The sequence below is a fragment of the Prosthecobacter sp. genome (assembly GCF_046154365.1).
Classification (GTDB): Bacteria; Verrucomicrobiota; Verrucomicrobiia; order Verrucomicrobiales; family Verrucomicrobiaceae; genus Prosthecobacter.
Genome location: NZ_JBJXFV010000071.1, coordinates 1 through 54665, shown reverse-complemented (window position 1 = coordinate 54665; position 54665 = coordinate 1). Strand labels below are relative to the sequence as shown.

Below are 54665 nucleotides of genomic sequence, written 5' to 3'. Positions count from 1 at the left end.
TGCGTCGGAGGAGTAGCGCTACTGCGCGCTGCGCTCGAAGGCGGTAGAGTTGTTTTCGATGAAGGCAAGCGCCTCACCGGCCAGGTAGAGCGAACCGGCGATCAGCGTAGGCCTTGGGTAGCGCACGGCTTCCAAAGCATCGACCACGCATGCATGCGTGGTCAAAGGACGTGATTCGAGGCCGAGGCTGTCCCAGATTTGGCGCAGGGTTTCAGCAGGCAGAGCGCGGGGCGAATCAAAGCCGGTGAAATGCCAGCTTGTGGCGATGGGCGCGAGTTCGCGCAACACGGTGGCGGTGTCTTTGCCGGAGACGGCACCGAAGATGATCTCGGCTTTCGTATCGCGAAACTGCTCGCGCCACGTTTGCGTGAGGACACGAGCGGCATCGAGGTTGTGGGCACCGTCGATGATGATGGGGCCGATTTTTTGAAAGCGTGCGGGCCACTGCACCTCGCGCAGGCCGCGTGTGATCACGTCGTCATCGAGATCGAAACCGGCGGCACGCAGCGCAGCGACGGCCATGGCGGCATTCCAACGCTGATGCGGGCCGACGAGGCCAAATTCGCCTGCCAACGGTGTTTCGACGATGGTGAGTGGTGCTTTGCGATCATTGGCAGTGCGGGTGATGACATCCAGCGCTTCCGCTTCCTGCCGCAGCGTGATGACCGGCACACCGGGCTTGATGATGCCGGCTTTTTCAGCGGCGATCTTGGCGAGTGTGTCGCCGAGCATGTCCATGTGATCCCAGCCGATGGGCGTGATGACGCTGACGGCGGGTGTGATCGCATTCGTGGCATCGAGACGACCGCCGAGGCCGGTTTCGAGCACGACCCACTCGTTTTGCCGCTGCGCGAACCATTCCAGCGCAAGAGCGAACGTGAGCTCAAAGAAGGTGGGATGCGGATTCCAGTCAGAGACACGATTGCGCAGGCGGGTGATGCTGGCGGCGATCTCCTCTGGCATGATCGTGCGCTCGGCATCGCGGATGCGTTCGCCGAAATGAATGAGATGCGGCGAGGTGAAGAGACCGGCGTTGATGCCAGCGGCCTGCAAAATCGAGTGCATGAAGGCACAGGTGGAGCCTTTGCCATTCGTACCGGCGACGTGGATGAATTTTTGTCCGGCAGCAGGGAGATTCAGCTCGCTGAGCAAGCGCTGCACATTGTCCAGTCCCAGCTTGATGCCGAAGAGCTGGGTGCTGTAGAGCCAGTCGATTTCGCGGTGCGCCGTGTCGTGTGTCATTCCCGTGACGCATGGTGCCTGCGCCGCAGCAGGGCGCAAGCGCCGAGGAGCAGGAGCATGACGCGCGACGGCTCGGGTACGACGCTGAAGTCGATGCCATCAAGCGCCATCTGGCCGAAATAGGCGGGGATGAAGTTGTCGATCGAATAGGGAGTGACGCCGATAGTGGCAGTGACGGAATGCGTGCCCAGCAAGGCCAGGCTGCCATGCCAGGGCACAAACGTCGGGCTGCTGGAGTCCCCGCTCTGAAACATCGAGTCGCCGGAGAGGCTGCTGTTGTAGCTGTAGCCGATGCCGTAGCTGTCAGGGGTCGTGCCACCGTTGGGGAAGTTGTAGGAGCCGTAGGCGTCCAACACGTTTGCGCCGAGCCGCGGTCCATTGCTGCCGTGGCCGTAAATCAAAACTGGCAGCCCCGCATAGCTTTGAATCGTGGGCAGATCGAGAATGGCATAGCTGGTGATGCCGTGGGCGGGATTCAGCACCGCAGAGAGCTTGCCGATGGCGAAGTCGCTGGTCTGGCTGTTGAAGGTGTAATGGTAACTTGTGGCGCTGACGCCGTAGCTGACGACGGTGTCCAGCGTGGGGCTGTAAAAATTCAGCGTAGAACCGGGCGCGTAGTGATTGGCATAGACGAAAAACTGGTCGCTGATCATCGCGAAGCTCTGCGTGGTGTTGCTTGGATTCCAGCCCACGCCGGAGAGGTCGTAACCGTTGCCCAGGAACGAAACCGAGCTGTTTTCCACCGGGAAGGAGGCGTAACCGGAGATGAAGCGGTCGTTCGTGGCGGAATTGTGGCCCACAATCGTCAGCGCACTGGCCGTGGTGGCGGTCAGCAGCAGAAGCAGGATGATGGCCGGGCGGCGATTCACGGCGCGAAAGTGCAATGAGGGCCGCTGTTTGCCAAGAAACAAGATCAACACATTGGATTCCCGGTTTCGCACCCGCCCGGCACCGCTATCGTGCGCCTGCATGTCTGTGACTCCCGCTTCTGACTCCTCGACCTGGCTCAAACGCTTCTGGTGGCTGCTGGCCGCCGTGTTCATCGTGCGCGTGGGCGTGATGCTGCTGTTTGTGAACGGGGCCGATCTGGCCGGTGACGAGGCCTATTACTGGGACTGGGGCCGCCGGCCGGACTGGGGCTACTTTAGCAAGCCGCCGATGATCGGCTGGATGATGGGTGTGATCGGCTGGCTCACGGGCAATGCGGAGTGGGGCATTCGCTTTGCGGCGCTGCTGCTCGGAACGGTGACGCTGGCGCTTATTCACCGCATCGCGCTGGTGTTGTTCGATGCGCGCACCGCGTTTCTCACGGCGGTGCTGGTGCTGCTGACGATTGCAAACGCGGGGCTGAACCTGCTGCTGACGATTGATGCGCCGCTGCTGCTGTGTTGGACGCTGGGGCTGCTGCTGTTCTGGTTCGCGGTACAAAAACCGGCCTGCAACACCCGCTGGCTGGCGCTGGCGCTTGTCATTGGCGTTGGCACGTTGAGCAAGCAGATGATGCTGGCGTTTCCGGCGCTGATGCTGCTGTTCGCGGCCGTTTCGCGTGAGGACCGGGCGCTGCTGCGCAATCCGCGGATGTGGATCGCGATGGTGCTCGGCATGGCCTTCATCATTCCGGTGCTGAGGTGGAACCAGGAGCATGCGTGGATCACGCTGGAGCACACGAAGCATCATTTCGACACGCAGGACCTCGGTTTCGGCAAATGGATCGGGCGCACGCTCGAAAACGTCGGCTTGCAGGCGTTGATCTACACGCCGGTGACGTTTGTGGCGCTCATCGCGGCGATGACCGTGGCGGTGAAGCAGCGGGCGCAGCTCACGCGGCCTGCGCTGTTCCTGCTGCTGGCTTCGGCGCCGGCTTTAGCGTGCTTCGCAGTGCTGGCGCTGCGGCAGCGCATCAATCCGAACTGGCCGGCGGCGTTCTTTGTGCCTGCGTTCATTCTGGCGGCGGCATGGATGAGCGGCGCGTTGCCCACGACCGCGCATCCAGGCTGGCGGCGCTGGTCGCTGCGTGTCGGTGGTGTTCTCGTGGCCATTGTGCATGTCGCGCTTGTCGTGATTTTCAGCACTGATTTAAAAAGCATCAACAAGCTCGCCAGCATCCGCGGCTGGCGTGAGGCAGGGATCGCGGCGCAGAAGTTTCTCGATCAGGTGCCGGAGCGTGACAAGACCTTCGTCATGACGCTTGGGCATCGCTACAATGCAGCGCAGATGGCGTTTTACCTGCCCTCGCATCCGCGCATGTATCGCTGGGAGAACAGCGGCACGCCGCAGTCGCAGTATGAGGTGTGGGCAGGGCCGGAGGAGTGCCTCGGCATGAATGCGCTGATCTTTGATCCCAATCCAGGCGACGGCCTGTTGCGCAGTCCGGTGTTCATCGAGGCCTTTGAAGCCATGGAGCATCGCGGCGACATCCGCATTCCGCTCGGGCAGGAGACCCGCGAGTTCAGTGTCTATCTAGGGCGAAATCTCAAAAGCTGGAAAGCGGTTCGCCCCTGATCAGCATCGAGCATCGAACTTTGAAAAATAAGGCAACGCTGCTCAATGTGGAAATGACCTGCGCGTTGCCGTATTGACCCGCATGAACCCCACCCCATCCGCCAGTTCGATGTTCGATGTTGGAAGTTCAACGTTCAACGTTCCTCCGGCCTGGGATCTCAGCCTGCTGCATCAGATCAACACCGCGTGGTCACATCCGGTGCTCGACTGGCTCATGCCTGCGCTCTCCGCCATTGAGGCCTGGCTGCCGCTCATCATCATTGCGGTGCTGCTCACCGCCTGGCGGGGTGGCAAACACGGACGGGTGATGCTGCTCTGTCTTACCATCGCTCTCGGCCTCGGCGACGGCGTGATCTCCAACACCTTGAAGAAGACGATTGGCCGCGTGCGGCCTCGCGATGCGATGGAAGGGGTAATCGTGCGTGATCTCGGCACCGCATCGCCCGCGTTCATGCGCTTGTTCGAGAAGCCGGTGGTCAAAGCCAGCGAGCCAAGAGGCGAAACTCGCGGCAAGTCATTTCCCTCCAGCCATACCGCGAACATGTTCGCCGCCGCCACGGTCATCGCGTGCTTCTACCGTCGTGCTGGCATGCTGATGTATTTGCTGGCCGCCGCAGTGGCGTATTCACGCATCTACTGCGGGGCGCACTGGCCCAGCGACATTCCGCCGTCGATGGCGCTGGGAGTGCTGGTGGGACTGGGAGTTGTGACCGTGGTGCGGCGCACCATGAAGCCGACAAATCACTGAAACAGCACCCAGGGAGCTTCGGGGAAGTTTTCTTTCGCCTCTTCGGTGACGCCGATGTCTCCGGCGAAGCCGTGATGCACGACCTTCCACGTTCCGTCCTCGTTCTTTTTCAGCAGCGCGAAGAAATCGAGCTCCATCAAGTCGGCGAAGTCCGCGTTTTTCGGCTTTTTTCCATCGGCGGTCTTCACGTCGCCTTGAAAGCGTGCCCATGAGCCGCTCACACGCACATTGCCGGTGAAAAGGACGGGCGAACCGGCTTCTTTCGCTACGGGGCCGCGCATGGCATCCATGATGGCTTTGCGCTCAGGTGTACCGGCCTTCGGCTCGCTCACAGCGATTTTTTTGAGCGCTTTCTTGAAGGTGACCTTGTTGGGTTCTTGGAGGTTCAGTCTGCTGCTGTTTTTGGGGTCTTCCCGCAACTGGCCTTCGCCAATGAAGAGCTTGTCGCCATCGAGCTTGAGAACCTCTTCCTCGGCCTGCTCGGAGCCTTCGATGGTGTAGGAATAGAGCACCTGAATGATGCCGCCACCGGTGATGATGCCCTCGATGGTGCCGTGGGCACCGTGCCCGTCGGGTTGTTTCGGCAGCCAGTTCTGCGTGCCGGTGACTTGATCGCCATCAATGGTCAAGGCGATGCGCGTGTACTCCTTGGCGTTTTCCTGGGCAAAGAACAGCGTTTGTGGCTCCGCCAAGGCGGACAGGGTGGCAAGCAGCAGGACGAGGCAGGTGTGTTTCATGCGGGGAAGAATTTAAAAAAGGCGGCGGCTTGAATCAGAATACCGACGACGAGCATGATGAGAAAAGTCCACAACAGCCGCTTGCGCCAGCCCCGCCAGAAAAAGGCCAGCTCGGCCGGAATGCCGGCCAGTCCCGTGAGCAGTTGTCCGCCCATCATGCCAAAGATGAGCGTCATATGCGCTTCACTTGAGGCAGCGCCGGAGTCATTGGCCATCAGGCTGGCCATCAGCTTCATCATGCCGAGCGCGGCCGCGCCGCAGAGCCAGAGCGCAATGAACAGGACACCGCAGATCACCAGCGCGACGGAAACGCCCGCCTTGACCACCTGGGTGGTTGGATGGTCGCTCATTTGCCTTTGATGGAGTTGAGAACCTTGCTGACGTCGTCGCCATGCTGCTTCAGCGCTTCCAGCGGGATGATATTGAAGAGCATGAAGAACTTATCGGTCTTCTTGGGAGCGAAGACGGCGCAGTTCACCGCCATCTTCACGCCTTCGACGGTCACGTTGCCGTTCAGGAAGGTCACGCCAATGCCATTGATCTCGCCTTTCTCCGGCTCGGCGAGCCATTTGATGCCTTTGAGTTCTTCTTCGAGGCCTTCCTTGGCATCGTCGATGGCACTGGCGGCTTCATCGGCATCCAGGGCGATGAGTTCCATGTTCACCAAGTCGTCGTCGGACGATGCGGAGACGGATTGATCACCGGGCTCGACTTTCCAGCCGTCGGGAAAGGCAATCGAGAAGATCGGCTTGTCAGCCGGGTAGTTGATGACTTGATCGGCATTCGCAAGCGGTGTGAGGGCGAGAACGACGAGGCAGAGAACGAGGGATGCTTTCATAGGTGTGTGAGTGTGGTTTGAAACAAACAACCCCTTCTTCAGGCGGTGAAAAAGGGGTCGCTCAGGTGGATTAGAGTTGGAGCTGGGTTACTTGGCCTTGAGGGAGCCGATCAGGGCGCCAATGGCCGCGCCGTGTTTGTCGCTGCCCTCTTTGGAGGAGATGCAGGACAGCAGGATGAAGTTCTTGGCCCCTGGTTTGGCGAGCAGCACGAGATTGATGAAGGCCTTGCCATGCTCGTCTTCACCTTGGGCATTGAGAATGGCGATGCTCAGGCCGTCTTTTTCACCCTTCTCCATCTCGTCATACTTCATGTTCTTGAACTCAGACATGGTCTCCTTGGCTTCTTTGACGGCGGCATCGAAGCTGTCCAGCGTCGCTTCGAGATCGACCAGTTCGACGATCACACTGTCGTCATCTTTGGTTGGCGTGGCCATCAGGCCGTCGTCGTCGAGATCCACCGTCCAAGTGTCAGGCAGGGAGAGGGTGAGTACAGGGGCCTCCTTCGGATAATCGACCGCTTTGTCAGCGAAAGCGAGCGGAGCGCCCATCAGGGTTGCCAGACACAGAATGAGGGAGGTTTTCATGATGTTTTGGGGTGGTGACGAACTTGTGCTGGCCAGTGCTGCGATTGAACGGCTCGTGGGAATCTTGTCAACCCACACTCCGCGACGATTTCAAAATCTCGCTGAAGGACGAAACAAGACGTTCTTGCAGATACACGCGGTGCTTGTCACACTGGCCCGATGATCGCGTCTCCCAATATCCTCACGCCGCAAGGTGAGCAACCAGTGCGGATCGAATTCGGCGCTCCGCGTGATGATGCCGCAGTCAGAGCGTGGCGGGCGGGGTCAAAGCATCGCCTGCCCAATGCGGCGGCGGATGCGGTCGAGTTTGCCAAACTGGCTGGCAAGCGCTGGCGCTACTACTTGAAGCGTGATGAGGCCGCCACCAGCCTGCGTGAGTTGCAGGACAAGCTGAAAGCGCAGCCGCAGGGCGAGATCGGTTTCCTGCTGGTGGCGCGACCCACCTGGAAGCCAGCACCATCCGTGCTGGGCGTTGCTTGGTGCCGCCGGACGTGGTGCAATCACATCGTTCTCGATTTTCTGGCGGCGCATCCGCTGACACTTGATCCGGCGAACGGCTACAAGGGCACGGGCGTGGCCTTGCTTCGCACCTTGGCGATTGTAGCCCAGCGCATCGGATGCCCGCTCGTCTGGGGCGAAGCCACGGCAGTGTCAGCCCCGTTCTATGAAAAAGTGCTTGGCGGCCAGAAGATTCAGGATCATTTCTTCATCCGCCAGGAGATGATTGATTCTCTGCAAAGAAAACTCACCGCCTCACAGCTATGAAAAAGAAACCCGCAGCCGCCACCGTCGTCGAGAGCAATGTCACCGATTGGATTCGTGAACTGTGGGAGGCCGAGGCGAAATACACCGCCACGGTTGGCAGTCGTTTGAAGTTTGGCCTGCCGCTGACGCCTGCGAAGCCCAGGAAGCGGCGGAAGGCGGTGAGAAAAGCTGCCAAGGTGTGAGTGAGCGATGCCGAACAAGGTGTCGGGGGCTCCGACCCCGAAACTGGGGAGTCAGAGACTCTCCCTCCTTGGCTCACAACGGCCACTCGATCTCCGTCTCACCGTGCATGATTTCGGCGAGAACGGGCACGTCGAGGAAATGTTCTAGCACCATGCGATTGCTGATGCTGGCGGCGTCGCGTTCGTCATGGACGTGATTGAGGATGATGCCCGCGCAGACGAGGCCGCGGGCCTGGATGTTACGCACGGTGAGGATGGTGTGATTGAGGCAGCCGAGCTTGTTGTTCACGACGACGATGACGGGCAGCGCGAGACGCTGCGCAAAGTCAGCCAGCGTCGAAAACTCATTCAGCGGCACTTCCCAGCCACCCGCGCCTTCGACAAGCACATGCTCGTGCTTTTGCGTGAGTTCATGAAACTTGGCGATGATGTCGTTCAGCTCGAAGCGGCGGTTTTCCATCAAAGCAGCGGCGTAGGGCGCGGCAGGCACCTTGAGCCAGACCGGATTGACCTCCTCGACAGTCAAACCGTCGCTGCTGGCGTTGGCGAGATGGATCGCATCATCGCGTGAGCCGCAGACGAAGGGTTTGAAGCCGGCGACGCGTTTGCCAGTTCGTTTCAACGCCTCCAGCAGCAGGCAGGTGACATAAGTCTTGCCTGCGTCGGTGTCGGTGCCGGTGATGAAGTAGTGCATGGTGGCGAGTTGGAGCGTGAAGGTGTTGGCGGGGGCGGGGGAAAGTGCTCAGTGCTCAGTCATCAGAACTAAGCACTAAGCACTAAGCACTGAGCACTTCTTGGCACTCACCAGCACGCTGAACTACCCAATCTGCGCAAGGATCGCGGAGGCGATTTTATCCGCCTGGGCTTCCAGGTATTCGACATCGCGGCCTTCGACGAGGAGGCGGATGAGCGATTCGGTGCCGGAATAGCGCAGGAGCACGCGGCCGTAGTCGCCGAGCTTCTTTTCGGTCTCCTTCATGATTTTCTGCGCCTCGACCAGCTCTTCGATGGGCGGCTTGGTGCGCACGCGGAGGTTGCGCGAGCACTGCGGGAATTTTTTCAGGCACTTGCGGAGCTGGCTGAGCGTTTCGCCGGTTTCCTTCATGATGCGCAGCACTTGCAGGCCAGCGATGAGGCCGTCGCCGGTGGTGGCCCAATCGCCGAAGATGATGTGGCCGCTCTGCTCGCCGCCGAGGTTCAAACCGCGTGAGCGCATTTCTTCGAGCACGTAACGGTCGCCGACGCCGGTGCGGATGACACGGCCACCGAGGCGGGAGACGAGATCATCGAGGCCGTAGTTGCTCATTACGGTGACGGCGAGCGTGTTCTGCTTGAGCGTGCCTTTGCGCAGCATGGCTTCAGCGGCGATGGCCATGAGTTCGTCGCCGTCGAGGGCGATGGCTTCTTCATCGCAGAGGGCGATGCGATCGGCGTCACCGTCATGCGCGATGCCTGCATGCGCCTGAGATTGACGCACGATACGTTCGATCTCCTCGGAGTGCGTGCAGCCGCACTCCTCGTTGATGTTGAAACCGTCCGGCTCGGAGTGGAACACCTGCACATCGGCACCGAGCTGCTCCAAGGCGAGAGCGCTGGTGTAGGAGGAGGCACCGTGCGCGTTGTCGAGCGCGACGCGCATACCATCAAGGCGCACGCCTTCCATCGAAGCGACTGCATGCTTAACATAACGCTCCACACCGTCGGCGAGCGTGGTGATGCGGCCGATGCCACGGCCTTCGGGGCGGGGCGTGTCTTCATTGCCGAGGACGAGGCGCTCAATAGCGATCTCGGTCTTGTCGTTGAGCTTGTGGCCGTCGCCATGGACGAATTTGACGCCGTTGTCTTTAAAGGGGTTGTGCGAGGCCGAGATGATGACGCCGAAATTCGCACCAAGCTGAGCGCTGAGCATCGCCACGGCGGGCGTGGGCAGTTGGCCGGCGAGAATGACATCAACGCCGGCGGAATTGAGGCCCGCAGCGAGCGCAGACTCGAGCATTTCACCCGAAGCACGCGTGTCGCGGCCCAGCACGACCTTGGGACGCTCCCCGCCCTCCGGTTTGCCGCCGAGCACGACGGCAGCGGCCTGCGCGAGGCGCATGACGAACTCAGGGGTCATAGGGTGACGGTTGGCCACGGCACGGACGCCGTCGGTGCCGAAGAATTGGCGCTTTTCAGACATAGGCGCGCGTTCTAACGCAGAACGTCGCCAGTGTCAAAGCCGTGCGGCAGGCGCGGGCCGGGCGCTGGGGTGCGGCAGCGTGGAGCGTGCGTCCTGTGCCTTAATCATGTACCAGAACAGAAACGCCAGCAGCAGCGAGATGAGCTTCTCGCGCCAGTTGCGGGTGAAGAGTTCTTTAAATCGATGCCCCCAGTTCATGACTGTGACTGCCCTCCGGTTGTGCGTCCGTATGGCTCCCGCCGGAGCCTTCATTGAGGATTTCGTTGATGCGCTGGCGCAATTCGTCCAGCTCCAGGTCGTGTTCGAGCTTGCCCTGGTAGCAAAGCGAGAGGGCGCCGCTTTCTTCCGATACGACGAGCGCGATGGCGTCCGTTTCCTCGGAAATACCCATGCCAGCGCGATGGCGCAGACCGATGGCGCGGTCCTGGATGTCCTTCTGGCTCACGGGAAATACACAACCAGCAGCGGCGAGGCGGCCTTGGTCGATGATCGCGCCGCCATCATGCAGCGAGGTCTTGGGATGAAAAATCGTGGTGATGAGTTCCACCGTGATCACCGCATCCATCTCGACGCCGGATTCAGCATACGGTTTGAGATCAATGCCGCGCTTCAAGGCGAACAACGCGCCGCAGCGACGCGACGAAAGCTGCTGCATGGCCTCCATTAAAACGTCCAACGCCTCGGGATCAGGCCGGTTGAAGGAAAAAATACGGCTGCTGCCCAGTTCGGCCAGCACACGACGCAATTCCGGCTGGAAGATGATGACGAGCGCAATGGCGAGGAAGACGGAGAAGCGCTGCAACAGCCCGCTGATCACGGAAAGATCCAGCAGCAGCGAAATGAGCGCCAGACTCAGCAGCAGCACGAGCAGGCCGGTCAGGATGCTCGCACCACGGGTGGCACGGAAAAACAGGTAACCATGATACGCCAGCGCGGCGAGGATGATGATCTCCACGCCGTCACGCCAGTGCTCTGTCAAAAAGTCCCACATGCCTTCGTTCCGTGCTGCTGCGTGGGAACGATGGCACGGGGTGGTTCGTTTCTCAAAAGAAGATTCGTTTTGGCGATGGATTCGCGGCAGCTATGGATGCAGCGATGCCGCCAGCCGCCTCCAGCACTCCCGCCAAGCCCAAACAGAGCGATCTGTTTGGCGCGGAGACGGCTGAGGTGGAGATGGCTTTAGGAGCAACAGGCATCGCACGTGTGCAACTCGAGGACGCGGGAGCGATGGAGCTGGATTATGGCATTCCCGAGGCGCTGGCGGACAAAGTCGTCATTGGAACACGGGTGATGGTGCCGCTGCAAAACCGGCGGGTGAACGCGGTGGTGCTCGCCTTGCTCGATGAGTCGCCGCATCGCGGCAAACTCAAGGAAATCGCCTCGATCATCGGGCAACGGCCCATGTTCACGCCGGGGCTGGTTAAATTGGCGCGTTGGATTGCGGAATACTATGTCGTCTCGCCGCATCAGGTGTTGCGCACGATGCTGCCACAGGCGGTGCGGGATAAACCCGGCAGTTTCGTCATGGACAGCCATCTCACGCTCGTGAAGGAGCCTGCGCCAGCCGAGTTTGAGAAGCTACGCAGCAAAGCGCCGATGCAGGCACGCGTGCTGGATATTCTGCGCAGTTGCAAAGGCGAGGCGACGCTGAGCCAGATTCGCCAGGATGTGCCGCGTGCGGCCACGATCCTCAAACCGCTGCTCAAAGCGGGCTGGATCACCCGCAGCGAGGTGCGGGTGGAGCGCGATCCGTTTCATGACGAGCAGTTTTTGCCAAGCCAGCCGCTGACGCTGACGGAGGAGCAGCAGGCGGCGTATGATCGTATTTTGAAGGTCATCGAATCGCCGGAGAAGTCGAAGCCGATCCTACTGCATGGCATCACCGGCAGCGGCAAAACGGAGGTGTATTTGCAGGCGATTGCCCGCGTGATCGAGCGTGGCGGCACGGCGCTGGTGCTAGTGCCGGAAATTGCGCTGACACCGCAGACGATTGAGCGCTTCAAGGCACGGTTTTCGTCGATCAAAGACCGCATCGCCGTGCTGCACAGCCATTTGAGCGATGGGGAGCGCCACGATGAGTGGTTTAAGATTCACGAAGATCGCGCGGACATCGTCATCGGAGCGCGAAGTGCGATTTTTGCGCCTCTGGAGCGGCTGGGCATCATCATCGTGGATGAGGAGCATGAACCGTCGTTCAAGCAGGACGAAACGCCGCGCTACCATGCGCGGGATGTGGCAGTGGTGCGTGGCAGCCTGGAAAAATGCGTGGTTTTGCTTGGCAGCGCGACACCGAGCCTGGAATCGTTCGAGAATGCGGCCAGCGGCAAGTACGAGGTGCTGCATCTCACGAAACGCACCGATGGCCGCACGCTGCCGCTGATCCGCATCGTCGATATGCGCATGGAGCGGCGCAAAGGCACGGGCACGAGCGTGGCGAATGCTGGAATCCTCTCCGAGAAGCTGCGGGCGGCGATCACGTCGCGGCTGGAGAAAAAGGAGCAGACAATCCTGTTTTTGAACCGCCGCGGCTTCAACACCTCGCTGACCTGCCTCGGCTGCGGCGAGACAGTGCAGTGCCAGGATTGCAGCATCCCGATGACGCTGCACAAGCACGAGAACCGCTTGGTTTGCCATGTTTGTGGCTCAAGGCGGCTGCCGCCGACGAAATGCCCGGCCTGTCAGGAACCGGGGCTGAAATTCACCGGATTCGGCACCGAACGCGTCGAGGCGGTGGTGCGTGAGGTGTTTCCGCAGGCACGTATCGCACGGGTCGATACCGACACGATTCAGCGCAAAAACCAGCTCCGTGATCTGCTGCGGGAGTTTCGGGCGCAGAAGATCGACATCATGATCGGCACGCAGATGATCGCGAAGGGCCTCGATTTTCCCAATGTGACACTCGTCGGCGTGCTGAATGCGGATCTGGCGCTGAATCTGCCGGATTTCCGTGCCGCCGAGCGCACGCTGCAACTTTTGGTGCAGGTGGCAGGCCGTGCGGGCCGTGGCGAGGTTAAAGGAGAGGTCGTAGTGCAAACGTATGCGCCGCACAGCCCGGCGGTGCAGTTTTCCCGCCACAACGACTTCGAAGGCTTCGCGCAGCAGGAACTGGAGCAGCGCCGGGCGTTTCATTACCCGCCGTACACGCATGTCGTCCTGCTCGCCAGCCGGGGAAAACATCAAACGATGGCTGAATTTGCCCTGCAAACGCTGCATCGGCGGCTGTTGGTCGATCTGCCAGAAAAAGTCATCATGGGAGAGCCTGCGCCGTGTGCGATGGCGAAGGCGCATGGGCAGTTCCGTTATCAGCTTTTGCTGCGTTCGTCGAAAATTCGGCCGTTATGCCGCCATATTCAGCAAGTAATCGTGGCCACCAAGCTGCCAGCGGACGTGATTGTGACGTGGGATGTCGATCCAGTCTCACTTTTGTGAATTTTGGCTGGAGAGTGTGAAGAATCGAAGGGGACGTTGACATCAGGCATCCCGATTCAATATTCCACGCTCCATGACGACAGCGACACGCACCCCCTGCCTCCGCCTCGGATGCCTTGCCATCCTGGCCCTTTTGCTTTCTGCGTGTTCGAGCGCGGTGAATGGACCTGGAGGGCGCATCGGGAAGGTGAAGTATTATCACCTGATGCCGAATTACACACCCCGGAGTCTCGATCCGACGATTCTGTTTGAACAGCAACATCATCTCCACGGCGCAGTGACGCAGGCACAGATCAAGGAGCGTTTCGGCCACTACTATACGGTGTTCTGGAAGGCGGATGACCGTACCGGCCCGGTGACGGTACGGTTCGAATACCAGCAGGCGCTCTCCGGCCTGAGCAAGCGTGTGCAGGAGCAGGTCGTCGATGACATCCACCGTAACAATATTTCTAAATTTCAAGTCACCGGCGCGGAATACTCCAAAAGCGGCCGGGTGATTTCCTGGCGCGTGAGCGTCATGCGCGGCAAGGAGGAGCTGGTGAGTCAGCAGTCCGCGCTCTGGAACTAACCCTGCACCGCATGACCCCTCCCGCTCATATTCTCGTTGGTACCGTCGGACGTGTGTTTTGGATGAGGGTGGACGGCCGCGGCACGTTTCAAAACAGCCTGCAGGCCAAGAAAGCGCTCCAGCGGGTGATCGCTCAAGGCACGACCAATCTCGTCGTCGATCTGGAGCGCTGTCCGATGATGGACTCGACGTTCCTCGGCATGCTGACCGGAGCGGCGCTGAATTTGCGTGAAGCGGGCAGCGGTTCATTGAGTGTTTTGAATGCGAACCAGCGCAACCTGCAACTGCTCACCAGCCTGGGCCTAGACCACATCCTGGAGCTTGACCGTGACGGCAAGCTCTGGCTGGACGAGCGCAAGCAGGCCTGCGACGCGCTCCAGCATTGCGGAGAGAGCAGCGCCGAATGCAAAGAAGTGCAGACCCAGCATGTGCTGGCCGCGCATCAGGCCTTGGCGGATGTGAGCGATGCGAATGAATGCCGCTTCCATGACGTGATCGAATTTTTGGCCAAAGAGCTGGAGGCAAGCACGGCTACTGTTCCCGCCTGAGGCACCCCCGGATGAGCCGGGCGTGCCGTTTGAACCCATGACCACTGCTCTTCTTGTCCTGATCGTGCTGCTGATGACGGCGGGACTGGTGATGCTGGCAAAGGTTGCACGCCAGCAGAAACATGCGCTGGTGGCGCTGCGTGCGGAGGAGGAGGCCATCGTGGCCGAGGAGCGGCGCATGTTTCATTACCTGCACGATCTCGGCGAGGCGATCTGGCGTGATGACCAGCAGGCGTCGATGTACCGGCTGATCGTCGAAGGTGCAGTGCGTGTGACCCAAAGCACGGGCGGTGCGCTGTACCTGCTCGACGAGGCCACACAGCAACTGGTGCCGCGGCATTATTCGGACTTCTGTGCGCCGCTGATCGCCGTGCCGGAACGGGTGCAGCAGCAGATGAAGGAAAACTCAGCCACACTGCTGAGCACGCTGCGCATGCATGCGGTGACGGTGGATCAGGGTCTGCTTGGCGGCATTTTCACGCAGCAAAAAACCGAATTGATCCCCGATCTGGGCGTCGAGGCACGTCTGGGCTCTCCCCTGATCCCGTCGCAGCAAAACGTCATCGCCATGATCGGCCCGCTGAGTTTTGGCACGCGCCAGCTCGGGGTGCTGGCCGTCACTTCGTCCAAGAATTCCCGCAGCTACAACGCGAATGACTTCGAGGTCTTCAACTCGCTCATCGAGCAGTCCGCCTTCGCGCTGGCGAATGCGATGTCGCATCAGGAGGCGGCCAAAAACCGCATGGACCAGCAGGAACTGCTCAACGCCAGCCAGATTCAAAAGGTGCTGCTGCCGGACCGCGATCCCGACGTGCCGGGCTTTGTCATTGCGGGCAAGAACATCCCGGCCCGCACGCTCAGCGGTGATTACTTTGATTATTTCAAGCTGCCCGATGGACGTTTCGGCGCGGTGATCGCGGATGTGTCAGGCAAAGGTCTCGGTGCCGCCATGATCACCGTCATGTGCCGAACGCTGATGCGGGCCAAATCGCAAACCGCCACCTCGCCCAGCGCCGTGCTGGCGGCCGTCAACCGTCAGATCGCCCCGGACATTCGCGAGGACATGTTCATCACCATGTCCTACGTCGTGGTGGACCAGGACGGCTCGAAGCTCACACTCTCACGCGCCGGTCACAATGCCGCGCTGCTTTGGCGCAAGGCCACGGGCAAGGTCGAGGCGATCCATCCGCCCGGCCTCGGTGTCGGCATCGACAAGGGCGCGGTGTTTGAGCGTGTCACCAAGGACGAAAGCTTTGAGATGCAGCCCGGCGACTGCCTGCTGCTCTACACCGACGGTGTGAATGAGGCGATGGACCCCAAAGGCATCGAATTTGGTGAGGAGCGGGTGCAGGAGGAACTGGCCAAGCATGCCCCGCACGGCCCAAAGGCGGTGATCGGCGGCATTATTGCTGATCTGGAGCACTTTTTGAAGGGGCGGCGCTCACACGATGACATCACCTTGATTGCCATGCAGAAGACGGCATAGTCGCGGCCCCCCAAATACCCGCAAAACTATGACCGAGCCGAGTCCCGAGACGACCCAGCAATTACCGCCCGAAGACGTTGCCAATCCAGAAGTTACCGCTCCTGCCGAAGAGGCAGCGCCGCTTGATCCCATCACCGCGCTGACGCAGGAAGTGGATCGCTGGAAAGACCTTGCCTACCGCAGCCAGGCAGAGCTGGACAACTTCCGCAAACGCTCCGCCCGCGAAGCCCAGGAAACCCGCGCTTATGCCAATGCCGACCTGCTGCGCGCGTTGTTTCCCATCATCGACAATTTTGACATGGGCCTCGAAGCTGCTCGTGCTGAATCCGAGAAGTCGATGATTTTCATGGGCATGAGCATGGTGAACCGCCAGATTCAGGACTTCCTGCGTGACAGTGGCGTGATGGAAATCGATTCCCAAGGCAAAGCCTTCGATCCGAACGTGCATGAAGCCGTGGCCCAGGAGGTCAGTGCCGAAATTGCCGAAGGCACCGTCATTCGCGTGACGCGCCGTGGCTACAAGCTCAAAGATCGCATGCTGCGTCCGGCCAGCGTCATCGTTGCCAGCGGTCCTGCGGCTGGTTGATCTCAAATTTCAAATCTCAGATTTTAAATCAACCCCATGGCTGACAAACGCGATTATTACGAAGTGCTCGGCGTCTCCCGCGACGTTTCTCCCGAGGATTTGAAAAAGGCCTACCGCAAGCTCGCGGTGAAATTTCACCCGGACAAAAACCCGGACGACAAGAGTGCCGAAGGCAAATTCAAGGAGGTCGGTGAGGCCTACGATGTGCTCAGCGACGATCAAAAACGCGCCGCGTATGATCGCTACGGCCACGCCGCTTTTGCCGGTGGCATGGGCGGCCCGTCCGCCGGTGGCGGCGGTGGTTTCCACGATCCCTTCGACATCTTCCGCGAAGTCTTCGCCGGTGGCGGCGGTGGCGGCATCTTTGAACAGTTCTTCGGCGGTGGCGGTGGAGGCGGCGGTCGTCGTCGCGATGGTCCGCAGCGTGGCAGCGACTTGCGCTACGGCATGGAGATCAGCCTCGAAGACGCCGCGCATGGCGTGGAGCGCGAGATCGAATACGAGCGCAGCGCCTCGTGCAAACCCTGCTCTGGCACCGGTTCCAACAGTGGCGGTGGCGGCAAAAAAACCTGCCGCACCTGCGGCGGTGTCGGTCAGGTCATCAGTTCACGCGGCTTTTTCCAGATTCAGCAGACGTGTCCCGATTGCAGCGGCAGCGGCGAGACGATCAGCGATCCCTGCCGCACTTGCAGCGGCACCGGGCGCTCCAAAGAACGCACCAAAGTGCGCGTCAAAGTGCCCGCTGGCATCGAAGACGGTTCGCGCCTGCGTTCCAGCGGCAATGGCGACCTCGGCGTCAAGAATGGCCCTGCTGGCGATCTCTACATCGTCGTCCAGGTCAAAGCGCACGAGATCTTCGAGCGCGAAGGCAACGACCTGCACTGCGACATGCCGCTTTCCTTCGCTACCGCAGCTCTCGGTGGTGAAATCACCGTGCCAACAATGGAAGCCAAGGCTGCCGTCAAAGTCCCCGCTGGCACGCAGAACGGCACCACCTTCCGTTTGCGCGGCAAAGGCATGAAAATCCTCGGCGAAGACCGCTTTGGTGATCTCTACGTCCACGTTCAGATCGCCGTGCCAACGAAGCTCAGCGCCGAACAACGCGAGAAGCTCGATGAATTCGCCAAATCCCTCGGCGAACAAACATCTCCGATGGAGGAGAGCTTCTTTGAGAAGGCGAAAAAATTCTTCCGTTGAGCCTGCCGACCTGAACGTTTTCACCGGCATGCCCACCCTGCCCACAGCACAAGGAAACCATGAAGCAGCGGTCAAATCCTTGGCCGATGCAGTGGATGCTGCTTGGTGGAGTCAAAATCGCGGCCGCATTTTGAGCAAGATCAACATTGTGATTGAGCATGGCGGCCAGCCATCAGCGCCCTCCCTCTCCCCGCCTCCGACATTGTCTGCGCGATGATTTGATTCGGGGAGAGGGCTGGGGTGAGGGGCAAGCAAAAACCATCGCACGCAGTGATCCGCATCCAAGAAGTTATACAGCCAGCTTGATGTCATCAAATCGTTGCCAGGAGGGGACAAGCGGCTTGCGATAGCGCCAACCCCTCAGCACTATCAATCTCCCTCTCTGCTTATGACCACCCGCGACCTGCTGACCCTGACGAAGTTCCGCCTCAGTGCGCTCGTCATTGTCACTACGTTCGTTGGATTCTGGCTGCGTGCGCCGCGTGGTTTCGACGGCTGGCTGCTGGTGCATACGATCATTGGCAGCACCCTCGCCGCATTTGGTGCCGCCACGTTCAACCAGCTCATGGAAATCGAGCCGGACTCGCGCATGCAGCGCACGGCGGATCGTCCGCTGCCGTCTGGACGCGTCAGTCCGTCCACCGCTTTCGGCATTGGCTGGCTGCTCAGCGCCTGGGCGCTGATTCATCTCACGATTCGCGTGAACATGGAGGCCGCGGCTCTCACCGCGCTCACACTGGCGGTGTATCTCTTCATCTACACGCCGCTGAAACGTCAAAGCGCCACCAACACGCTCGTCGGTGCGGTTTCAGGTGCGTTGCCGCCGCTCATCGGCTGGGCCGGAGCCGCAGGACCGCTGCCCGCCTCGGTCACGCCACATTTTCGCTGGGAACTCATGCTCGAACCGGGCGCGATCTATCTCTTCCTGCTGCTCTTCCTCTGGCAGTTGCCGCACTTCCTCGCCATCAACTGGATGTACCGCGACGAATATCGCAAAGGCGGCTTCGTCATGCTCGCCAACGATGATGAGCAAGGCGCGCGCACTTCGCAGCATGCGCTCGCGTATGCGGTCAGCACCGTGCTGCTCATGTTTTACCCGGTCTATGCCGGTGCGGCGCATGCGTGGTGGTTTTTGCCACCAGCACTGCTGCTCAGCGGCTGGTTGTGCGTGCTCGCATTGCGTTTCAACCGACTGCCGGAACGCCCCACCGCCCGCAAGCTCTTCTTCTGCACGCTGATGTATCTCCCGGCCATTCTGCTCGTCTCCATCCTCGCCTGGAAACGCGCGTAACCCGCCAACGCCATGAACGAACCTCCCGCCAAAACCAAACTCAGTCCCTGGACGATCTGGGTGCCCATCATCATCGCCGCGCTCGGCATTGTCGTCTTTTACAACTACCTCATCTATCGTTCACGCATCGACAAGGTGGACCGGCCACCGGTGATTGGTCGTCTCGAAAAAGACCTCGAACTCACCGAGCGTAGCGGCAAGACCGTCCATCTCGCCGACTTGAAGGGCAAGGTTCTCGTCATCTCCTGGGTCTTCACCCGCTGCCCGCGTGGTTGTGCCGCCGTGATCGCGAAATTGAAGAAACTGCACGGGGAATTCGCCAACGAGCCCAATTTACAGTTCCTCAGCTTCACACTCGATGCCGAGGACACGCCGGAGATGATGAAAAATTTCGCCACCACGCTCGGCATCGCGGACGACGCCAACTGGTGGTTCCTCAACGGCGAAAAAGACGCGGTGCGCAAGTTCATGACCAGTCAGGTGCAGTTCCGTCCCGTGCAGGACATGCCTGTGGCTGATCGCCTCTCGCCCGATGACAAATACATCCACGATCTCCGCGTCGCCGTCATCGACCACCTCGGCCACGTGCGTGGTCTGGAGGACATTTTGAATCCTGATCCCGAGTTCGCCAAATTTTGGGACGAAAAACTGCGCAAAGACCTGCGCTACCTACTTAACGAGCAGAAAAAGACCCCCTACCAGCCGGCTGGCACGAAGTAAGCCATGACAGTCCTCGAACTCCCCAAGCTCTACACGATTTTCAACGGCTGCGCGCTGCTGCACATCATCATTGGCCTCATTATGATCAAGATCGGCCAGAAGAAGGCCCACATCGCCAGCATGGTCATCGCCCTGTTGTTCTCCACCGCATTTCTCGGCTGCTATCTCTATTACCACTATCACGCCGGTCATGTGAGATTCGCGGGCACCGGCATCACGCGTCCGATCTATTTCACGATCCTCTTCACCCACATCCCGCTGGCCATTCTCACCGTGCCCCTGGTCATCATGACCGTCGTGCCGGCGCTGCGGCACCGTTTCGACCAGCACAAGCGCATGGCGAAGTGGACCGTCCCTGTCTGGCTCTACGTCTCCCTCACCGGCATCATCGTCTATCTGATGTGCTACGTCTGGTACGGCCCGCCGATCCGCGGGTAAACGAGTTTACTCCTCAAACGTCCACGACTTCCGCTTCGGTGGTTTGAGGTCTGTGCGGCCATTTCGCTTCCGAAACACGTCGAACACGATGTCGGAGCCATCCGCCTTCATCTGATGCACCATGCGCAGCAGCTCGCCGAGGCGTCCCTTCGGAAATCCCGCTTTGTTGGCGAACCAACCGAGGTATTCCGCCGGGATGTCGTAAATCGGCACTCCGTTCGGCGGGAAGTGCTGCGGCCCGTATTTGCCAAACGGCATGCAGGTGCGCCCGATCTCCTCAAGATCGGAGCGCATGCGTTGAGCAAGGTCGTCCATGAATGGAATCATGGCCTACGGAACACGCGGAAGACACGGAAAAATGGGAAACCCATTCTGGCAGACCTTTCCGTTTGTTCCGTGTGTTCCGTAGGCTGCTTTCAGGGCTTCAAAGTCGCATGCGCTTCACGCAGCAGCGCATCTGTCGTGTCCCAGTCGATGCACGCATCCGTGATCGACTGCCCACGCACGAGTTGATCGAGCGGCTGCGGGAATTTCTGGCTGCCGCCGACGAGATTGCTTTCCAGCATCGCGCCGATGATGGCCTTCTGGCCTGCGGCACGCTGGCGCACGATCTCGCGGAACACATCCGGCATGCGGCGGTGATCCTTGGCGCAGTTGCCGTGGCTGGCATCAATCATGATCGCAGGCTTGAGTTTCGCGGCTGCAAGATCAGCCATGGTTTCGTTCACGTTGTCCGCGGCATAGTTCGGGCCGCTTTCGCCGCCGCGCAGGATGAGGTGGCAGTCAGGATTGCCGCAAGTGGTGACAGCGGAGGCGATGCCGTCTTCGCTGACACCGAGGAAGGTCTGCGGTTGCATCGCGGCCTTGATGGCGTTGATGGCGGGCGTGATGTGTCCAAACGTGCCGTTCTTGAAGCCGAGCGGCATCGACAGGCCGGAGGCCATCTGCCGATGCGTTTGTGACTCCGTCGTGCGCGCACCGATGGCGCTCCACGAGATCAAATCTGCGATGAACTGCGGTGTGATCGGATCCAGCAGCTCCGTGGCCGTTGGGAGGCCGAGATCGAGCACATCGCGCAGAATTTTGCGAGCGAGGCGCAGGCCATCGGGGATGTTGCAGGTGCCGTCGAGGTCCGGGTCCATGATCAAGCCCTTCCAGCCGACGGTGGTGCGCGGTTTTTCAAAATAGACGCGCATGACGATGCACAAGCGGTCGTTCAGCTCCTTTGCCAATGCTGCGAGCTTGCGCGCATACTCCAAACCAGCCTCGGGATCGTGAATCGAGCACGGGCCGAGCACGACGAGGAAGCGCGCGTCACGACCGAAGATGATGTCGCGGATTTCGCGGCGTGAATTGGCGATGAAGGCCGCCTGGGCCGCAGTGGGAGCAATTTCGGTCATCAGGCTGCGCGGCGTGGGCAGCGGGATGTTCGAAGCGATGTGGAGGTTGGCGGTCTGGCTCATGGAAAGCCGCCCATAGCATCACGCTGCGACTTGCTCACGCGGAATTACCAGCAGATAGACGTGCATAGAACTCGATCACTGTCTTTGAGGCGATGATGGCGGTCTTTGTCCGGGATCGAAACTGCATCCCGATCAATCGTCAGTCTTTCTTTGGCAGGCCACTGCTTCCCAACTGCGACAAAAAACCCACAGTATCTGTTGCTCAGTTCCCTCCGCCCCAGCGGTTTCAAACCTGCCAGATCCACAAGCAAACCAAGGGATGTATCTTCAGGGAGATGATAGTGTCCTGGCCGCTCAAAGCCGCGCAGGACAAGCACATGAATTGTTCCTGGAAGATGATCCCCAAATGTCGGCAGCTTTTGCGGATCAATCGGGGTGGAAGATGTGCAACCAACGAGACACACCACCATCATCAGAAGCGCAGACTTGAAAATCAAGTGGTGCCAGCCATGCGCTTGAATTAGCTCTAACGAACGTTCGATGGCGCGATGCGTCAGCGCTTCGTCGGAGACGTAGGCGACCTGCGGCGGAACCTCGGAATGACCGGCGCGGGCCTCGGAGACGAGTTTCCTGAGCCTTGAGCCGGGTCTTTCGGGCTGGAGTTCATCAAGCTTGGACATGGCAGCAGTTTAGGTGCTTGCTTCGGATTTCACAACCGTGGCTCATTCCTCAACCACCACCGGATTCTTCGGCTTGAGCACGGCGTAGAGCACGAGGCTGATCAAGATGATGGCTCCGGCGATCAGCGGTGCGGTTTGCTGGGCTTTGTCGGCGCTGGTGATGGCGGTTTGCACGCGCACGATGATGAGCATGGCGCAAACGATGGCTCCAAACACGGGAACGAGCAGCGGTGGCTCGAAACCGCCGCGTGGCTCGCCGGGGCGGCGTTTGAGGACGACGAGCGAGATGTTGACGACGGTGAAGACGATGAGCAGCAGCAGCACGGTGGACTCCGCGAGTTGCTTGACGCCGCCGCTGAGGATGAGCAGCGAAACGATGCCAAAAAGCACGACAACCGCGACGTGCGGAGACCGACGTTTCGCGTGGATGCTGCCGAGCACGGCGGGCAGCAGGCCCTGGCGGCTCATGCCGTAGAGCAGGCGGGAACCCATGAGGTAATTGAGCAGCGCGGTGTTGGCGATGGCGAAGATGGTGATGCCGGCGAAGACCGGCTTGATGCCGGTGAACCACGGCGCGGCGCGGCGGGCCACCTCCATGAGTGGCGCATCACTTTTCGCGAGTTCCTGCCACGGCACGACGGAGACGGCGGTGATGGCGACGGCCATGTAGATGCAGGTGGCGAGGATCATCGCGCCGATGAGGCCGAAGGGGACGTTTTTGGCGGGATTTTTGACTTCCTCGCTGACGTTGAGGATGTCCTCAAAACCGATGAAGGAGTAAAAGGTGAGCACCGCGCCCTGCATGATGAGCGCAAAGGTGATGCCGGAGCCGACGCCGCCTGCCACGGTGTCACCAGGCGATTGAAAGTAATCCACGCTGCCCCAATAGCGCACGCCGACGGCGATGATGAACAGCAGGCCGCTGGCCTCGATGACGGTGCATAGGATGTTCAGCCACATGCTCTCGCGAATGCCGCGATAAATGACGCAGCCGACGAGGAACACGACGCCGATGGACATGAGCTTGATGCTGGTGGGGTCCAGGCTCCAGGCGAAGAGTTCTTTGAGTTGCCCGACGATAGCCTGCGAGCCGGTGGCCATGCTGGTGAGGCCGCTCATCATCACAGCGATGCCGATGACGTAACTGAGCAGCGGCTTGCGCAGGCCACGCTGCGTGACATACGCCGCGCCCCCGGCTTTGGCATAACGCCCGCCCACGCACGCATACGAGAGGCCGGTGAGCATCGCGCCGATCATCGCCATGAGGAAGGCCAGCCACACGGCGTTGCCAAGGCCGGCCGCCGCTTTACCGATGAGGGCGTAGATGCCAGCGCCGAGCATCGAGCCGAGGCCGTAAAACATGATCTGCCAGCCGCCGATGGTTTGGATCAGCGCGGGTTTTGAGGCGGTGCTTTCGGTCATGCTCCGCTACTAGCCGAGATCGTGCCGTGCTGGAAGGTAAAAAAAGAAACCGCCCGCATCCCCTGTTCAGGCTTTGGCGGCGGCCTTCTTTTTTGCCTTCAAATTCAGCAGTTCCACGGCCATCGAAAAACCCATGGCAAAGTAGATGTAGCCCTTTGGAATTTCGAAGTGGAAGCCTTCGCCGATCAAGGCGGTGCCAATGAGGATGAGGAAGCTCAGCGCCAGCATTTTCACAGTCGGATGACGTGACACGAAATCGCCCACGGCCCTGGCAAAGATCATCATGAAACCCACGGAGATCAGCACGGCGGTCACCATGATGGAAATGTGTTTCACCATGCCCACGGCCGTGATGACGGAGTCGAGCGAGAACACGATGTCCAGCAGCGCGATCTGCACCATCACAGCGCCGAACGCGGCACCTTTGCTCACGCTGTCACGCACTTCGCCTTCGGGATCACCCTCCAGCTTTTCGTGAATTTCATGCGTGCTCTTGTAGATCAGAAACAGGCCGCCAAAGATGAGCACGAGATCCTTGCCGGTGATCGTGTGCCCCAGCAGTGCAAAGAGCGGCGTCGTGAGCGACATCACCCAGGTGATCGAGAGCAGGAGCAGGATGCGGGTCAGCATCGCCAGCGCCAGGCCCAGGAAGCGTCCGCGTGGCCGCTGTGCCTCGGGGAGTTTCTCCACCAGGATGGAAATGAACACGATGTTATCGATGCCCAGGACGATCTCGAGCACACACAGGGTCAGCATCGCGACCCAGGCCTCCGGGGTCGTGACCCAGGAGAAATCAAACACGTTTAAGTTGGCGGTTACAGCGGCGGTGGCGGAGGCAAGCATCAGGGCGCGATGGTAGCGGAGAAAACAGAATCGGCAAATGCTGGCGAAATGAATGCGAAAACGGCTCGTACAGCCCCCACCACCATGCATCGCCGCCAGTTTCTCCACACCACGTCCGCCGCCGCCCTCACGGCCTCCTCCTGTGCCACCCTCACCGGCAAACCCGATGCGCTCATCATCGACACCCATCAGCATCTCTGGGACCGGCGCGTTTTGCATCTCCCGTGGCTCGGTGGAGCGCCGGAGGTGCTGCGGCATGATTTTGTGACCACCGACTACTTGAAGGCCACCGCGGGCCTGAACGTGAAGGCGATCTATATGGAGGTCGATGTGGCTCCGAGTGATCACATCAAGGAGGCCGACGGCATCGTGGCTCAATGCCAAGCCGGCAACACGCCAACCATCGCCGCGACCATCGGTGGTCGGCCCGCGTCAGCGGAATTTGAGAGCTATGTGAAGCGCTACGCGAGCAACGGCATCGTCAAAGGCCTGCGCCAGGTGCTGCATGGCGGCTCCACGCCTCCCGGGTTCTGTTTGAGCAAAGACTTTGTGCGCGGCGTGCAGACGCTCGGCAAACACGGCCTCAATTTCGAGCTGACCATGCGCCCCACGGAGCTGCACGATGCCGTGAAGCTCATCCGGCAATGCCCCGACACACGCTTCGTGCTCGACCACTGCGGCAACGGCGATCCCAAGGCCTTCAATCCCAAACTCGGCCCCGGTTTGAAGCGAAGCTGCACCGCCGACGAATGGAAGCGCGGCATTGATGCTGTCGCTGCCTCACGTGCCGATGTGATGTGCAAGATCAGCGGCATCGTCGCCTTTGTCCCGCCTAGCCAATGGCACGCGGAAGACCTCGCTCCCGTCGTCAATCACTGCCTCGACGCCTTCGGCCCTGACCGCGTCTTCTTCGGCGGCGACTGGCCCGTCTGCCTCCTCGGTAGCCCCGTGCGCGGCTGGGTGGATGCGCTGAAGCAGATCGTGTCTTCACGCTCTACCAGCGAGCAGCGGAAGCTGTGGAGCGAGAATGCGACGCGGTTTTATGATTTGAAGGCGTAGGTGCCTTTCAAGCGCGCACTCTAAGGCATCTCGACGGTTGAAAATCCGATCCTCGTGGCTAGCTTTGCCTCATGAGTGCCACCGCCATGCTCCAGTTGAAACAGCAGCTCTCCACACTGACCGAGAAAGAGCGGCAGGAAGCATCTGACTTTTTGCGCCGTCTCAAAGAAAACTCACCTGCCTGGCAAAAGGAGATGACTCGTCGCATGGCTGAAATGGACGCTGGAAAAAAGTTTCGCCTCAACAAACCTGTCACCCACGCGTGAGATGGCCTCTTTTCAGTATGAGCCTGTGCTCTCTGTGAATGCCTGGGAGTTCCTGTGTTCGCTTTCGCGAAGGAAGCAACAGCGACTCACCAAGATAATCTACCAGCTTGCGGAACAACATTGGCTTCTGGGCGACTATCGAACAACCGACAGCGCTGGTCGATTTCTGGAGCACCTTCGTGTTGAGGGCTTTCGGATAACCTACTGGGCCGATGGCCCCGTGAATGAACTCCGAATTCTCGACATCGCCGATTTGTGACGAGCAACACGAAAATAATTGAGGATGGCAGATCCTGCAGCATCGCCATCATCGGCTCCGGCGCGGTGGGCTGCTACTATGGCGGCAGACTAGCGCAGCATGGCAATGACGTGCACTTCCTCATGCGTTCAGACTTCGATCATGTGCGCCAGCATGGCCTGCAAATTCGCAGTCCTTTGGGCGACTTCGAGTTGCCTCATGTGCCATGCCATCTCACCACGGCGGACATTGGCCCTTGTGACCTTGTCATTATCGCGATGAAGGCCACCGCCAATGAAGCGCTGCTGGACTTGCTGCCGCCGCTGCTCAAACCGGACACCATCCTTCTCACACTGCAAAACGGCCTCGGCAGTGACGACTTCCTCGCACAGCACTTTGGCTCACAACGCGTGATGGGTGGTCTTTGCTTCGTGTGCATCAATCGCATCTCGCCGGGAGTCATCCACCACATTGCACAGGGCCAGATCGCCCTCGGAGAGCACCATGGCCCGCCTCAGGCACGCACACATGATTTGGCTGCCGAGTTTCAGCGCTGCGGCATCGAGTGTCATATCGAGCCAAGCCTCATCGCCGCACGTTGGAAGAAGCTCGTCTGGAATATCCCCTTCAACGGCCTCTCCATCGCCGCAGGCGGCATCGACACCGCCGCCATCCTCGCTAATGCCGCGCTTGAGCGACGCGTGCGGGATTTGATGCGCGAGATCATCGACACCGCCAACCAACTCGGACACGACATCCCGCTCAGCCTCATCGACACCATGATCGAGCGCACGCGCACCATGTCAGCCTACAAGCCGAGCAGCCTCATCGACTTCCTCGCCGGTCATGAGGTGGAACTCGATGCCATCTGGGGCGAGCCCGTGCGCCGCGCCGCCATGGCAGGCATCAGCATGCCCACGGTCGAGGAGTTGTATCAGCAGCTTTGCAGCGCCGTCAGCTCCAGGCAGCACGACTGATTATTCCACCAAATGAATGCCTTGATGAAACCACAGAGGCACGATGGACGCAGAGGAAAGCCAATGAATTTCAGACCTCTGTGTCCATCGTGTCTCTGTGGTTCACTCTTAATCGGTGGAATAATCGCGCCTGTCCAGGCAGTCAGTCTGAGCTTGAAGTATTGCCAAGCAGCCATCCGTGTGACAGGATTGGGCATGAGCACCACGTTATTCATTGATGCCAATGGCAGTGCGGTCATCCCGCCTGCGCTACTGCAAATACTCGGCCTCAAACCCGGCGCACGGCTCCAGGCCGATGTGAGTCCTCAGGGTATCGCGCTGAAACCAGCAGTTCATGTGGTTGAAGCGGCAAAAACAGAGGGCATCCAGTTTGTACGCAAAGGCAAACGCCTCGTGGCGGTGGGCGCGGAGCCTTTCAGCGCCGTCGAAGCCATCGCGGCGGCCCGCGATGAACGCGATGAGATGCTGCTGGCGTATCGTGACAAGGATTCCTGATGCACGCTGTGGATTCATCTGTCCTGATCGCCTCGCTCGTGGCCTCAGAGGCGTTTCTTCAAGCATGCCTTCGTTTGCTGGAGGCGGAGCCTCATGCCATTTTCGATCACGGCCTGACCGAGACCTTCAACACACTCACCGGCGGCAAGATCAAGCCGCGCTTCCAGTCGTCTGATGCCGCGCGGTTGATTTCAGCCAATATTGAGGACGACACACGCGTGTTAGAGCTACCACTCAAGGCAAGACTGGCCGCCTTTGACGAGGCCGAGTCACGCGGCGTCCGCGGCGGAGCCATCTACGACTACCTGCATCTCGCCGCCGCCCGCCATCATGGCATGGAGAAATTCTACACGCTGAACATGAGCCACTTTCAGAGCTTCTGGCGTCCGGGTGATCCTGAGATTGTGCATCCGTGAGATGAGACACAACTTATGAACGAAATCATCACACTAATCTCCGGGGCTGCGACTGCGTTTGGAGTTCTTATTGCCGCTTGGCAACTATGGCTGGCTCATCGGCAAACCATCACTGCATTCGAGGACTCATTTGCTCGCGAGTATCGTGAGCTTGCCGCAACACTGCCAACCAAAGCGCTCTTGGGTGATCCACTCACCGAAGAAGAACACGCCAAACACTTCGACGAATTCTATCACTACTTCGATCTCTGTAACGAACAGGTTTATCTGCATTTGAGCGGACGCATCACCAAACGCACGTGGAGGTTCTGGCGTGATGGCATTGCATCGAATATGAAGCGCCAAGCATTTGCACGCGCATGGTGGGAGATTGCAAATCGAGCTGGTCCCGATTTCGCAGAATTACGTAGATTCTTCCCGCCAACATCGCCTGTGCAGAGTTTACCTTCTCATCAAGCAGTCGAAACTGTAACAGTGTAGCGTCTTACTTCACCGCTCCAAGCACCTGAAGCTCGTGGATGGACCAGAAGGTGCCTTTGGCTTCGCCGAGTTGGGAGATGCGGATGGATTTGGCTTTCGTGGGCTTGGTAAAGAGGTGGTCGATGACTCCGGCTTCGCCCTCGCCTTGCAGCGTGGGCTTCTCCCATTCGGTGCCGTTGGAGGAGAGTTCGATCTTGTATTGGCGGGGGTAGTCGTTGCGGGATTTGCCGGTTTCGAGGATGAGGCCGGTGATGTTGGTGGGCTCGGGGAGGTCGATTTGGAACCACATGTCGGGGCTTTGTGCTTTGCGAGTGTCCCAGCGGGTGGTGAGGTCGCCGTCGATGGCTTTGGCGACTTCTTTGTCGTTGTGGCTGGCGGTGAGTTTCCACGCGGAGCGGTTCGGCAAAGGCTGCGGGTAGAGGGTGTGGAGTTCTTCGATGGTCCACGGCGTGGTGCGTTTGCCGAGTTCTTTGCGCAAGGCGGCGACTTCCTTGTGGGTGATGAGCTTGCCGCTGTTGCCAAAGGCTTTGCGGATGTAGCTGGCGACATCGGCGATCCATTGATCGTCAAAGCTGGCCATCGTGACCATCTGCGCCTCGTAGGTTTTTCCGTCGATGGGACCTGCGAGACCATTGAGCATGACACGCACGATGGCATCGCCCTGCACGGCGGTGCGTGATCCGGCGAGCGGTGGGGCGAGTGTGGCACCTTCGCGACCAGCGATAGGCATGCCTGCGCCATCGAAGCCGTGGCAGGCGAAGCAAAGCGAGCGGAAGATCTCCTGGCCGCGCTCGAGCTGCTTCTTTTTGTCCTTGGTGAAGCTGCCGCTGATCTTCGGTGCCTCGACGAGCAACTGCGCACCGATTTCCTTCACGCCGACGCTGGCGGAGGTCATGAGCGTCATCTGCGCTTCGTCTTTCCACTTGGGCCAGTTCAGGTGTCTGGCGGTGTAGAGCGTCTGGAGCACCACGGTGGGGTCTTTGTCGGCCTTGAGGGCTTTGATGTCGGCGATCAAAGCGGTGTCGCCTTTTTTGAGCAGCGATTCGGCGACGCGGATGCCGCTGGCGCGGACTTGCGCGTGCTCGTCCTTCATCGCGCTGTGCAAAAGTTCAGGCGTGATGGCATCAAGGCCTTCGAGCGTCCACAGCGCGTGGAGGCGCGCGAGGTGGTTGTCGTGTTTCAGCAGGGAAAGGAGCGCAGGGACGACGGATTTGTCGCCTTTGACGATGAGCATGCGCTGCGCGGTATCACGCCAGAAGCCGTTCGGATGCGTGAGATGCGCGACGAGTTGTGCCGGTGTTTCGCCGATCATTTTCGGCTGCGGACCGGGTTTGAAGTCCTTGTGCACGAGGCGCCACACTCGGCCGTGGCCGGTGACGTGCTGCATGCCGGTCGGCTCGATGGCTCCGCGGAGGAAACTGCCCGGTTTCACCCAATTCCCCTCCTGAATGATGCCGCGATACGCATCGACGATGTAAAGGCAGCCGTCGGGGCCGGTGGTCATGTTCAGTGGGCGGAAGTTCGGATCGCTGCTGCGGATGAACTCGCTCATCTGCTCCTCATACGGGTTCGCGACGGTGGTGATGCCGTCTTTGATTTCCACCGTGGCGCGACGGATGAGACGGCCCACGGGCTCAGGCAGGAAGACGTTGCCATAAAGCTCCTTCGGCAGGCGGTCACCGCGATACACGGTCTGTCCGGCGCAGCCAGTGAAGTGGTTCAAGCGCTTGTCCTCCGGCGAATGGAAGCGTCCGGGGCCGCCCTGGAAGTCGCCGAGCGCGACGATGGGCCACACGGTGTCGAACTTCTCGCTCTTCTGCTGCTTCACATTGATCGCGGCATAAAGAATGGGCGCTTGGTAGTTCCACAGGCCTTTTTCGCCGCCCGCATTGCTCCACCACATCTTGCCGTAATCATCCTGCGCCAATCCCCATTGGCCGCCATTCGGCGCGGTGTTTTCTTTGAGCGCAGGCTGCTTCTCGCCAGCCCAGCGCAGGCGATAGCCGTTGTAGGTGGTGTAAATCCAGTTATCCAAGCCCCACACGAGACCGCTGGGCTGATGCTCCATGTTCCCACCACGCGGTCCGCCGACATACCAGGGCGACTTTTGATCCGCCACGCCGTCCCCATTCGCATCGCGATGCAGCGTGATGTCGTTCGTGTCCGTGATGCCGACAAGCACACGATCATCCAGCGGCAGCACCATGCGCGGCAGCAGGATGTTATCCATATAGACGCTGTGCTTGTCGAACACGCCATCGCCCTTCGTGGATTCATGCAGCGAGATGCGGCTCTTCGGCGTGAGTTCGTCCGTGCCATCGATGTCCTGCATGTAAGTGCGCATTTCGACGACGTACATTTTACCATCGCCATCAAAAGCGATCGCCATCGGCTCCTTGATCAGCGGATCACTCAAAACGAGCTCCAACGAGTAGCCATCCGGCAGTTGGATGGTCTTCAGCTCTTCCTCCGGCGTCTTGGCCTGAATGGGGAAGGTGTAAGTCGCATTCGGTTCAGCGAATGTAGCAGCACTCGCGAGCGCGAGAAGGGAAAGTAGGCGGAGGGTCATTTTGAGGGGCGCAGTAGTCGTGTGCAGACGCGGAAGTCTTGCAATGAGATATACTCACTCTGGAGGCTTAGCACGAACGAAGGCGAGCCAGCGCCGCAGGCTGTTCGCCGCCGACGTGTCAGGCAGCACGGTTTCATCGAGCGTGAGCTTCATTTCCCACCCGTGCGGGTGCAGGACGGCTGATGCACCCAGGCTGCTCCACCAGGTGAGCATGACATGATTCGACTCCAACACATGCGCCACGAAGTGTCGGATGCCGGTGGCAAACGCATGCTCCCACAAGGCGGCCAGCAGAATGGTGCCAGCTCCCTGGCCCTGATATTCATCCGCCACGGTGAAGGAAACCTCCGCAATGCTCTCATCCTGGCCAGATCTCCAAAAGGAGCCGCCGCCCACGCCGGGAATGTCGTCGTTATCTTGGATGACGATGATCCAGCTCGCGTGCTGGCCCTGATCCTCCGCGCAAAGTCGGTCGATGAAGGTCGGATTGACACCGCGAAAGCGTGTCCAGAACCTGAAGTAAGTGGATTCGGGCGAGAGCCGCTTGAAGGCGTCGATGATACGCTCCCGGTCATTCGGCAGCAGCGGGCGCAGGATCACAGGAAGCCCATCGCGAAGACACAATTGATAATGGGACAACAAAGAGGGCATGATCTGGTTTAAACTGAAGAAGGGACCTTATGGGCTGCGGATCAAGCGCGGGCACGGCAATCGGATTTGTGAGAAGACACATTCTTGGCTAGCCTGCACACATGCCTCCTCCACGAAACACCACCAAAGCCCAAGTCCTGCGCGGACTGGTGGATCGCGTGGTGTTTCACAATGAGGACAATGGCTTTTGCATTCTCAAGGTGGTGCCGCAGGGCAAAAACGATGTCGTGGGCCTGATCGGGAAGGCTCCGCGTGTGGTGGCGGGCGAAGAATTCGAGGCGCGGGGCGTGTGGGAGCCGAATCGGGATTTCGGGCCGCAGTTTAAGGCGGATGAGCTAAGTTTGAAGCGGCCGGATTCGTTGGCGGGCATCGAGCGCTATCTCGGCAGCGGCTTGATCGAGGGCATTGGGCCGAAGTATGCGAAGCGGATGGTGGAAAAGTTCGGGCCGAAGGTCTTCGAGATCATCGAGAACGAGTCGAAGAAGCTCGAAGACGTCGAAGGCGTGGGCAAGAAGCGCCGCATCGAAATCCGCGAGTCGTGGATGAAGCAGAAGTCGATTCACGGCATCATGCTCTTCCTGCATCAGCACGGCATCAGCTCCTCGCGAGCGTTGCGCATTTACAAGACCTATGGCGAAGAGGCGCAGGCGGTGCTGAAGGAGAACCCATATCGGTTGGCGCAGGACATTCGCGGCATTGGCTTCAAAACAGCGGATGACATCGCCTATCAGCTCGGTGTGGCCGAGGACGCGCCGGAGCGCATCAAGGCGGGCATTCTTCACGTGCTCGAAACAGCGGCAGGAAACGGCCACTGCTGCTTCCCGGAGGCCAAGGTGGTCGAAAAAGCGGCTGAATTGCTCGGGGTGGAGGCTTTGATCGCGCCGCAGGTCGAAGCGCTTATCACGAGTGATTTGTCGGAGCGACATGGCGAGTATTTGTATCTGCCGTATCTGCGTGCAGCGGAGCAAAGCATCGCCGCGAGCGTGAAATCGCTCGCCGCAGTGCCTGCCGCATATCCGCCCATCGTCGAAGATGCGGCGCTGGTGTGGGTGATGAAAAAAACGGGCAAGGAACTGGCCGAAAGCCAGCAGCGGGCGGTGCGCGAGGCCTTGCGGCAGCGATTGCTCATCATCACCGGCGGCCCCGGCGTCGGGAAGACGACGATCCTGCGCAGCATCCTGCTCATTCTGCAAAGCAAGCAGGTCAAACTCGTGCTCGCAGCGCCCACCGGCCGTGCGGCGAAGAGATTGACCGAAAGCACCGGCCTGGAGGCCAAAACGCTGCACCGCTTGCTCGAATTCCAAGGCGATGGCCAATGGGGACGTCATCGCGGCAAGCCGCTCGTGGGTGATTTGTTCGTCATCGACGAGGCTTCGATGATTGATGCGCCGCTGATGGCCCAATTGCTCTCCGCCTTGCCGCAGGGCGCACATATGCTCATCGTTGGCGATGCGGATCAACTCCCGTCGGTCGGCCCCGGCATGGTGCTGCATGATTTGATCGCCAGTGGAGCCGTGCCTTGTGTGAAGCTCACCGAAATCTTCCGCCAGGCCGCCAGCAGTCGCATCATCACCAGCGCGCATGCCATCAATCGCGGCCAAGTGCCCGATCTGAAGCCCTCACGCGCTAGTGATTTCTTTTTCCTCGAAGCCAGCGAACCGGAGGAAATCAAACACACCCTCGTGCAACTGGCGCATACACGCCTGGCCGCCAAATACGGCTTTGACCCGATTCGCGACATCCAAGTGCTCACGCCGATGAATCGCAATCTGCTTGGCACGCAATCGCTCAATCAGTCGCTGCAACTTGCCCTCAATCCACCGAACGAGCTGAAGTTCGAGATCGAGCGCTTTGGCGTGACCTTCCGAGTCGGCGACAAGGTCATCCAGACGCACAACAACTACGACAAGGAAGTCTTCAACGGTGACATCGGCCACATCGTGACGATCGATGCCGACCCGGTCAAAATCCACGTGCGCTACGATGCCGAGCGCCTTGTTGAATACGAACCCGGCGAACTCGATGAACTCCAGCTTGCCTACGCGCTGACCATTCACAAAAGCCAGGGAAGCGAGTTCCCGTGCGTCATTATTCCAGTAAGCACGCAGCATTATGTGCTGCTGGAGCGCAGTTTGATCTACACGGCGATTACGCGTGCGAAGAAGCTGTGCGTGCTCGTCGGCGATGAGCGGGCGCTGTCACTGGCCGTGAGCAAACAGGAGAGCCGCAAGCGCTACACGGGTCTGCGGCTGGCGCTTGGAGTCCCGGCTTTAGCCGGAAACGGGAGCGCTGGGTGAAGCGATGCGCTGCCGCCTGAAGGCGGGACTCCGAACGGGTGAGGTGGATGTCGGCGCTTGCTTGTTTTGGGGCAGCCCCTAAACTCGGCACATGGTTTCCATCTTGAGCAAACCCGGCTTCCAACAGCGTGCCATGCCGCTGTCCATCAAAGCGTGGCATCAAATGATCGATGCTGGCCTGGCACCGAGGCGTGCTGAACTCATCCGGGGGGTGATCGTTGAGAAAATGAGCAAGTCTATTCTTCACACCAAGCTGGCCGCGAGAATTTTTGCGTTGTTGCAAAAGCTCACCAGTGCGCGGCTGTGGGTGCGCAAAGAAGACCCGCTGACTTTAGCGGACTCTGAACCTGAACCCGATGTTTCGGTGGTGGACGGCAGCGAGACAGATTTTCAGCAGCATCCCACCAGCGCACGGCTCGTGGTCGAAATTGCTGTTTCCAGCCTCAGCGAAGACCGTGACATGGCTGAAATCTACGCGGAGGCTGCGGTGGCCGAGTACTGGATCGTGAACGGCCCGGAACGTTGCATTGAAGTTTATCGTGAGCCGGTGGGCGGTCGCTACCAGACGCAGTTCCGCGTGGTGGAGGGCGGCGTGCTGGAATGCGCGGCACTGCCAGAAGTGCGCGTGGATATTGCAGCGCTGTTTGCGGGTGCTGGTGCGTGATTGTGGTCTGCGGCGGCGTAGGTTTGAGGCTCTCAACCAACCCACGTCATCATGTCCACTTCACGCCGTTCCTTTCTGAAGAACTCCTCACTCGCCTCTGCCGCTGTCGCGTTTCCCGCGTTTGTGCGAGGCCAGAACCTCAACAGCAAGCTGCAAGTGGCCTGCGTGGGAGTGAACGGCATGGGCTACAGTGATTTGCACAACGTCGGCTCGCATGCGGCGGTGAAGTTTGTGGGGTTCTGCGATGTGGATGCCAATCGTTTCGACAAGGCGGACGCGGAATTTCCGGGGGTGAAGCATTTCTCCGACTACCGCGAGATGTTTAGCACGCTGGGCGATGGTTTTGACGCGGTGACGGTGGGCATTCCCGATCACATGCATGCGCCGGTGGCCGTGGCGGCGATGCAGAAGGGCAAGCATGTCTATTGTCAGAAGCCGCTGGCGCACACGGTGTGGGAGGCGCGGCAGATGAAGCTGTGGGCGGAGAAGAAAAATCTCACGACGCAGATGGGCAATCAGATCCACTCGTCCATCGAATACCGCATGGGCACGCGCTTGATCAAGGAAGGCGCGATTGGCAAAGTGAAGGAAGTCTATTCATGGGTCGGCGTGACGGGCAATGAGCGCACGCGCATGTTCCAGCCACCGCCATCGTCGCCGGTGCCGACGAATTTAAACTGGGACCTGTGGATCGGTGCGGCACCGATGCGCGAGTATGCGCAGGCGTATCATCCGTTCATCTGGCGCGACTGGCAGGACTTTGGCGGCGGCGGCTTGGGCGACTTCGGCTGTCACATCATGGATCCGGTCTTCACCGCGCTCGATTTGACCGCGCCGATCAGCGTTCAGGCGAAAAACAGCGGTATCAACAACCAGATCTGGCCCACGCACGAGACGATCAATTATGTTTTCCCCGGCACACAATACACCGCAGGCAAGACGATGAAGCTGACGTGGATGGATGGTGGCCTGAAGCCGAGCTACAAGCTGGCGCAGATGCCCGGCGACATTGATCTGCCTGCCAGTGGCTCAATTTTCATCGGCGAAGGCGGCACGATGGTGCTCGCGCATGTGGCGGGGCCGCGGCTTTACCCGTTCGACAAGTTCACCGGCTTCCAATATCCCAAAGAGGAAGCCCGCAGCCACTGGCACACCTGGGTCGATGCCTGCCTCGCGGGCAAGAAGACCAGCGATGGCTTCCACTACGCCGGACCGCTCGCTGAAACCGTGCAGCTCGGCAATGTGGCCACGCGTCTTGCGATTCCGAAGATTGATCCGGTCACCGGACGCATGGAAGAGGGGAACAAGGTGCTGGAATGGGACGCGGCGAACCTGCGCTTCCCGAATGCGCCGGAAGCCGACAAGCTGCTGACGAAAACCTATCGCAAAGGCTTCGAAGTCGCGGCGGCGTAATTTTTCGATGCACAATCGAGCGACTGGCGTAGTTATTGCGTCAGACCTCGCATGCCTTCGGAAAACAAAAACGAATCAGCGCCTTCTCTCAGCGGCAGCCTCCTGCTCGCTTCGCCGGCGATGCGTGATTCTAATTTCGCGCGTTGCGTCGTCTTCATGGCGGCGCACAACGCGAAGGACGGTGCCTTCGGTTACATCCTGAATCGTCCGTTGGAGCAGCGTGTGGCCGATTTACTGCCGGATCAGGATCTTGGAGCACTCGGTGAAGTGCCGGTGTTCATGGGTGGTCCCGTCTCGACCGACAAGCTGGCCTTTGCGGCGCTGCATTGGAACAAACGCCGCCGCACACTGCGCTGCCAGACACATCTCTCCGTGGCCGATGCGCTGCATGCGTTGAGTCTCGGCCATGATGTGCGTGGCTTCGTCGGTTACTCCGGCTGGAGCGGCGGTCAGCTCGAAAGCGAACTGGAACTGCGTTCCTGGATCACCACAACGGCACGTCCGCTCGTCCTCACGGTGGACAAGCCGACGCGGATGTGGGGCGCTATTCTCGAAGACATGGGACCGGTGTATAAAGTGATGGCCGGCATGCCCGAGGATGTGGGGCTGAACTGAGGCTGACGAATTTGTCGCGAGCCATCCGCTGATTTTTCTTCCCGTGCGCAGGTTCTTTGGATAAGGGACATGGATGAATGTATTTTTCTCCCAGGGATTCGTTGTGCTTTGCTCCCAATGCCCAGACTTGGGGGTATTACGGCTCCATCTCGAAAAACACGGGAGACACATCACCGCGATGGAGGAAAGCTCGCAATGGCCGGAGATGCAGGGGCCGTGCCTGATGCTGCCTTGGAACACGGAGAACAAAGGCGTGTGCTGGGTGGACACCTCCAGCACACCGTGGCCGGATGAAATGGACACTGCTGGTGACCCCACCCTTGTCACCGGAGCGCATGCACTGGGAGCCTACGGGCCGCATGTGCAGCCAGGGGCCTTGCAACGCGCGGTTTCACTGCGCAAGGCTTCCGAGCTGGAACAAGCAGTGGGTCAGCACACCGCATTCATCCGTTTGAGGCTGACGTATTTCTTCGGCGATGGTCAGACGAGGCCGGAGAACGACACAGCGCGTCCGCAGGCCGACCCTGTGGAAGAACTGCGCTGGCTGTTGGATTTAGCAACGCTCTTTGCCGACTTGCCAGAGGCTGTGGCATTTTTCAATCCGAACGGCGAGGTCATCATGCGCTTCGACGAACTGGCCGAGTTTTTGGAAGATGCGCACAGCCAGACACTTTTCCCCGTTCAAGCAGTGATTGCTACGCGTGGTTATCGTATCGACGAAAGCTGGTCGCTGGTGGACAGCGTGGGCATGGCGCAGTTCGGCTTGTCGGACCATGAGTTTGCCATTTCGGGTGCCACGATCGCAAAGGATGAAACCATCCTCTTTCTGCTCAATCTCGTGCATTACCAAATCGACAAACGGGTGGAGATCGGTGACCGGCACACGACAGATGGACCAGGAGGCAAAGTATGGCGTGCCGAAGAACGCGGACAGGCATGCCTGCTGCCACCACGCAAGGTGCTGCATTGGAAAACCGAGGACGCGCCGCCGGAACCAGAGCTGCTGGCGCGCAAGGAGGAAGATGTGCCGCAAGAACAGAATGTTGATGAGGGTGCCCCAAACCCGCTGGATGCGGTTGTTGCAGAGATGGCCGCCAAAACTGAGGCCTGGCTCGTGCATCGTGATGCCATTCGTGCCCGCGCAGTGGCATGGCTGAGATCACCGGCGTTCCGCACTGCGTTTTACGATGACGCGCATGTGCCATTTGCCATGAAGATCGCGATGGAACAGGGATTAAAGCGAAAAGAAGCCGCACAGGCATGGCAGCAGGCTCAAGCATTAGGCGTTCAAAGCCCGCAGCTTTGGCAGCAGTATCAACACCTCGCTACAAGAGGCCAGGTTGTCTTTGCCAATGCAGTTATCTCCAATCCGGCGTTCTCGTCCGAACCCAACGCCAGCCTGCCCTGTGCCCTGGTCATGTCACACGACCAGTCTGCCATGCAGATCACAATGACCGGCTTGTTGGCTGGAATGCTGCAAGCCATGTACCGGGGCGAAGATGACGGCAAGGCATATCCCAAGCTGATAGCCATCATTTGCGACGATGAGTTCCGGCTGTTCCGCCGCGATGCGTTGCCCTTGGAAGAAACTGATGGTCAGAAATGCACGTTGCTGGCAGTGCAGTTGAGAAAATCATGGATGCCACCACCAGAGGTGCCGTTTGTGCCACTGCTCATGCTGCCTGGGACGCAGGGTGCCGTGGTGCAAATTCCGTGGCATGTCGTGACGGGAACGCCACCCGTGCCTGGCTCCATGAAACCAGGACGGTGGGCTGAAGTCGCCGAACTGGACCGTCAGGCAGACCGCATGGTGGCCGTTCAAAAAACGGAGAAAGCGGGTTGTTACACATGGTTCAGCAGGATCGTGCAGGGTGTCTTTCTGCTCGGTATATTGATGGGATTGTACATTCATTTTGTCGAAGGGGACACACGCCCAGGCACCACCAAGCCCACTGGCAGCAGCCAATCTGCAGCGAGTCCCAAAACGGTCTCCACCGTCTCCTCCTGGACGCAGGCACCCTCGTTGAAGTCCAAATTTAACAGGGTGAGCGCCTCAGCGTATGAGCCCTTGATTGGTGAGGATGCCGCTGGCTCAGGGTTCCTGTTCGATGTGCCGGAAGGGTTGATTCTGGCGGCGACCAGCCGTCATCAGTTTGCCAGCGTGGACCAGTCACCTGCCAAACTGTTTGATCTCGATGATCTGGAGGTGTCTCTCAATACGCAGCAAGTTATTCGCCAGCCAGAGTCGCAGGTGCAGATCGTTACTGGCGTCACGAAAATAGCGGACTGCCTCGAATACAATTCCGCCGACACGCTGGTCGATGGCTCCGCATTGCGTTTGATCCTGGGCAAAGGTCAGTGGGTTGAAGGTCGTCTCACGCTTACAGGGACTCATGTCCTGTCATCGCGCGCGCGTGTCTTGCGCATGACGGTAAAAACCCTGGAGAATGTCGCTGGCAGTAGCGGCTCGCCGATTGTGCAGGCGTTGAGCGGCAGGGTCGTCGGAGTGATGCAAGGAGCAGACAAGGCTGAAGGCCCTAGCTTCATAGAGTTTGAGACGATCAGTGTACGGCTGGGTCCCAAGAAATAAAAACTACGGGCACCAGTCTACTTCGTGAACTCCTTGTCGATGGCGTCGAGATACTTCGAGATCGGATCGGTGCGCGGCGGGAGTTCTTTTTGAATGATGGCGGGCAGGTTGAGGAAGTCGTCGAACTTGCCGGAGAGGCGGCTGCTTTCGCTGGCTTCGAACCAGTCGAGGTAATCGCGCACGGCGATGGACTTTTGATACGCGACGAGGGCGAATTCGTGCAGCGTGGCGAGGCGCTGGTCCATGTCCTTGGTCTTGCCTTCCTGGAGATCGAGCACGGCAGAGAGATACGCGGTGACGACGGGACGGAACAGTACGCTGACACGCAGCTCCAGCGCGCGAAGTGAGGCGACGTTGTAGTTGAGAATGTTGACGCGATCCGGGTGCTTGAGGATGTGCTGGTATTCTTCCAGAGGCAGGGACACCGGCACCAAGCCGGATTTGGCAGCGGCTGTGCCTGCGGTGCTGGGGGTGGTGCCAGCAGCGGGTGTGATCTGTCCGGTGGGGACGGGTTTGGCGTTCGGATTGGTGGTGTGAGGTGTACCGGAAGGCGTGGCCGATGGTCTGGAGGCAGGCTTGGAATTCGGGTTGCTCGTGTGGGTCTTGCTGTCCTTTTTGACCTCGGGTTTGGCAGCGGCCTTCTTGGTGGTCTCGGCTTTTTTAGGCTCGGCCTTTTTCTCGTCATCCGGCGAAGGTGTGCGTTTGCGGAAATCAAACAGCGGTGGTGCTTTTAGGCGTGCAGGCCCTGCGGTCAGGCGTGGTGACGCTGGGGCAAGCCATTCCCAGGCATCGGCAAGCGCGGGTGAAAGCAGGCGTGCGACATCGAGTGATGACGGCGTGATGGAAGTCTGCTCATCTTTGGCAGGCTTCTTCTTGTTCTCCTCCTCGTCTTTGCCGCCACTGCGGAACCAGTTCAGCGGATTGAGAATGGAGGGTTTCTTTTCTTCCTTGGCCTCCGGTTTGTCTTTCTCCGTGGCCTTGGGCTTTTCGATTTTGGCGGGCTTGTCTTTCTCGGGCTCCCTCTTCTCGTCGGAGCCGAAGCCAAAGAGGCGGCCGATGAATCCGGGCTTTGCTTCTTCGTCATCCTTGCCAGCCTTTTTCGTGGGAGTTGTTTCAGCGGGCTTGTCTTCGATCTTCGGCTTTTCCTCGTCAGCAGGACCGAAGAACAGCAGACGCCGCCACAGGCTGCGTTTTGGCTTTTCATCACCGGTCTCGTCTGTTTCAGCCTCTTTGCTTTTCGCCGAGTCCTTGGACCTCGGTTTGGCAGGTTCGTCGGTGGCCGACGGCTCCAAGGGCTTCGGCTCGTTGGCGGCAACGACCAGCGGTGCAGGAAGGACGAACGGGCGCATTTTCACGTTCTTCGGCACTTCGTCGGGTTTTGCCCCGTAGCGGATGGTGATGGCTTCTTCGATGGCCTTGAGGCTCTCGGCAGCGGTGAACGGCTCGGCGATGCCGGGCTTGGAAAGCGCGGCGAGCTGGAGCGACCACCATTTGTTCAGGCTCGACGCGGAGGCGGCGAAGTTCGGGAATGCGGCGCTGAGCAGGTCACGCTCGGAACGCGGATCGCTGGCAAGGGCGTTGAGGAACTTGTTGAAGTGTGATGCACCTTCCGGCTGATCGATAAGCGCGAGCACGAGGGCGCAGCAGGACGTCTCGTAAATCGTGCGCGAGAGGCCATCCATCTCGACGGGCGAGGCTTCGATGATCTCCTCGATGCCATAAATCTTGCCGCTGCGGAAGATAGTGGCGAACATGGCGCTGGGACGTGCGCTGGCGCGGTAGTCCATCGCATTCAGCACGCCGGTCATGATCCAGTCCGGCAGCAGCAGGCGGCCTTTGGGCGTGGAGATTTTCTGGTGATTGCGCAGGATGCGTTCGGCGAGAAGGGCGCGCACGACTTCCTTGCGCAGATCCGTCTCTTTGAGGCCGGGACGTTCGTTGATCGTGACTTGAACATGAAATCCGCCGTGCGTGAGTTCGGTGATGGCGGTGGAAATCGGCGGGCCTTTCGATTTCGCGGCTTCCTCGCCGGTGTTCAGCGGCACAACGATGGGGAGCACCCATGGCTCCTTGTCATTGAGCACCTTGCGCAGCTCCTGGGATATTTCTTCGCAGCGGGAGGACATGGCGCTGCGGGTTTGAAACACCTTCCCATGTACGATGAACTGTCCGCTGGTGCTGGTGGAGCTGGTGATGGGGATTTTGTCCGAAGGCGCCGCCACACGCGGCGCGGCGTTGGCCGCAGGCTGCTGGGTGACGGCATCGAGCACCTGCATTTTGCTGGCGGAATTGTCCGGCGTCGGCGTTGGAGCAGGCACTGGAACTGGAGCGCTGGCTTTCGCTGGCACCGCAGGCTGCACCGGCGCATTGCTTTGCAACTGTCCTGGCAATGGCGGCGGCGTGAGCGTCTTTGGCGCTTCGATAGCCGCAGCGGCCTCTTTTTGTGCCGGCGTGAGCTTGGGAACTGGCGGAGCCGGCGTCTGCGCGGTGACAAACAACGCGGCGCTGGCAAACAGGAGCGCCGCTTGGGCGAATGGACGACGACGTATCATGCGGGGGGGAAGCGTGGATCAAGCACGAGTTTGTCCTTGGCGATGGTGACCTTCGTCATTTGAAACAGCGCCCGGATCTCGGGATCGAGCGCTTCCGCCAGGGCACGCAGCGACGGATACAGCGGGCGCATCATGCCGCGTGGCAGGTCGAGATGGCCGTAGGCGCCGCGCAGCAGCTCGACGTGGAAGTTGTCCGCATCACGGCTGATGGCGAGATCGACGCTGGCGGTGCGCGTGAAACCTTTGAGCTTCCACACGAGGAACAGCCGCGCACGGTCCGGCTCCAGATCAATGCGTGCGCCGTCAAACGCGGTCCATTCGCCCAGCATCTTCCCGACTTTGCCGGTGAGCGTGGTGGCGAGATGGCGGTTCACCTCCGCTTCGCTGATTTCCATCACGGCGGCACGTTTGATCGCCGTCTGGCGCAGCAGATCGAGCAGATCGTCGGCCTTCACGGTGCTGATCGGCGGTGCCACCGGCAGTTCCGCCGGACGATGCGCCACCCACGCGGCTCCGGCCAGCGCACTGATCAAGAGCAGCCGCAGGGTTTGGAGCAGAGGGCGAGTCACGACGGTGCAGGAGTGAAGATGGATGCCAAATCAGGCCGCCGTGCTCGTCTTCGCCGGTGCGGGTGCAGGAGTGGCAGGTGCCGGTGTGCTAGGTGCGGCCGGTGTGCTCGTCGATGAAGCCGCGCCTTCCGAATCTTTCTTCGCACCGGCTTTGTAGGAATCGCTGCGGTAGTCAGTGATGTAGAAGCCGGAGCCTTTGAAGATCAAACCGGCACCGAGACCGATCTTGCGCTTGATCGGGCCGGGGCAGCTTTCCTGTGGGCAATCGGTGAGATGCGCGTCCTTCATGGACTGCTTGGCTTCAAACTGGTGGCCACACGTCTGGCATTCGTAATCGTAAGTGGGCATGGGGGGCTGGAATGTGCGCTAGGGTTTGGTGGGTTTCGCGCAGTGGGGGCGGAGTATGCCGCGCTGCCACCCTTGCTGCAAAAGGATTTTCCCCGTGTTCCCTTTGCAGCATGCAATCACCGCTCGACATGCGGCGGCGGTTGAATGTATTATCCGGCCATGCCATCGCTGTTCCAGGAAACCGTCTTCCTGACGAATCTCTATGCCACTCCCGCCGACTGGCAGCGTGATTTGTTTTATTCCGTGGTGCGTGGCGGGCATCTCCGCGCTGGTTATGAGCATCGCATCGAACGCGAAACTTATCCCGGCCATGAATTAATCCTCTGCCTCAAGGGACGCGGCTGGGTGCAGGTCGCGGGAAAACGGCACCAAGTCGGCCCCGGTTCGCTCGTCTGGGTGAACTGCCACCACCCGCATGCGTATGGCGCGGTGACGCGTGAGCCGTGGGAGTTGTACTGGATGCGCATTGAAGGCCGCTCGCTCGATCGTATCGCCGAGCTGCTGCAAGTCCGCACGCAGCCCGTGCTCGAAGGCATCAATGAGCAAACCGTCGCACAGGAGTTCAAGCACGCCTTTCAATACATGGGCGGCACCCGGCCCAGCGATGCAGCGCTGGCCAGCGCTGCCGTGGCCGCCATCATCGGCCTTGCGTTTCATGTGCGCCTCTCCGAGCCAGGCCTCATTCAACCCGAGCTGCCACAAGCCGTGTCAAAGGCGCTCGAACGCATGCGTCTCTACTTCCACATGCCCATGCGTGTCGCCGAGTTGGCGCAGATCAGCGGCATGAGCGAGAGCCATTTCAGCCGCCAGTTCAAGGCCGCCATCGGCACCAGCCCCATCGACTGGCTGCGGCGTGAACGCATCAATCAAGCCAAGCGCCGCCTCATCGAGTCTGACGATCCCGTCAAAGAAATCGCCCGCCAAGTCGGCTACCACGACCAGTTTTTCTTCAGCAAGGACTTCAAAAAGATGACCAAGCTCACCCCGACGCAGTTCCGCGAGCAGGAGCGGCAGCCGTAGCCGCCTGCGGCGGCAATTTGAAATTTCAAATCTCAGATTTCAAACTGCGCCGCGCTTCCAGCCACGCATGGGAACGGCGGAAAATGAAGTCCAGTAGCAACGCGAGCACCGCACCCGCCAGCGCACCACCGATGCCGCCGTAAACCGCGATCAGCCAGCGCTCGTCTGCCATTTCAAACAACGTGCGCCCGAGCCAGGCCGTGACCGCACCCGCTGGAATGCCCGCCAGCACGCCGCATTGCAGCAAAAACACGCGCACTCCCGTCGCCGGCCGTTTCGTGAAAAATCCCAGCGCCACCGAACTCGACACCACGCCCAGCGCCACCAGCGTTGCCGCCACGGCACAGGCAAACAGGCCAATGCCGATACCTGCTCCAATAATGACCAGCATGACGATCAATCCGGCGAGATTCATGCCGCCAAGGTGGCCTTGTTCCGCCAATTTCAAATCTCAAATTTCAAATCGCCCATTTCCTGCCACTGTCGCAGCCCCCATGAGCATCGTCACCGCACCCCAGGCACTTCTCGGCATGAAACCCGAGGAAATCGCCACAGTGTTCGCGGAGCTGGGTCAGCCCGCGTTTCGAGCGAAACAGCTCGTGGAGTGGATCTTCGCCAAACGTGCCGCCAGTTTCGATGACATGACGAATCTGCCCAAAGCGACGCGTGAAGCCCTCGCCACGCGTTTTGTCACCCGCTCGCTCAGCATCGCGAAAGTTACCGGCTCCGCCGACACCACACGCAAATTTCTCTTCAAGCTGCACGACGGCCGCTACGTCGAAACCGTGCTCATTCCGGCCAATCCCGCGCTCTACGGCGGCAAATCCGACCGCCGCACGCTCTGCGTCTCCAGCCAGGTCGGCTGCGCCTACGACTGCAAATTCTGCGCCAGCGGTCTTGCTGGCTTCGCCCGCAATCTCACCGCCGCCGAGATCGTCGAGCAGATCGTGCAGGTCGAGGCACATGCAGGCGAGCGCGTGGACAACCTCGTCTTCATGGGCATGGGCGAACCGCTCGCGAACTACTCGAACGTCACCAAAGCCATCGAAATCCTCAACGCCGAATGGGGCATTGGCATCGGTGCGCGGCACATGACCGTCAGCACGAGCGGTCTCGCTCCGCAGATCAAAAAGCTCGCCGATTTTCCGCTGCAAATCCGCCTCGCCATCTCGCTGCACGGCGCCACCGACGAAGTGCGTGAGAAAATCATGCCGGTGAACCGCAAGCACAACCTCGCCGAGCTGTTTGAAGCGCTCGATTACTGGAATCAAAAGCGGAAGCAGTTCCTCACCTTCGAGTTCATCCTCATCGCCAACGTAAACGACAGCCTGCAGCAGGCCCACGCTCTCGCCAAACGCGCTCGCGCTGTGAATGCGAAGGTGAACCTGATTCCCTACAACACCGTCGATGGCCTGGAGTGGGTGCGCCCCAGCGAACCAGTTCAGGACGCCTTCCTCGCCGTGCTCACCAACGCCGGTGTCACCGCCACGCTGCGTCGGGAAAAAGGCCACGACATCGCCGCCGCCTGCGGGCAGCTCCGTTTGAAACAAGAAACCGAGCTCGGCATCATCGAATCGCCGATTCCCGCGAAGCGTATCACGATCGGTGCTGGAGCCTAGGCCGCCGATTTTCGAGTTGGCGTTTTTTCATCCTGACGCATCTTCCCGCATGGCAACTGCAACACTCGCCGCCCGCGTCGCCCAGCTCGAAAAAACCGTCGCAACCCTGGTTAAAAAGCAGGAGCCAGGTCGGTTGCGTAAGAGCAAAAAACTCAAGGCGATGGCACAAGCGCCTTTGCCTGGGCTGCCGAAAGATTTCCTCCAGCCCAGGCAGCCCGGTCGCGATGACTGGATGACCGTTGTTGGCATGTTCGATGGTGATGAGGTGATGAAACGCATCATAGAGCGCGGTGCGTCCATCCGCCGTGCTGAATCACGCAAGGCCCGCCGTGGATGATCATTCTGGACACAGATCACGTTTCCGCGCTTCAAGCCGAGGGCGGCGAACTTCGTGATGCGTTGGTTCAACGCATGAGATGTTCCTCCGACAGGAATTTTGCCGTCACAGTGATCACGCTGGAAGAACAGATGAAAGGCTGGATGGCGGAAATCAACCACACACTCGATTTTGCCAGGCAGGTGGGAAGCTATCGACGGTTGGCGGGGATGTTTGCATTTTTCTCGGCGTTGAATGTCCTGCACTTTGACGAGGTGGCTGCGGAGAAAACGATTGGCTTGCGCAAGGCCAAGGTGCGTATCGGCACGATGGATTTGAAGATCGCCTCGATAGCGCTTTCACAGGATGTACTCCTGCTCACCGCCAATGCCAGAGACTTCGCGCAGGTCCCCGGGCTGCGTTTCGAAAATTGGCTGCACTAAATCATGCTCGTCCATGGCACACACTCCCGCACCGTCTGGATGCCCGAACCCGGCGTCGTGTGCATCATTGACCAGCGCAAATTGCCGTGGGCATTTGAAATCATCGATTTGCAGTCCGTGGCCGAGGTGACGCATGCGATTCGCGACATGACGGTGCGTGGCGCAGGCTGCATCGGCGCAACGGCGGGTTACGGCATGGCTTTGGCGGCATGCGAAGCGCAAAATGAATCACAGCTCGAAGCATTAGCCCAAAATCTCATCGAAACACGGCCCACGGCGGTGAATCTGGCCTGGGCGGTGAACCGGCAGCTTGATGCGTTGCGGAACCAACCTGCGGCTGCTTGTGGACAAATCGGCTTGCATGGCCTCGAACTCATTCGCGAGATCGAAGCGAAGTAGCTGGGTGGTGCCGTCAATGTGCTCACGCATTGCAACGCGGGCTGGCTCGCGTTTGTCGATCACGGCTCCGATCTACGCAGCGCATGATGCGGGCATCAAAATTCACGTCTGGGTGGATGAAACACGTCCACGCAATCAAGGCGCACGTTTGACCGCCTGGGAACTCGCGCAGCACGGCGGTGCCGCACACGGTCATCGCCGACAACACGGGCAGGCATCTCATGCAGCACGGTCTTATTGATCTTGTCATCACCGGCGCAGACCGTGTGACAGGCGGCGGTGATGTGGCGAACAAGATTGGCACTTATTTGAAGGCGCTGGCCGCGCAGGACAATGGTGTGCCGTTCTACGTGGCGCTGTCGTCCTCGACGTTCGACTGGAGCATCGCCGATGGCGTGAAACGCATCTCCATCGAGCAGCGCAATGGCGATGAACTCGTGTGGATGGATGGCCTGGATGCCGTTGGCACACTTCACAACATCCGCGTAATTCCGCAGACATCGAGCGTGGCCAACTTCGCCTTCGATGTGACACCTGCGCGTCTCGTCACCGGCCTGATCACCGAGCGCGGTGTCTTTGCGGCGGATGAACAGACGCTGCGTGCTGGGTTCAGCGACGTCGCGACGTCTTCGGTTTCCTGACGGCGACGACACGTTTCACCGGACGCTTGAGCTTCGCAACGGGCGCGGGAGCTGGTTTGGCCTCCGGCTGCGACTCGCGCAGCAGCTTGAGTTCTTTTTCCACTTCAGCGAGACGACGCGAGGTGGCCTCCAGCTTCCGCACGACAAGGCGGGCGACGAATTCGTAAAGCGCGGCGTGGAAATCCGGGTCTTCCTCGCGCGGATGGATGTCCTGGAGAAATTTTTGGTCCACCGCGAGGCAGATGGACTTTACGGAGGCGATGACCGAGGCGAGGCGCTTGTCCTGGTTCACCAAGGCCAGTTCACCGAAAACTTCGCCGATGCGTGTAATGGAAGCGACTTTTTTGCCGCCGACCCGCACCTCCAGCTCACCGCTGAGCAGGACGTAGATGCGGGAGTCGATGCTGCCCTCTTTGATGATGTGGTCGCCCTGCTCGCACTGGAGCAGGCTGCTGGAATTCAGCACATCATCAAGCTGGTCATCGCTAAAACTCGCGAGCGCAGGCACCGCACGCAAAGGCGACGGGTTCTGCTTCTCGTCATGGATGTAAGCAAACTCTTTCATGGAATTCGTCGTGATTCTGTCAGGAGCCGGGCCGCAACGACAAGACAAATCTGCGAATTCTCACAGTTTGGGCGCTGCTTTGACCGCCGCGTCGTAGGCGGGCCAAAAACTGGCCGGCGGCTGCAAATCCTTGGCACCATCGTCAAACCGCGTCCCGATCTCCTGCAATGGCAACGATTTCGCCACCTCAATGCCCGCCGTGATGTTCGCCGGGGTGAAGACGAGACGTGTGAGTTGCATGCCTTTGAGGGGCGAAAGGTCCGTCACCGGTGTTTCGGCGATGTGCAGGCGCTGCAATGCCGTGCCGCTGAGCGGTGACAAATCCTTCACCTTCGTGCGATGCAGCGTCACGCTGACCAGCGGCACCGTTTTGAGCGCGGCGATGTTCTCCACCGGGCAATCCGTGAGCCACAGCATCGTGATCGGGCACTTCGCGATGCCCGAGATGTCTCCCACCGGGCAGCCGACCGCGTTCAGCTCCACCAGCGGCATGTTTTCCAGCGCGCTCAGGTTCTCGACCGGTGTGCGGCTTAGATAGAGCTTTTCCAACGGCATGCCACGGATCGGCGAGAGATCTCTCACCTTCGTGTCCTCAAGGTAAAGCTCCACGAGCTTCTTCCCCTGCATCGGCCGCAGGTCGGTGATCGGTGTCTCGCTCAAATCCAGCGCCAGCGGCTCGATGTGCTGCAAAAACTTCACGTTTTCGATCTTCGCTCCACGCAGGCTCAGGGCGATGACCTTGCCGCCCTCGATGTTGAACTGGCCGTCGCCCGTGTAGCTCGGATTGTGATACTTGATCTCCGTGTGCATCATTTCCTGCGTCCAATAGACCGCCTTCGGCTCCGGTTTGGCGGGAGCAGGCACAACAGTTTTTTCAGCGACCGGTTTTGGCGCTGGCGCAGGCTCGGGTTGCTTGGGTTCATCACCGCAGTGAGTCAGAACGAGTGGCAGAAGGAGCAGATAGGGCTTCATGCCACGGGCATGACGGATTTTGGGCATGGATGCAAGCCTGAAGTGAACAAACACTGATCCAGCCCGTCCTCCTTCGCGTCACTCTGCATCCCGAGGCACCGCCCCAGGCATTTCCTCGCGGGCCTACAGCGGGCGGATACGCCAAGTGCCTCCATCAGCCAATAGCCACGGGCGCTTGCCGAGAGGCAGCTTATTGCCCTGAATCTTGACGGGATGATCCAACCGTCGCGCCACCCAGTCCGCCGCGCTGCTCGTGATGCCGAGCCAGTCTGATTGCTGCAAAGTCGCGCGGGAACAAACGCTTGATGCCCATGATCAAAGCGATGCCCGCTGCGAGATAAGCGAGCGCGGTGAACGAAAGCAGGCGGTCGATGCCGAGCGACTGTTTCCACATGCCACCGAACAGAGCCGCGAAACCCGACATGATCGCGCCGCAGAAGTTGAGAATGCCGACGGCGGAGGCGCGGGTGTCGGCGGGGACGACTTCGAAGGCGGCGGGGAAGATGTTGCCCATCAGGAGGCCGCTGAAGAGGCCAAAGAATGCGGCGGCGATGCGTGTGACCGTAAGCGTGTCGCTGCTGCCAAGAAAATGCAGGCACGGTGCACAGAGGATGAGGCTGGCGGTCATGAGCCAGAGGCGCGAGGCCTTGGTGCGGCGGTACAGCCTGTCTGCAAGCATACCGCCGCCGAGCAGGCCGATGGCGGTCGTCAGTTGAAGGAAGATCGTGGCGTTGAAGGCAGCGTCGGCTTGATTGAGTGCGAACTTCTCTTTGAGGAAGGTTGGCAGCCAGCCGTAGAGCAGCCACAGGCCGAAGACGAAGACAGGAAACACCACGCACAGCAGCAGGAAGGTGCGCACGCGCAGCAGAATCGGGAAGGCGAGGGTTTTGGAAGGCGTGGCGGTCTCAGTGGTCGGATTTTCATTCACACCGCGAAGGAAGGCGAAATACGGCAGCGCATAGAGCAGGCCGACCGCACCGAGCACGAAGAACGCGCCGCGCCATTGACCGTGATCCGCCATCCAGCCGCCGAACCAACTGCCTGTGACCGTGCCCGCGATCTGCGCGGTGGTGAGCACGGCGATGGCCCGGGAGCGCAGCTCCGGCGGGTGTGCATTCGCCGTCAACGCAATAGCCGTGGGCATGAAAAGCGACTCCGAGATGCCCATGGCCGCTCGCAGGCCGAGCAGCATGAACGCGGAGCCCGCGAAGCCGGTGGCGACGGTGACGAGACTCCACACGATGAGGCTGAGCACGACGAGCAGACGCTTGGAGAAGCGATCCGCGAGCTGCCCGGCGATGGGGCAGCCAACCGCATAGACCCAGAGAAAAATCGCGCCGGTGAGGCCGAGTTGTTTATCCGTCATGCCGAGATCGGCCTTGAGCGACGGGAACATCGAGAACACCGCCTGCCGGTCGCAGTAGTTCAGGAAATACGCGAACCACATGAAGGCGACGAGCGCGCCGGCTGATTTCGCCTTGCTCATGCGCGCAGCACCTCGCGCTCGCTGACTTGTCTGGCGATCACGGCGACACAATCGCCCTGCTGAGTGAGGCATGGGGCACGCATGGTGATGAGATAACCAGCACTCTGCGCGACGATCTCTTCCGGCGTTCGATCCGGCCGCTCCAGATGATGAATGTAGCCGACGATCTGACCCTTTTTGACCTTCGCGCCGAGATCGACCGTGACCTCGAAGATGCCTGACTCGGGCGCGAGGATGTAGTCTTCCCGATTGGTGGCCTGCGTGATGATCGCGGGTGCCTTCCGCGGCTGTTCACGACCTATGAGCGCACCGACATGAATGAGCACGTTCTTCAATCCACTTTGAGCGATGCGATGCACGCTGGCGGGAACGCACTCGCCACCGCCGAGTTCGGTGGTGATGACGAGTTTGCCCTGATTCTCGGCTTCGACGGGCAGCAGGCCGGTGCCAGCGATGTCGGCGTAGATAAAACAGAACTCGGTGCCCCAGGCGAGCATAGCCGCGAACATCCTCGCCCGTTGCTCACGATCCGGCACGAGATGCATGTGCGAGCACGGCACAAACTCCATGCTGCGCCCGCCGCTGTGGATGTCGATCACCACGTCGCTGATTGGAAACAGCACGGTGCGCAGGTAATGCGCAATCTGGCTCGTGACTGGACCTTCGGCATCGCCGGGGAAAGCGCGGTTCATGTTCATGCTATCGAGCGGTGAGAGTCGTGTGGCGGCGCGTGCGGCGGGCAAGTTCAGCGATGGGATGAGAATGATGCGGCCTGCGACCATCTCCGGTGTCAGCACGCGTGCGAGCTTCATGATGGCGATCTGGCCCTGATACTCGTCGCCATGATTGCCACCGAGCACGAGCACCGTCGGTCCTTTGCCACGAGCGACGATGGTGATGGGGATCATCACATTCGCCCAACCGCCGAGGTTGTGTGAGTAGGGCACTTGGAGAAAGCCCTGCTGCTTGCCCGGTTTGTCGAAGTCGAGGGAGGTGATGACCATGACACCTCTACGGTACCAGGTCTCCGCACCTCGCGCTGCACTTGCCTTTTCGCGCTGTTCCCGCCACGATGGCGGCATGTCAGACGCGCTGCTGCCACTGCTCAAGCAATCCTTCGGTTACGATGCCTTCCGCCCGCTCCAGCGGGAGATCATGGCGGCTTCGCTCGCTGGCAAAGATGTCGTCGCGATTTTACCGACCGGTGCGGGGAAGTCGCTGTGCTTTCAATTGCCAGCGCTGGCGCGTGAAGGCGTGACGCTGGTGATTTCACCGCTCATCGCGCTGATGAAGGATCAAGTGGATGCGCTGACAGCAAGCGGTGTGGCGGCGACGTTTTTGAATTCATCCATTCAAGGCAGCGAGGCGCAGCGACGGCGCTCGGGGCTGGAAAACGGCCACTACAAGCTGCTCTATGCCGCGCCGGAGCGGGTGATGATGCAGGGCTTCGTCGAAGACCTGCAACGCTGGAATGTGACGGCCATCGCGGTGGATGAAGCGCACTGCATCAGCGAGTGGGGGCATGATTTTCGGCCGGAGTATCGTCAGCTCGCGCAATTGCGCTCCAAACTGCCCGGCGTGCCGTTTCTGGCGCTCACCGCGACTGCCACGGAACAGGTGCGCGGCGACATCATCCGCCAGCTTCAACTGCCGGAGCCGGAAGTGTTCCTTGCCAGCTTCAACCGGCCGAATTTGAGCTACAGCATCGTGCCCAAAAGCAAATCGACGCGGCAGGTGTATGAATTCATCCGCGAGCGGCCCAATGACGCGGGCATCGTGTATGTGCAGTCGCGCAAGAGCGCGGAATCACTCGCGGCGGCGCTGTCGGCGGAGGGCGTGAAGGCGGTGGCGTATCACGCGGGCTTGCAGCCGGAGGAGCGGGCGGCGAATCAAGAAGCCTTCATCCGCGATGAAGCGCGGGTGGTGTGCGCGACGATCGCCTTTGGCATGGGCATCAACAAACCGGACGTGCGTTTCGTCATCCATGCCGATCTGCCGAAGAACATTGAGGGCTACTACCAGGAAACGGGCCGCGCAGGACGAGACAGCCTGCCAGCGGACTGCGTGCTGCTGTACTCACGTGGCGATCTGGTGCGGAACTTGAAGTTTCTCGATGAAATGACGGACGCGAAGGCCGCCGAGATCGCCGCACGGCAGATGCGCCTGATGGCCGACTTCGCCGAAGGCAGCGAGTGCCGCCGCGCGACTTTGCTGGATTACTTCGGCGAACAGTGGCCCGGCGACAACTGCGGCGGCTGCGACATCTGCCTGCAACCGCGTGAGCAATGGGACGCCACCACGCAGGCGCAAAAGCTGCTGAGCTGCGTCTTCCGCATCAAACAGAAGAGCAACTTCAGCACCGGCCTCAATCACGTCGTCGAAGTGCTCGCCGGAGCGAACACCGAGAAGATTCGCAAATGGTATCACGATCAACTGAGCACCTACGGCATCGGCAAAGACACGCCGCGTGAAGAATGGACCGCGCTGGGCCGCCAGCTCATCCGCCAGGGTTACATTGATGCTTCGCAAGACAATTTTCAGACGCTGACGCTGTCCAAACAAGGTCTCGCTGTGCTGATGAACCGCACGCCGATCCTGCTGACACGCACACCGGTGATGGCAGGCACCAGCACGGCCAAAGTCTCGCGTGCAGGCACCATCGCGTGTGATGAGGGTCTCTTTGCCCAACTGCGCACGCTGCGGAAGCGTCTCGCCGATGAAAAAGCCGTGCCGCCGTATGTCGTCTTTGGCGACACCAGCCTGCGCCACATGTGCCGCAGCTATCCGCAGTCGGACCGTGCCTTCCTCGACATCCCCGGCGTCGGCAGTCAGAAGCTCGCGGATTACGGCCAGCCTTTCATGGCGGAAATCAAAGCGTGGCTTGCTGAGCATGAGCGCGAGACCTTCGCCGCTGAAACTCCGCCGCCGCCCGCGCCGAAGATGAAAAGCGAGAGCGGTGCGAACGGCACGGCACTCGAAACGTTGCGCCTGTATCGCCAGGGCCTCAGCCCCGAAAAAATCGCCGCCCAACGCAGCCTCGTCGTCAGCACGATTCACAATCATCTCGCGCAAGCCATCGCCAGCGGCGCGCTCCAGGCCGATCCGCGTGCCTACTTCAGCGCCGAGGACGAACAGCTCATGCGTGAGGCCGTGAGCGAGCACGGCCTCGAAAGCCTCAGCAAACTCAAGGAAGCTCTCGCCAACCGATTTGATTACCCGACGCTGCATTACTTTCGGGCGTTTGAGACGCGTGCGTGATCAGATCCAGGCTAACCAAATGCCACCTCGACGAATTCTCCAAGCTGGACGCCAGCCATAGCAGTTTGGACCAACGAAATCTGTTGTTGCAGTGTCGGCCAGTGAGTGGTGGGCAGGAGCACGATGGCAATCTGTCTCGTGGCGAGATTTTGCTGGTAGCGCAGGTTCTTGTCGCCCGTGAGGAAGACCTCGAAGTCTTGTTCGGCAAGCAGGAGAAGCTGGCCGTTCTTCACGCCATCCCAGCCCATTTCCTGGACGGTGCGGTAGTCATGACCTGTGAGGCGCGACTTCAGCGGACGCGGCAGGCACTCATCGATCAGCACTCTCATGACTGCACCACCCGACGATGTGCTTCCATCAGCACCTCCACTGCCACTTGCTGAGTGACGGTGGGGAACCAGTCGAGAAACTCATCCAACGAGCAGCCACTTTCGAGGTGTTCAAACAAGCTGGCCACTGGCACGCGTGTGCCGCGAAACACCGGCTCACCGCCCATGATCTCAGGATCAACGACGATCGCGCCGGTTGTTGGCTCATGAATGCTTGCGCTCATGGTGTGAATCCTACTGGAAGGGGGCGGCAGCTTCAACATGCGGTTTCGCAAAGTAGTCATCATCGCTCCGCGTGATGACAGCGGCGGGTGGAGAGCAATGAGGGCTTGTCGAGTTATCGCAGGCGCACAGCTCGTCACGCGGAGCGATGACGGCTACTATATGGCCAGCGCGTTCTCGGCATCGCCGAAGTGGCCGATGTGGAGGCCCATGCGGTCCATGAGGGCGATGTGGAGACGGCACATTTTGCGATTCGGGTCGGCGCTGAGGTCGAAGTAGCGGCCGCCTTGGATGGTGCCGCCACCGCCGCCGGCGAGGACGACGGGGAGTTGTCTTGAATCGTGCGCGTTGCCGTCAAAGAGACTGCTGGTGAGCATGATCATGCTGTTTTCGAGCAGGGTGCGCTCACCTTCGTTGGTGGCCTGCATTTTGGCGAGGGCTTCGCCCCAGAGCTTCACCTGATGCTGGTTGACACGCTGATACATATCGAGGCGGTGCTCGTCATTGGCGTGATGTGACAGTTCGTGGATGCCGCCGCTGATGCCGTCGAGGCTGGGGACGCGCATGTTCGAGAGGTCGTTATTCATCATGAAGGTCGCCACGCGGGTGCGATCCATTTGGAAGGCGAGGAGCATGATGTCGAAAATGAGGCGCAGGTGGTCCTCGCTGCTCGCGGGGATGCCTGCGGCGGGGCGGCCAATGGTCGGAGCCTTGACGGTGGGCATCCAGCCTTGGCCGTTGGTCTCGGCCTGGCTGATCTTTTCGGCGAGTTCGACCCGCTGTTCGATTTCACGCACGGAGGTGAGG

At 60.0% G+C, this 54665-nt stretch carries 59 protein-coding genes and 1 pseudogene (1 of these 60 running past the window's edge); 32 read left to right on the top strand and 28 right to left on the bottom strand.

Annotation, left to right across the window (positions count from 1 at the left end; translation table 11 throughout):
* Positions 1-16: the 3' portion of an NYN domain-containing protein gene (locus ACKVY0_RS09700; RefSeq protein WP_409214613.1), read on the top strand. 800 nt of this gene lie to the left of the window's left edge; only the last 16 of its 816 coding nucleotides appear in the window; its start codon lies beyond the left edge, outside the window; its stop codon occupies positions 14-16.
* 2 nt (positions 17-18) lie between these two features.
* Here the strand turns inward: ACKVY0_RS09700 and ACKVY0_RS09695 are convergent, their stop codons facing one another.
* Together ACKVY0_RS09695 and ACKVY0_RS09690 are read right to left on the bottom strand one after the other, a co-directional pair.
* On the bottom strand, positions 19-1242 hold the full coding sequence (locus tag ACKVY0_RS09695; protein ID WP_409214612.1) for a bifunctional folylpolyglutamate synthase/dihydrofolate synthase: 1224 nt from the start codon (positions 1240-1242) through the stop codon (positions 19-21).
* On the bottom strand, positions 1239-2111 hold the full coding sequence (locus tag ACKVY0_RS09690) for a PEP-CTERM sorting domain-containing protein (RefSeq protein WP_409214611.1): 873 nt from the start codon (positions 2109-2111) through the stop codon (positions 1239-1241). Before ACKVY0_RS09690 ends, ACKVY0_RS09695 begins: the two co-directional genes overlap by 4 nt.
* Before the next feature lie 100 nt (positions 2112-2211).
* Between ACKVY0_RS09690 and ACKVY0_RS09685 the strand changes: the two genes are divergently transcribed.
* Both ACKVY0_RS09685 and ACKVY0_RS09680 read left to right on the top strand, forming a co-directional pair.
* Positions 2212-3744, top strand: coding sequence for an ArnT family glycosyltransferase (locus tag ACKVY0_RS09685; protein ID WP_409214610.1), 1533 nt, complete (start codon positions 2212-2214; stop codon positions 3742-3744).
* A gap of 82 nt (positions 3745-3826) precedes the next feature.
* Entirely contained in the window at positions 3827-4492 is a 666-nt protein-coding gene (locus ACKVY0_RS09680; protein WP_409214609.1) for a phosphatase PAP2 family protein, read from the top strand.
* Here ACKVY0_RS09680 and ACKVY0_RS09675 read toward each other — a convergent pair.
* The 4 genes from ACKVY0_RS09675 to ACKVY0_RS09660 form a co-directional block, all read right to left on the bottom strand.
* On the bottom strand, positions 4486-5229 hold the full coding sequence (locus tag ACKVY0_RS09675; protein WP_409214608.1) for a hypothetical protein: 744 nt from the start codon (positions 5227-5229) through the stop codon (positions 4486-4488). The two genes, ACKVY0_RS09680 and ACKVY0_RS09675, sit on opposite strands and share 7 nt — an antisense overlap.
* Complete coding sequence (locus ACKVY0_RS09670; RefSeq protein WP_409214607.1) at positions 5226-5579, bottom strand: hypothetical protein; 354 nt, start codon at positions 5577-5579, stop codon at positions 5226-5228. The genes ACKVY0_RS09675 and ACKVY0_RS09670 overlap by 4 nt, the downstream gene beginning before the upstream one ends.
* Positions 5576-6067 (bottom strand): hypothetical protein, encoded by a 492-nt coding sequence (locus tag ACKVY0_RS09665; RefSeq protein ID WP_409214606.1) that lies wholly within the window; start codon positions 6065-6067, stop codon positions 5576-5578. Before ACKVY0_RS09665 ends, ACKVY0_RS09670 begins: the two co-directional genes overlap by 4 nt.
* Before the next feature lie 87 nt (positions 6068-6154).
* Positions 6155-6652, bottom strand: coding sequence for a hypothetical protein (locus ACKVY0_RS09660; protein WP_409214605.1), 498 nt, complete (start codon positions 6650-6652; stop codon positions 6155-6157).
* A 159-nt stretch (positions 6653-6811) separates the two neighbouring features.
* On the opposite strand from ACKVY0_RS09660, the gene ACKVY0_RS09655 reads away from it, so the two are divergent.
* Positions 6812-7417 carry a hypothetical protein gene (locus tag ACKVY0_RS09655; protein WP_409214604.1) on the top strand — a complete coding sequence of 202 codons (606 nt, stop codon included), beginning with the start codon at positions 6812-6814 and terminating at the stop codon, positions 7415-7417.
* Positions 7414-7599 carry a hypothetical protein gene (locus ACKVY0_RS09650; protein ID WP_409214603.1) on the top strand — a complete coding sequence of 62 codons (186 nt, stop codon included), beginning with the start codon at positions 7414-7416 and terminating at the stop codon, positions 7597-7599. The genes ACKVY0_RS09655 and ACKVY0_RS09650 overlap by 4 nt, the downstream gene beginning before the upstream one ends.
* Before the next feature lie 73 nt (positions 7600-7672).
* Here ACKVY0_RS09650 and bioD read toward each other — a convergent pair whose 3' ends face one another.
* From bioD to cdaA, 4 genes are all read right to left on the bottom strand, one after another.
* Positions 7673-8293, bottom strand: coding sequence for a dethiobiotin synthase (gene bioD / locus ACKVY0_RS09645; protein WP_409214602.1), 621 nt, complete (start codon positions 8291-8293; stop codon positions 7673-7675).
* 123 nt (positions 8294-8416) lie between these two features.
* Positions 8417-9778 carry a phosphoglucosamine mutase gene (gene glmM / locus ACKVY0_RS09640; protein ID WP_409214601.1) on the bottom strand — a complete coding sequence of 454 codons (1362 nt, stop codon included), beginning with the start codon at positions 9776-9778 and terminating at the stop codon, positions 8417-8419.
* Between the two features lie 33 nt (positions 9779-9811).
* Complete coding sequence (locus ACKVY0_RS09635; protein ID WP_409214600.1) at positions 9812-9976, bottom strand: hypothetical protein; 165 nt, start codon at positions 9974-9976, stop codon at positions 9812-9814.
* Positions 9954-10769 carry a diadenylate cyclase CdaA gene (gene cdaA / locus ACKVY0_RS09630; RefSeq protein WP_409214599.1) on the bottom strand — a complete coding sequence of 272 codons (816 nt, stop codon included), beginning with the start codon at positions 10767-10769 and terminating at the stop codon, positions 9954-9956. Before cdaA ends, ACKVY0_RS09635 begins: the two co-directional genes overlap by 23 nt.
* Positions 10770-10873: 104 nt before the next feature.
* Between cdaA and priA the strand changes: the two genes are divergently transcribed.
* The 10 genes from priA (at position 10874) to ACKVY0_RS09580 (ending at position 20041) form a co-directional block, all read left to right on the top strand.
* Complete coding sequence (gene priA, locus ACKVY0_RS09625; RefSeq protein ID WP_409214598.1) at positions 10874-13207, top strand: primosomal protein N'; 2334 nt, start codon at positions 10874-10876, stop codon at positions 13205-13207.
* A 205-nt stretch (positions 13208-13412) separates the two neighbouring features.
* Positions 13413-13775, top strand: a complete 363-nt coding sequence (locus ACKVY0_RS09620) for a hypothetical protein (RefSeq protein WP_409214597.1) — start codon at positions 13413-13415, stop codon at positions 13773-13775.
* 11 nt (positions 13776-13786) lie between these two features.
* Positions 13787-14323, top strand: a complete 537-nt coding sequence (locus tag ACKVY0_RS09615; protein ID WP_409214596.1) for an STAS domain-containing protein — start codon at positions 13787-13789, stop codon at positions 14321-14323.
* A 37-nt stretch (positions 14324-14360) separates the two neighbouring features.
* Positions 14361-15809, top strand: coding sequence for a PP2C family protein-serine/threonine phosphatase (locus tag ACKVY0_RS09610; protein WP_409214595.1), 1449 nt, complete (start codon positions 14361-14363; stop codon positions 15807-15809).
* A gap of 28 nt (positions 15810-15837) precedes the next feature.
* Positions 15838-16395, top strand: coding sequence for a nucleotide exchange factor GrpE (locus ACKVY0_RS09605; RefSeq protein ID WP_409214594.1), 558 nt, complete (start codon positions 15838-15840; stop codon positions 16393-16395).
* A 36-nt stretch (positions 16396-16431) separates the two neighbouring features.
* Positions 16432-17592 carry a molecular chaperone DnaJ gene (gene dnaJ, locus ACKVY0_RS09600; RefSeq protein WP_409214593.1) on the top strand — a complete coding sequence of 387 codons (1161 nt, stop codon included), beginning with the start codon at positions 16432-16434 and terminating at the stop codon, positions 17590-17592.
* Between the two features lie 28 nt (positions 17593-17620).
* Positions 17621-17809, top strand: coding sequence for a hypothetical protein (locus ACKVY0_RS09595; protein ID WP_409214592.1), 189 nt, complete (start codon positions 17621-17623; stop codon positions 17807-17809).
* Between the two features lie 171 nt (positions 17810-17980).
* A complete protein-coding gene (gene cyoE / locus ACKVY0_RS09590; RefSeq protein WP_409214591.1) occupies positions 17981-18883 on the top strand; it encodes a heme o synthase in 903 nt (300 codons plus the stop codon).
* A 12-nt stretch (positions 18884-18895) separates the two neighbouring features.
* The gene (locus ACKVY0_RS09585; RefSeq protein ID WP_409214590.1) at positions 18896-19603 is read left to right on the top strand and encodes an SCO family protein; all 708 of its coding nucleotides are present in this window, start codon (positions 18896-18898) and stop codon (positions 19601-19603) included.
* Between the two features lie 3 nt (positions 19604-19606).
* Positions 19607-20041, top strand: coding sequence for a DUF420 domain-containing protein (locus tag ACKVY0_RS09580; protein ID WP_409214589.1), 435 nt, complete (start codon positions 19607-19609; stop codon positions 20039-20041).
* A 6-nt stretch (positions 20042-20047) separates the two neighbouring features.
* Here ACKVY0_RS09580 and ACKVY0_RS09575 read toward each other — a convergent pair whose 3' ends face one another.
* The 5 genes from ACKVY0_RS09575 to ACKVY0_RS09555 all read right to left on the bottom strand — a co-directional run bounded on the left by ACKVY0_RS09575 (position 20048) and on the right by ACKVY0_RS09555 (position 24389).
* Positions 20048-20356, bottom strand: a complete 309-nt coding sequence (locus ACKVY0_RS09575) for a putative quorum-sensing-regulated virulence factor (protein ID WP_409214588.1) — start codon at positions 20354-20356, stop codon at positions 20048-20050.
* A gap of 101 nt (positions 20357-20457) precedes the next feature.
* Positions 20458-21504, bottom strand: coding sequence for a 3-deoxy-7-phosphoheptulonate synthase (locus ACKVY0_RS09570; RefSeq protein WP_409214587.1), 1047 nt, complete (start codon positions 21502-21504; stop codon positions 20458-20460).
* Positions 21505-21548: 44 nt separating this feature from the next.
* A complete protein-coding gene (locus ACKVY0_RS09565; RefSeq protein WP_409214586.1) occupies positions 21549-22124 on the bottom strand; it encodes a hypothetical protein in 576 nt (191 codons plus the stop codon).
* Between the two features lie 42 nt (positions 22125-22166).
* Positions 22167-23546 (bottom strand): APC family permease, encoded by a 1380-nt coding sequence (locus ACKVY0_RS09560; RefSeq protein ID WP_409214585.1) that lies wholly within the window; start codon positions 23544-23546, stop codon positions 22167-22169.
* 66 nt (positions 23547-23612) lie between these two features.
* On the bottom strand, positions 23613-24389 hold the full coding sequence (locus tag ACKVY0_RS09555) for a TerC family protein (RefSeq protein ID WP_409214584.1): 777 nt from the start codon (positions 24387-24389) through the stop codon (positions 23613-23615).
* A gap of 84 nt (positions 24390-24473) precedes the next feature.
* Between ACKVY0_RS09555 and ACKVY0_RS09550 the strand changes: the two genes are divergently transcribed.
* The 6 genes from ACKVY0_RS09550 to ACKVY0_RS09525 all read left to right on the top strand — a co-directional run bounded on the left by ACKVY0_RS09550 (position 24474) and on the right by ACKVY0_RS09525 (position 28320).
* Positions 24474-25448, top strand: a complete 975-nt coding sequence (locus ACKVY0_RS09550; protein WP_409214583.1) for an amidohydrolase family protein — start codon at positions 24474-24476, stop codon at positions 25446-25448.
* Between the two features lie 71 nt (positions 25449-25519).
* A complete protein-coding gene (locus ACKVY0_RS09545) occupies positions 25520-25714 on the top strand; it encodes a hypothetical protein (protein WP_409214582.1) in 195 nt (64 codons plus the stop codon).
* A gap of 255 nt (positions 25715-25969) precedes the next feature.
* Positions 25970-26929, top strand: a complete 960-nt coding sequence (locus ACKVY0_RS09540; RefSeq protein WP_409214581.1) for a 2-dehydropantoate 2-reductase — start codon at positions 25970-25972, stop codon at positions 26927-26929.
* A gap of 195 nt (positions 26930-27124) precedes the next feature.
* The gene (locus ACKVY0_RS09535) at positions 27125-27424 is read left to right on the top strand and encodes a hypothetical protein (protein WP_409214580.1); all 300 of its coding nucleotides are present in this window, start codon (positions 27125-27127) and stop codon (positions 27422-27424) included.
* Complete coding sequence (locus ACKVY0_RS09530) at positions 27424-27840, top strand: PIN domain-containing protein (RefSeq protein ID WP_409214579.1); 417 nt, start codon at positions 27424-27426, stop codon at positions 27838-27840. The genes ACKVY0_RS09535 and ACKVY0_RS09530 overlap by 1 nt, the downstream gene beginning before the upstream one ends.
* A gap of 15 nt (positions 27841-27855) precedes the next feature.
* Positions 27856-28320: a hypothetical protein gene (locus ACKVY0_RS09525; protein WP_409214578.1), complete on the top strand. Its 465-nt coding sequence runs from the start codon at positions 27856-27858 to the stop codon at positions 28318-28320.
* 4 nt (positions 28321-28324) lie between these two features.
* Here ACKVY0_RS09525 and ACKVY0_RS09520 read toward each other — a convergent pair whose 3' ends face one another.
* Both ACKVY0_RS09520 and ACKVY0_RS09515 read right to left on the bottom strand, forming a co-directional pair.
* Positions 28325-30889, bottom strand: a complete 2565-nt coding sequence (locus tag ACKVY0_RS09520; RefSeq protein ID WP_409214577.1) for a discoidin domain-containing protein — start codon at positions 30887-30889, stop codon at positions 28325-28327.
* A 54-nt stretch (positions 30890-30943) separates the two neighbouring features.
* Positions 30944-31540 (bottom strand): GNAT family N-acetyltransferase, encoded by a 597-nt coding sequence (locus ACKVY0_RS09515; RefSeq protein WP_409214576.1) that lies wholly within the window; start codon positions 31538-31540, stop codon positions 30944-30946.
* Positions 31541-31641: 101 nt separating this feature from the next.
* Here ACKVY0_RS09515 and ACKVY0_RS09510 point away from each other — a divergent pair, with 101 nt between their 5' ends.
* From ACKVY0_RS09510 to ACKVY0_RS09490, 5 genes are all read left to right on the top strand, one after another.
* Positions 31642-33837: an ATP-dependent RecD-like DNA helicase gene (locus ACKVY0_RS09510; protein WP_409214575.1), complete on the top strand. Its 2196-nt coding sequence runs from the start codon at positions 31642-31644 to the stop codon at positions 33835-33837.
* Between the two features lie 91 nt (positions 33838-33928).
* Positions 33929-34501: a Uma2 family endonuclease gene (locus ACKVY0_RS09505; RefSeq protein ID WP_409214574.1), complete on the top strand. Its 573-nt coding sequence runs from the start codon at positions 33929-33931 to the stop codon at positions 34499-34501.
* 51 nt (positions 34502-34552) lie between these two features.
* Positions 34553-35914 (top strand): Gfo/Idh/MocA family protein, encoded by a 1362-nt coding sequence (locus ACKVY0_RS09500; protein WP_409214573.1) that lies wholly within the window; start codon positions 34553-34555, stop codon positions 35912-35914.
* 51 nt (positions 35915-35965) lie between these two features.
* Positions 35966-36529 (top strand): YqgE/AlgH family protein, encoded by a 564-nt coding sequence (locus ACKVY0_RS09495; RefSeq protein WP_409214572.1) that lies wholly within the window; start codon positions 35966-35968, stop codon positions 36527-36529.
* Between the two features lie 526 nt (positions 36530-37055).
* Positions 37056-39119 (top strand): DUF4261 domain-containing protein, encoded by a 2064-nt coding sequence (locus tag ACKVY0_RS09490; protein WP_409214571.1) that lies wholly within the window; start codon positions 37056-37058, stop codon positions 39117-39119.
* Positions 39120-39136: 17 nt separating this feature from the next.
* On the opposite strand, the gene ACKVY0_RS09485 is transcribed toward ACKVY0_RS09490, so the two are convergent.
* The 3 genes from ACKVY0_RS09485 to ACKVY0_RS09475 are packed head-to-tail and all read right to left on the bottom strand — an operon-like array spanning position 39137 to position 42588.
* Entirely contained in the window at positions 39137-41671 is a 2535-nt protein-coding gene (locus tag ACKVY0_RS09485; RefSeq protein WP_409214570.1) for a hypothetical protein, read from the bottom strand.
* A complete protein-coding gene (locus ACKVY0_RS09480; RefSeq protein ID WP_409214569.1) occupies positions 41668-42240 on the bottom strand; it encodes a hypothetical protein in 573 nt (190 codons plus the stop codon). Before ACKVY0_RS09480 ends, ACKVY0_RS09485 begins: the two co-directional genes overlap by 4 nt.
* Positions 42241-42270: 30 nt before the next feature.
* Complete coding sequence (locus tag ACKVY0_RS09475; RefSeq protein ID WP_409214568.1) at positions 42271-42588, bottom strand: FmdB family zinc ribbon protein; 318 nt, start codon at positions 42586-42588, stop codon at positions 42271-42273.
* A gap of 159 nt (positions 42589-42747) precedes the next feature.
* On the opposite strand from ACKVY0_RS09475, the gene ACKVY0_RS09470 reads away from it, so the two are divergent.
* Entirely contained in the window at positions 42748-43608 is an 861-nt protein-coding gene (locus ACKVY0_RS09470) for a helix-turn-helix domain-containing protein (protein ID WP_409214567.1), read from the top strand.
* A 25-nt stretch (positions 43609-43633) separates the two neighbouring features.
* Here the strand turns inward: ACKVY0_RS09470 and ACKVY0_RS09465 are convergent, their stop codons facing one another.
* Positions 43634-44008 (bottom strand): hypothetical protein, encoded by a 375-nt coding sequence (locus ACKVY0_RS09465; RefSeq protein WP_409214566.1) that lies wholly within the window; start codon positions 44006-44008, stop codon positions 43634-43636.
* A gap of 94 nt (positions 44009-44102) precedes the next feature.
* Between ACKVY0_RS09465 and rlmN the strand changes: the two genes are divergently transcribed.
* From rlmN to mtnA, 4 genes and pseudogenes are all read left to right on the top strand, one after another.
* Positions 44103-45227 carry a 23S rRNA (adenine(2503)-C(2))-methyltransferase RlmN gene (gene rlmN, locus ACKVY0_RS09460; RefSeq protein ID WP_409214565.1) on the top strand — a complete coding sequence of 375 codons (1125 nt, stop codon included), beginning with the start codon at positions 44103-44105 and terminating at the stop codon, positions 45225-45227.
* Positions 45228-45276: 49 nt separating this feature from the next.
* Positions 45277-45564 (top strand): hypothetical protein, encoded by a 288-nt coding sequence (locus tag ACKVY0_RS09455; RefSeq protein ID WP_409214564.1) that lies wholly within the window; start codon positions 45277-45279, stop codon positions 45562-45564.
* A complete protein-coding gene (locus tag ACKVY0_RS09450) occupies positions 45561-45986 on the top strand; it encodes a type II toxin-antitoxin system VapC family toxin (RefSeq protein ID WP_409214563.1) in 426 nt (141 codons plus the stop codon). The genes ACKVY0_RS09455 and ACKVY0_RS09450 overlap by 4 nt, the downstream gene beginning before the upstream one ends.
* Positions 45987-45989: 3 nt before the next feature.
* Positions 45990-47026 (top strand): annotated as a pseudogene (gene mtnA, locus ACKVY0_RS09445) (S-methyl-5-thioribose-1-phosphate isomerase).
* Here the strand turns inward: mtnA and ACKVY0_RS09440 are convergent.
* The 4 genes from ACKVY0_RS09440 to ACKVY0_RS09425 form a co-directional block, all read right to left on the bottom strand.
* Entirely contained in the window at positions 46995-47591 is a 597-nt protein-coding gene (locus ACKVY0_RS09440) for a cyclic nucleotide-binding domain-containing protein (RefSeq protein WP_409214562.1), read from the bottom strand. The pseudogene mtnA and the gene ACKVY0_RS09440 sit on opposite strands and share 32 nt — an antisense overlap.
* Positions 47592-47651: 60 nt before the next feature.
* Positions 47652-48590: a leucine-rich repeat domain-containing protein gene (locus tag ACKVY0_RS09435; RefSeq protein ID WP_409214561.1), complete on the bottom strand. Its 939-nt coding sequence runs from the start codon at positions 48588-48590 to the stop codon at positions 47652-47654.
* A 163-nt stretch (positions 48591-48753) separates the two neighbouring features.
* Entirely contained in the window at positions 48754-50049 is a 1296-nt protein-coding gene (locus tag ACKVY0_RS09430) for an MFS transporter (RefSeq protein ID WP_409214560.1), read from the bottom strand.
* Positions 50046-51053, bottom strand: coding sequence for a succinylglutamate desuccinylase/aspartoacylase family protein (locus tag ACKVY0_RS09425; RefSeq protein WP_409214559.1), 1008 nt, complete (start codon positions 51051-51053; stop codon positions 50046-50048). Before ACKVY0_RS09425 ends, ACKVY0_RS09430 begins: the two co-directional genes overlap by 4 nt.
* Positions 51054-51129: 76 nt before the next feature.
* Here ACKVY0_RS09425 and recQ point away from each other — a divergent pair, with 76 nt between their 5' ends.
* Positions 51130-53307: a DNA helicase RecQ gene (gene recQ, locus ACKVY0_RS09420; protein ID WP_409214558.1), complete on the top strand. Its 2178-nt coding sequence runs from the start codon at positions 51130-51132 to the stop codon at positions 53305-53307.
* Positions 53308-53318: 11 nt separating this feature from the next.
* On the opposite strand, the gene ACKVY0_RS09415 is transcribed toward recQ, so the two are convergent.
* The 3 genes from ACKVY0_RS09415 to ACKVY0_RS09405 form a co-directional block, all read right to left on the bottom strand.
* Positions 53319-53636 carry a DUF5615 family PIN-like protein gene (locus ACKVY0_RS09415; protein ID WP_409214557.1) on the bottom strand — a complete coding sequence of 106 codons (318 nt, stop codon included), beginning with the start codon at positions 53634-53636 and terminating at the stop codon, positions 53319-53321.
* Entirely contained in the window at positions 53633-53860 is a 228-nt protein-coding gene (locus ACKVY0_RS09410) for a DUF433 domain-containing protein (protein ID WP_409214556.1), read from the bottom strand. The genes ACKVY0_RS09415 and ACKVY0_RS09410 overlap by 4 nt, the downstream gene beginning before the upstream one ends.
* A 156-nt stretch (positions 53861-54016) precedes the next feature.
* The coding region (locus tag ACKVY0_RS09405) for a DUF1552 domain-containing protein (protein ID WP_409214555.1) at positions 54017-54665 on the bottom strand (649 nt) is incomplete at its 5' end.

Bases quoted from the DNA above. Each gene is read 5' to 3' on its own strand.
- ACKVY0_RS09615 (WP_409214596.1), top strand. From the start codon at position 13,787: ATGACCCCTCCCGCTCATATTCTCGTTGGTACCGTCGGACGTGTGTTT.
- ACKVY0_RS09575 (WP_409214588.1), bottom strand. From the start codon at position 20,356: ATGGACGACCTTGCTCAACGCATGCGCTCCGATCTTGAGGAGATCGGG.
- ACKVY0_RS09410 (WP_409214556.1), bottom strand. From the start codon at position 53,860: ATGAGCGCAAGCATTCATGAGCCAACAACCGGCGCGATCGTCGTTGAT.
- ACKVY0_RS09415 (WP_409214557.1), bottom strand. From the start codon at position 53,636: ATGAGAGTGCTGATCGATGAGTGCCTGCCGCGTCCGCTGAAGTCGCGC.
- ACKVY0_RS09510 (WP_409214575.1), top strand. From the start codon at position 31,642: ATGCCTCCTCCACGAAACACCACCAAAGCCCAAGTCCTGCGCGGACTG.
- ACKVY0_RS09555 (WP_409214584.1), bottom strand. From the start codon at position 24,389: ATGCTTGCCTCCGCCACCGCCGCTGTAACCGCCAACTTAAACGTGTTT.
- priA (WP_409214598.1), top strand. From the start codon at position 10,874: ATGCCGCCAGCCGCCTCCAGCACTCCCGCCAAGCCCAAACAGAGCGAT.
- ACKVY0_RS09505 (WP_409214574.1), top strand. From the start codon at position 33,929: ATGGTTTCCATCTTGAGCAAACCCGGCTTCCAACAGCGTGCCATGCCG.
- recQ (WP_409214558.1), top strand. From the start codon at position 51,130: ATGTCAGACGCGCTGCTGCCACTGCTCAAGCAATCCTTCGGTTACGAT.
- ACKVY0_RS09450 (WP_409214563.1), top strand. From the start codon at position 45,561: ATGATCATTCTGGACACAGATCACGTTTCCGCGCTTCAAGCCGAGGGC.
- ACKVY0_RS09485 (WP_409214570.1), bottom strand. From the start codon at position 41,671: ATGATACGTCGTCGTCCATTCGCCCAAGCGGCGCTCCTGTTTGCCAGC.
- ACKVY0_RS09675 (WP_409214608.1), bottom strand. From the start codon at position 5,229: ATGAAACACACCTGCCTCGTCCTGCTGCTTGCCACCCTGTCCGCCTTG.
- ACKVY0_RS09570 (WP_409214587.1), bottom strand. From the start codon at position 21,504: ATGAGCCAGACCGCCAACCTCCACATCGCTTCGAACATCCCGCTGCCC.
- ACKVY0_RS09455 (WP_409214564.1), top strand. From the start codon at position 45,277: ATGGCAACTGCAACACTCGCCGCCCGCGTCGCCCAGCTCGAAAAAACC.
- ACKVY0_RS09670 (WP_409214607.1), bottom strand. From the start codon at position 5,579: ATGAGCGACCATCCAACCACCCAGGTGGTCAAGGCGGGCGTTTCCGTC.
- rlmN (WP_409214565.1), top strand. From the start codon at position 44,103: ATGAGCATCGTCACCGCACCCCAGGCACTTCTCGGCATGAAACCCGAG.
- cdaA (WP_409214599.1), bottom strand. From the start codon at position 10,769: ATGTGGGACTTTTTGACAGAGCACTGGCGTGACGGCGTGGAGATCATC.
- ACKVY0_RS09515 (WP_409214576.1), bottom strand. From the start codon at position 31,540: ATGCCCTCTTTGTTGTCCCATTATCAATTGTGTCTTCGCGATGGGCTT.
- ACKVY0_RS09530 (WP_409214579.1), top strand. From the start codon at position 27,424: ATGCACGCTGTGGATTCATCTGTCCTGATCGCCTCGCTCGTGGCCTCA.
- ACKVY0_RS09560 (WP_409214585.1), bottom strand. From the start codon at position 23,546: ATGACCGAAAGCACCGCCTCAAAACCCGCGCTGATCCAAACCATCGGC.
- ACKVY0_RS09545 (WP_409214582.1), top strand. From the start codon at position 25,520: ATGAGTGCCACCGCCATGCTCCAGTTGAAACAGCAGCTCTCCACACTG.
- ACKVY0_RS09520 (WP_409214577.1), bottom strand. From the start codon at position 30,889: ATGACCCTCCGCCTACTTTCCCTTCTCGCGCTCGCGAGTGCTGCTACA.
- ACKVY0_RS09695 (WP_409214612.1), bottom strand. From the start codon at position 1,242: ATGACACACGACACGGCGCACCGCGAAATCGACTGGCTCTACAGCACC.
- ACKVY0_RS09595 (WP_409214592.1), top strand. From the start codon at position 17,621: ATGCCCACCCTGCCCACAGCACAAGGAAACCATGAAGCAGCGGTCAAA.
- ACKVY0_RS09475 (WP_409214568.1), bottom strand. From the start codon at position 42,588: ATGCCCACTTACGATTACGAATGCCAGACGTGTGGCCACCAGTTTGAA.
- ACKVY0_RS09580 (WP_409214589.1), top strand. From the start codon at position 19,607: ATGACAGTCCTCGAACTCCCCAAGCTCTACACGATTTTCAACGGCTGC.
- ACKVY0_RS09685 (WP_409214610.1), top strand. From the start codon at position 2,212: ATGTCTGTGACTCCCGCTTCTGACTCCTCGACCTGGCTCAAACGCTTC.
- ACKVY0_RS09440 (WP_409214562.1), bottom strand. From the start codon at position 47,591: ATGAAAGAGTTTGCTTACATCCATGACGAGAAGCAGAACCCGTCGCCT.
- ACKVY0_RS09620 (WP_409214597.1), top strand. From the start codon at position 13,413: ATGCCGAATTACACACCCCGGAGTCTCGATCCGACGATTCTGTTTGAA.
- ACKVY0_RS09660 (WP_409214605.1), bottom strand. From the start codon at position 6,652: ATGAAAACCTCCCTCATTCTGTGTCTGGCAACCCTGATGGGCGCTCCG.
- ACKVY0_RS09495 (WP_409214572.1), top strand. From the start codon at position 35,966: ATGCCTTCGGAAAACAAAAACGAATCAGCGCCTTCTCTCAGCGGCAGC.
- ACKVY0_RS09435 (WP_409214561.1), bottom strand. From the start codon at position 48,590: ATGCCCAAAATCCGTCATGCCCGTGGCATGAAGCCCTATCTGCTCCTT.
- ACKVY0_RS09665 (WP_409214606.1), bottom strand. From the start codon at position 6,067: ATGAAAGCATCCCTCGTTCTCTGCCTCGTCGTTCTCGCCCTCACACCG.
- ACKVY0_RS09680 (WP_409214609.1), top strand. From the start codon at position 3,827: ATGAACCCCACCCCATCCGCCAGTTCGATGTTCGATGTTGGAAGTTCA.
- glmM (WP_409214601.1), bottom strand. From the start codon at position 9,778: ATGTCTGAAAAGCGCCAATTCTTCGGCACCGACGGCGTCCGTGCCGTG.
- ACKVY0_RS09655 (WP_409214604.1), top strand. From the start codon at position 6,812: ATGATCGCGTCTCCCAATATCCTCACGCCGCAAGGTGAGCAACCAGTG.
- ACKVY0_RS09425 (WP_409214559.1), bottom strand. From the start codon at position 51,053: ATGGTCATCACCTCCCTCGACTTCGACAAACCGGGCAAGCAGCAGGGC.
- ACKVY0_RS09550 (WP_409214583.1), top strand. From the start codon at position 24,474: ATGCATCGCCGCCAGTTTCTCCACACCACGTCCGCCGCCGCCCTCACG.
- cyoE (WP_409214591.1), top strand. From the start codon at position 17,981: ATGACCACCCGCGACCTGCTGACCCTGACGAAGTTCCGCCTCAGTGCG.
- ACKVY0_RS09535 (WP_409214580.1), top strand. From the start codon at position 27,125: ATGAGCACCACGTTATTCATTGATGCCAATGGCAGTGCGGTCATCCCG.
- ACKVY0_RS09430 (WP_409214560.1), bottom strand. From the start codon at position 50,049: ATGAGCAAGGCGAAATCAGCCGGCGCGCTCGTCGCCTTCATGTGGTTC.
- ACKVY0_RS09470 (WP_409214567.1), top strand. From the start codon at position 42,748: ATGCCATCGCTGTTCCAGGAAACCGTCTTCCTGACGAATCTCTATGCC.
- bioD (WP_409214602.1), bottom strand. From the start codon at position 8,293: ATGCACTACTTCATCACCGGCACCGACACCGACGCAGGCAAGACTTAT.
- ACKVY0_RS09565 (WP_409214586.1), bottom strand. From the start codon at position 22,124: ATGTCCAAGCTTGATGAACTCCAGCCCGAAAGACCCGGCTCAAGGCTC.
- ACKVY0_RS09605 (WP_409214594.1), top strand. From the start codon at position 15,838: ATGACCGAGCCGAGTCCCGAGACGACCCAGCAATTACCGCCCGAAGAC.
- ACKVY0_RS09635 (WP_409214600.1), bottom strand. From the start codon at position 9,976: ATGAACTGGGGGCATCGATTTAAAGAACTCTTCACCCGCAACTGGCGC.
- dnaJ (WP_409214593.1), top strand. From the start codon at position 16,432: ATGGCTGACAAACGCGATTATTACGAAGTGCTCGGCGTCTCCCGCGAC.
- ACKVY0_RS09650 (WP_409214603.1), top strand. From the start codon at position 7,414: ATGAAAAAGAAACCCGCAGCCGCCACCGTCGTCGAGAGCAATGTCACC.
- ACKVY0_RS09585 (WP_409214590.1), top strand. From the start codon at position 18,896: ATGAACGAACCTCCCGCCAAAACCAAACTCAGTCCCTGGACGATCTGG.
- ACKVY0_RS09500 (WP_409214573.1), top strand. From the start codon at position 34,553: ATGTCCACTTCACGCCGTTCCTTTCTGAAGAACTCCTCACTCGCCTCT.
- ACKVY0_RS09610 (WP_409214595.1), top strand. From the start codon at position 14,361: ATGACCACTGCTCTTCTTGTCCTGATCGTGCTGCTGATGACGGCGGGA.
- ACKVY0_RS09525 (WP_409214578.1), top strand. From the start codon at position 27,856: ATGAACGAAATCATCACACTAATCTCCGGGGCTGCGACTGCGTTTGGA.